This is a genomic window from Streptomyces sp. NPDC021012 (genome assembly GCF_044333355.1).
Classification (GTDB): Bacteria; Actinomycetota; Actinomycetes; order Streptomycetales; family Streptomycetaceae; genus Streptomyces.
Genome location: NZ_JBIRQU010000007.1, coordinates 1 through 57671 on the forward strand (window position 1 = coordinate 1; position 57671 = coordinate 57671).

Here is a 57671-nt window from a genome sequence, read left to right on the forward strand (position 1 = left end):
TGACCACTCACCGTCGACACCAGGTTGCGGTGCGAGGACAAGATCGCCTTCGGCCGACCCGTCGAACCCGACGTGAACATCAAGCAGGCGGGGTCATCAGCACACAGCTCTATGCCCAGGTTCTCCCCGCTGAGCTCCGCCAGTTGCTGGGGGGAGCAGGCGGCCGTGTCCCAAGGGCCGGTCAGGCGTGTGGCGAGGCGGGGTTCGCTGACCAGGATGCCGATGCCGGCGTCGGTCGCCGCCGAGCGCAGCCGCTCGTCCGGGAAGTCGGGGTCGAGGAGCGTGTAGCCCGCTCCGGTCTTGACGACTCCGATCAGCGCCGCCGCGAACTCGACCCCGCGGGACCACAGCACGCCGGCCATGTCGCCGCGTCCGAGGCCGCGGGAGCGCAGGTGGCGGGCCCAGCGGTTGGCGGCGGCGTTCAGCTCCGCGTACGTGACCTCCCCCGCCTCGTCGATGAGCGCGACCCCGTCGGGGAACCGGGCCGCCTGCTCCTCGAACCGCTCCACCAGCGTCGTGTCCACCACCTCCGCCACCGGACCGGCCCACCGGCCGGTGAGCAGCTCGCGCTCCGCCGCCGACAGCACCTCCAGGTCCGACAGTCGCAGACCCGGCTGGTCCAGGACCTGGGCCAGCACCTCGCCGAGGAGCGTCGCCATCCGCCGGACCGTGACCTGGTCGAACAGCTCCGCCGCGAAGAGGACGGTCGCCCGCAGTTCCTTCTCGTCCTCGGAGCGGAGGAAGAACTCCAGGTCGAACTTGGCGGATCCGCTGGAGAACTTCTCCACCGGGCCGGTGCCGACTCCGCTCAGCTCGAAGGCGGGGCCTCCGTCGGTCTCCAGTCCCAGGCTGATCTGGAAGAGGGGGTGGCGCGAGAGGCTACGGGCCGGGTTGACCGCTTCGAGGACCAGATCGAACGGCGCCTCCTGATGCGCGAAAGCATCCAGGTCCGCCGTACGCACCCGCCCCAGCAACTCACGGAAACTCGGATCACCCGCACTGCTCGTCCGCAGCACCAGCGTGTTCACGAAGAACCCGACCAACTCCTGCAACGACCGCTCACCACGACCCGCCACCGGCGTACCCACCGCCAGATCAGACCCCGCACCCAGACGGGTCAACGCCGCCACCAGAGCCGCATGCACCACCATGAACGGCGTGCACCCCTCGGCCCGTGCGAACGCCGTCACCCGCTCGAAGAGGTCTTCGCCCAGCCCGACCTCGACCTGTCCGCCCTGGTGCGACGCCCTGGCCGGCCTGGGGCGGTCCAGGTTCAGACCGTGCTCCTCCGGCAGCCCCTCCAGCGCCCCGCGCCAGAAACCCAGCTCCCGACCGAGCACACTCTCCGGGTCGTCCGCCGAACCCAACACCCGCCGCTGCCAGGCCGCGTAATCCGCGTACTGCACGGTCAAGGGTTCAAGGGCTGAGCTCTCGGCCCCGGCGACCCGGGCCTCGTAGGCCCGCTGAAGGTCCCCGAAGAAGACACCGTTCGACAGGCCGTCCGTCGCGATGTGGTGCACCACCAGCGACAGCACCACCGAACCGTCACCCAGCTCGAAGGCCACCGCCCGCAACGGAAGATCCACCGCCAGATCGAAGGCTCGCCCCGCCACCGCGGCCAGCTCCCCGTCCAGCGCGCCGGCGTCGATCCGGCGCCAGTCCACCGGCACGCGGGCCTGCTCGGGCGGCAGGGTCCGCTGGCGGGGCTCGCCCTCCACCGGTTCGAACACCGTCCGCAGCGGAGCGTGCCGCTCCACCACGTCGTTCAGCGCCGACTCCAGCGCTGCCCGGTCCGGCGCGGTCTGGAGGCGTACGGCCATCGGCACGTTGTACGCCGCGCTGTCCCCCTCCAGTTCCGACAGGAGCCACAGCCGTCGCTGGGCGAAGGAGGCGGGAGCCAGGTCGCCGGCGCCCTCCCCCGCGACGAGCGGCGGGAGAGTCTCGCCCTCCGCCTTGGCGGTGACGAGCTCCGCGAGCCGCGCCACCGTCGGGTGGCCGAACACGTCCCGGATCGTGAGCCGCACGCCGAACGCCTCGGCGATGTGGTTCGTCAGCCGCGCCGCGAGCAGGGAGTGACCGCCGAGGGCGAAGAAGCTGTCGTCGATCCCGACGGGGGCGGTGAGTTCCAGGGTCCGGCCGAACAGGGCGGCCAGGGTCTGCTCGGTCTCGTCGCGCGGAGCGCGGTCCGTGCCCAGGGCCTTCGTCGGGGCCGGAAGGGCCCGCTTGTCGATCTTTCCGTTGGGGGTGACGGGCAGGCGGTCGAGGGTGGTGACGTACGTGGGGACGAGGTGCTCGGGGAGCCGGTCGGCGACGTGCCGGCGGATCGCTTCGGGGTCGGCGTCCCCGTCCGTGACGACGACGTACGCGGCCAGCCGCTTCTCGTGGACGGTGACGACGGCCTGGGTGACGGCGGGGTGGGTCTGGAGCGCGGCCTCGGTCTCGCCGGGTTCGATGCGGAAGCCGAGGATCTTGATCTGGTCGTCCGCCCGGCCCTCGTACAGGAGGCGTCCGTCCCGGTCGAAGCGGGCCAGGTCCCCCGTCCGGTAGAGCCGGCCGCCCGCCGGGCCGAAGGGGTTCGGTACGAAGCGGGTCGCGGTCAGGTCGGGCCGGCCCAGGTATCCGTGGGCGAGGCCCTCGCCGGCCACGTACAGCTCGCCGGTCACGCCCGGCGGGCACAGGTTCAGCCGGGCGTCCAGGACGTAGGCCGGCTTGTTGACCAGGGGGGTGCCGATCGGGATGGCCGCGTGCGGCTCGTTCCCGGGCTCGATCGTGTGGGTGGTCGCGTAGATCATGACCTCGGCGGGGCCGTAGCCGTTGAGGACGGTGATGCCGGGCCTGAGCCGCTGGAGCTTGTGGACGTGGGCCGGGGAGGCGGCCTCGCCCACCGTGAAGGCGGTGGTGACCGTCTCGAAGGCCTCGGGGTGCTCGTCCGTGAGGTAGTTGAAGAGGGTGGCCGAGAGGAGGAGCGTCGTGACGCGGTGGCGGCGCGCCAGCCCGGTCACGAGGGCCGGTTCGGGCTTCTGTCCCGGCTGGAGGACCGCCGTGCCGCCGTGGAGGAGGGCTCCCCAGAACTCCAGGCTGAACGCGTCCCAGGACACCGGCGAGCACTGGAGGTAGACCTGCTCCGGTCCCGCCGGCAGGTAGGGCTGGCCGATCAGGGTGGACACCAGGTTGCGGTGGGAGGACAGGATGGCCTTGGGCCGGCCCGTCGAGCCGGAGGTGAACATCAGGCAGGCGGGGTCGTCGGGGCCGAGCGGCAGGCCGAGGTTGCCGGGGTGGTGGGAGAGGAGTTCGCCGGGGGCCTCGGTGTGGGTGGTCCAGGGGCCTTCGACGCGCCCGGCGAGCGGCGGGCGGGTGACGAGGTGGCTGATGCCGGCGTCGGCGGCGGCCGAGCGCAGCCGGTCGTCGGGGAAGTCCGGGTCGAGGAGGACGTGGGCGGCGCCGGTCTTCAGGACGGCGAGGAGGGCGGTGGCGAAGCGGGTGCCGCGTTCGAGGAGGACGCCGGCCATGTCGCCGCGTCCGAGGCCGCGGGAGCGCAGGTGGCGGGCCCAGCGGTTGGCGGCGGCGTTCAGCTCCGCGTACGTGACCTCCCCCGCCTCGTCGATGAGCGCGACCCCGTCGGGGAACCGGGCCGCCTGCTCCTCGAACCGCTCCACCAGCGTCGTGTCCACCACCTCCGCCACCGGACCGGCCCACCGGCCGGTGAGCAGCTCGCGCTCCGCCGCCGACAGCACCTCCAGGTCGGCGACGCTGTGCTCCGTCGGTCGCTCGGCGGCGAGGACGGTGGTGAGGAAGGCGGCGAACCGGTCCTGGTGGGCGGCGACGGCCGTCACGTCGACGCCGTCGACGGGGGTGTCGAAGTCGATGCGCAGGCCGTTCGCGGCGCCCAGGTCGAGGACGGCGACGCTGAGGTCGTCGACCGGGCCGTTGCTCACGTTGTGGTTGACCGTCGGGTGGCCGCAGACGGTGAGTTCCGTCTGGAAGCCCATGATGTTGAGGACGGGGGTGGCGAGTCTGCGGGCGCCGTCGATGACGCCGGCGTCGCGGCACAGGTCCTCGTACCGGGTCATCTGGTGGCGCAGACCGTGCTTGACCTCGGCTCCCACCGAGCGGACCAGGGCGGCGAGCGTGTCCTCGGGCCGGACCTCGATCCTCAGCGGGACCACGTTCGACGACATGCCGGGGGTGCTGCGGGCGAGCTTGGACGTCCGGCCGGTCACCGGGAGGGCGATCACCAGCTCCGACTGTCCGGTGACGCGGTGCAGGTAGACCGTGAACAGGGCCACGAGGAGGACGGACCAGGTGGCGCGCTCGCCGCGTGCGACCGCGCGGAGCCGGTCGGCGTCCGCCGGGGACACCCGTACGCTCCGGCGGGCGAAGGGCAGGCCGCCGTGCGCGGCCGCCGCGCGTCCGGTGCCCCGGACGAGACCGGCGGGGGCGTCCGGTGCCCCGGCGAGGTGCTCCCGCCAGGCGGCGCGTTCGGCGGCGGCCTCCTCGGAGCGCCGGTACGCGGCGTCCTCGGCGAGCAGTTCGGCGAGGCTGCCGAACGGGGAGGGCCCCCAGGGTTCGCCGGCGACCGCCTGCTCGTACAGCTCGATCAGCCGGGCCAGTGCCATCGACGTGCCCACGCCGTCGACGACCAGGTGGTGGAAGCCGTAGAAGTAGAAGTACCTGTCCTCGGCGAGCTTGAACAGCGCGCAGCGGACCGGCGGCCGGTCGGTGAGGTCGAAGGGGGCGCGGATCAGCGCGCCGATCAGCCGCCAGGCCTCGTGCTCCGGGTCGTCCTCGGCGCTCACGTCGGTGAACGGCAGGCTGCGCGAGCCGGCGTCGGGGTCGACCAGCTGCCACACCTGCTCGCCGTCGTCCTCGAAGCGGCTGATGCGGAGGAAGTCCGCCTCCTCGACGAGCCGGCGCCAGGCGGCCGCCATCAGTTCCGGGTCCACGGGGCCGTTGATCTCGCGGCACTCGGCGACGTTGTACTTCACGCCGGTGGGGTCGAGGGCGTGCGCCGTCCAGATGTCACGCTGGGACACCGAGAGCGGCAACCGGACGGCAGCCGGAGCGGGTGCGACGGGCGTGTCGAACGGCATGTGGGGCTCCTGTGGAAGTCACGGCGGAGGAGGGAGGGAACGGGCTTCGGGCGGGGCAGTCGCCATACAACCCGTGGGCCGGGGTGGGGAGCGGCAGTTGCTCCGGCGGTACGCCAGCGGTTCGGCGGCGGGGCGGCAGTCGGGCGGCAGCGGTTCCGGCAGTCGTACGGACGCCGCTCACCGGAGCGGCGTGTGCACCCCGGGCGTCGCGCTCGCGCTCGTCATGAGGGCGCGTACCACGCACAGCACGCGGAACGCCGAGCGGCCGCCGCCCGTGGCGGCTCGGATCACGCCGCTGACCAGCAGGTCGCGGACCGTGCGGCCGCAGTGGGGCAAGGGCAGGCCGGTCAGCCGGACGACGTCCTCCAGGACGAACCCGTCGCCGTTCGCGGCGCAGAGCGCGTCGATCAGCTCCCGGTGGCCCTCGGGGAGCGCGGCGAGGGTGCGGGCGACGCGTTCGCGGAGGCGGGAGCCGGAAGGGCCGTCGGCCAGGTGGTCGAGCAGCGGTGCGGGGTCGGACTCGACGATGCCGCGCAGTGTGGGCAGGTCGCAGACGGCGAGCCAGGAGGCGGCGGCGGAGAGGGCGAGCGGATGGCCGTCGAGGCGGTGGCTGACCCAGGCGATGTCCGCGAGGACCCGGTCGTCGGGGACGATGTCGGGGCGGACGTGGCGGAGCCTGCTGAGGAAGAACCGGGCGGCGGGCGCGTCGGAGCGGATGCCGTCGGAGGGGTCGGGCGCCTCCAGCGGGGAGAGCAGGAAGAGGCGTTCACCGGGGACGTTCCAGGGTTCGTCGGCGGTGACGAGGAGGCGGAGGCCGGGCAGTTCGCGCAGCAGCCGGCTCAGGCGGTGGAAGTCGAGCCGTGCGGTGTCGACGCCGTCGAGGACGAGGAGTACGGGGCGGTCGCCGAGCGCGCCGGACAGTTCGGGAGCGAGGTCCTCGGACCGGCCGTCGCCGTACAGGAAGGCGGCGCAGTCGGCCGTGAGGGCGGCGAGCTGGTCGTCGGGGGCCGGCAGGCAGTCGGCGACCGCCCCGGGGGCGGTGTGCCACAGCACCGGGAAGCCGGTGCCGTGGAGCCGGGCCGCGGCCTCCAGGGCCAGTCTCGTCTTGCCCACGCCGCTCAGGCCGACGACGGTGATGAGCCGTTCCGTTCCGGAGCGCAGTTCCTCCGTGAGGACGGTGGCCTCGGCGTCCCTCTCGATCAGCGGGTGCAGCGGTACGGGCGGGGCCTGGCGGTCGGCGGTGAGGTGCCGGGGCCCGGCACCGCCCCGGTGTCCGCGTCGTACCGCGTCCTCCAGGGCGGTGCGGGCCCGGGGGCCCAGGCGCAGGCCGTCGGCGATGAGCCGGATCGTGTCGGCTCTCGGCCGCTGGGCCTTGCCCTTCTCCAGGTCGCGGATGGCGCGGACGCTGATGGTGGAGAGGTCCGCCAGCTCCTGCTGGGTCAGGCCGATGCGGAGCCGGTGGCCGCGGATGAGGGTGCCGAGTGCGGCGGTGGCCGTCGTGGTGTCCTCGGGGGAGAGACTGGTCGTCATGAGAAGCTCCCGCTCGTCGAGTTGGGGCGGGCCCCGGGTCGGCCCCCGATCGGGCCGCCGACCGGGGGCTTCGCCTCGCCGTCTGCTGGGATCCATCGTCCGGACGCGACTATTCAGGGGGCATCCCGGCACTAACGGGTGGGGATGCCGCGCGATAGCGGCATCCGGGCCCGTGATAGCGGCGCGAGCGGGCGGCGGTTCCGTGATAGCGGGGTGATAAGGCAGCGAGCGGTGCCGTGAATCCGCCTGTTCCTAAGTTGGTGGTCAGAAGGAAACGCCGCACACCGACGAGAGGCAGAATCCGATGTCGAACACCACCGCCGCCGCCCGCAAGACCCTCCGCGCCGCCGTCACCGCCGCGCTGATCGTCCTCGTGACCGGTGTCGGCGTCCAGGCGAGCTGGGCCGACGGGACGACGGGCGGCACGACGAGCACCACCCCGGTCTGCACGACCACGGTCGACGCCACCGGCACGCCCATCACCACGTGCATCAACGACAACAACCCCTGGGACTGAGCCGTCCGGCTCGCCGGCCGGCTCAGGAGCCCGTCGCGAGCAGTCTCTCCGCCTCCGCGAGTTCCCGGCCCATCCGCCGCTCGCGGAACACCTCGACCGCCGGGACGAGCAGCTCCCGCGAGCGCCCCGGCTCCGCGTCGAGGAGACGGGCGAGGTCCAGGCGCGCCAGCGCGCCACCGCTGAAGTCCATGACGCCCTCCCGCGCGGTCACCGCGCGGTCGAAGAAGTCCCTGGCCCGGTCGGGCCGGCCCATGACGGCGAACGCGTGGCCCAGGTCGCGGAGCAGATGTCCCTCTCCGATGACGTCGCCGGAGTCCCGGCAGAGTTCGAGGACCTCCGTGAAGGTCAGGACCGCCAGGTCGCTCCGCCCCTGTTCGAGCAGCAGCTGCCCGACGCGCCGCAGCGTCCTCGCCCGGCCGCCGGTGTAGCCGACGCCTTCGTAGATGTCGAGCGCCTCGTCCAACTGGCCCTGTGCCGCGGCGATCTCGCCCTGCCGCATGCGGATGTGCGCGCTCTGGGTCAGGACGATCGCGCGGCCCACGACGTCGCCCGCCCGGTCGAAGTCGGCGAGGGACCTCCGGTAGAGCTCCAGGGCCGTGGTGTCGTCGCCGCTCGTGCGCGCGATGAGCGCCATGTCGCGCCGGCACAGCGCCTCGCCCATCGGGTCGTCGAGCGCCTGGAAGACGTCGAGGGCCGAGTTCAGTGCCTGCCGGGCCGTGTCGAACTGGTTGCGGCTCATGTAGAGCGAGCCGAGCGAGGCCCGTACGGCGGCGGTGCCGCGCAGGTTTCCCGCTTTGCGGACGGCGGCCAGCGCCCTGAGGTGGGTCTGCTCCCACAGGTCGTAGTGGCCGCGTACCTCGAACAGGGTGACGAGCGAGGTCGCGAGGTCCCAGCTGAGGTCGTGGAGTCCGGCGTCGGCGGTGTGCTCGACCATGCCGCACAGGGAGGCCTGTTCCGCGTCGAGCCAGGCCAGCGGGTCGGCGAGCACCTCGTCCGTGTAGGAGGCCGGGGGTTCCCAGCGGGGCGCGTCGCCGTGCAGGACGGTGAAGTCCCCTCCGTACACGGTCCGGTGGGCCTGCTGGGCCAGGTGCATCCAGCCGCCCGCCATCCGGGCGAGGGCTTCCTTCCGTTCCTCGGGCGTGTGGTGGGCCGCGAGCTGTTCTCGAGCGTAGACGCGGATGATCTCGTGGAAGCGGTACCGGAAACCGCCGGTCCGCTCGACTCCGGCGACGTCGAGCATCTGCACGTCGACCAGGGGTTCCATGAGGTCCGAGGGGAAGGGGCGGTGGTCGTCGAGCAGCGCTCCCGCCAGCCAGCTCGGCAGGGTCGGTGCCTGCGCCATGCTCAGGAGCCGCAGGAGCCTGCGGTCCTCCGGCGCGAGGCCCTCGTAGGTGAGCGAGAGGCTGGCGCGCATCGTCATCTCGCCGTGTGTCAGTTCGTCGAGCCGGTGTCGTTCGTTGGCGAGGCGCTGCACCATGGACGCCAGGGTCCAGTGCGGGCGGGCGGCGAGCCGGGCGGCGACGATCCGCAGGGCCAGCGGGAGCCGTCCGACCGTCCGGACCAGGGCTTCCGCGGCCGCGGTCTCGCCCGCGACCCGTTCGCGTCCGATGATCCGGGAGAGCAGTTCGAGGGCCTGGTCCTCGGCGAGGACGTCGAGTTCCACGCGGTGCGCGCCGGGCAGTGCGGTGAGGCGGGCGCGGCCGGTGACGAGGACGGCGCAGCCGCGGCTGCCGGGGAGCAGCGGCAGCACCTGGCCCTCGCCGGCGGCGTCGTCGAGGACGACGAGGACCCGGCGGGAGGCGAGCCGGGTGCGGTACATCTCGGCCCGCTCGTCGAGGGATTCGGGGATGAGCTGGCCGGGGATGCCGAGCGCGCGCAGGAACCGTCCGAGGACTTCCTCGGGGGTGGCGGGGGTGCCGGTCGTCCCGCGCAGGTCGCAGTAGAGCTGGCCGTCGGGGAATCCGGTCTCGGAGAGCATGTGGGCGACGTGGACGGCGAGGGTCGATTTGCCGGTGCCGGGCTTTCCGGTGATGGCGGCGAGCCCCACCGTGGTGCGGCCTGGCCGTCCGGTCAGCGCCTCCTCCAGGGCGGCGAGCCGGCCGGTGTCGGAGACGAAGTCGGCGACGGCGGCGGGCAGCTGGTGCGGCACGGCGTCCTGCCGAACCGATTCCGCGGACGTCGGGGCGGCGGAAGCGGCCGCTTCCGTCTCCTCCTCGGTCTCCGCTCCGGCGGGTTCCTCGGGCAGGGGGGTCTTCTCCCCGGGTAAGCGGGCGGCGGGTACGGCTCCGGTGGGCGCCGGGAGCCGGCCGGTGAGGATCGCCGACTCCAGTTCCCTGAGCTCCCGGCTCGGTTCCAGGCCGAGTTCCTCGGCGAGGAACCGCCGTGCGGTACGGAAGGCCTCCAGGGCCTCGGCCTGTCGTCCGGACCAGTACAGCGCCTGGATCAGCTGGCCGCGCAGCTTCTCCCGCAGGGGGTGTTCCCGGGTGAGCCGCTGCAGTTCGCCGACGAGGCCGTCGTACCGTCCGAGTTCGAGTTCGAGCTGGATGCGGAGTTCGACGGCGGTCAGGCGCTCCTCGTCGAGCTGGCGCGCCTTGTTCGCCAGCGGACCGCTGTCGAGGCCGGACAGGCAGTCGCCCTGCCACAGGGTGACCGCGTCCCGCAGCAGCTGGACGGCCCGGAGGAGTTCTCCCCGCTCGCGCAGCCGGCGGGCTCGTAGGACGAGGTCGGTGAAGAGCGCGGCGTCCACGTTCGCCGCGTCGGTGTGCAGGACGTATCCCGGGGGCCGGGTCGCGATCGAGACCTCGCCGTCCGCCCCGGCGAGGAGCTTGCGCAGCCGCGACACGCAGATCTGCACCTGGGTGCGGGCGGTCTCCGGCGGGTTGTCCTCCCAGATGAGGTCCACCAGGTGGTTGGTGCTGACCACGCGGTTGGTCTCCAGGAGCAGCGCCGCGAGGATCACCTCCTGGCGCCCGGGAGGAAGCCGCAGCGGTCCGTCGGGGCCGTGGACCTGGAGCGGTCCCAGGACCCGGAAGGCAAGGGGTGACGTGGTCAGGAGCTCCTGGGATCTGTCCCCGATGTCGTCCGTCACCGATTCCCCCACCAAAGAAACGAGTTGACACGTCAGGACCGAGTGAGGACAGTCTCCACAACCACCCCCGCCCTGTCCATGCCGTGAAGATCCCGGTCGGAGATAGAGGGGGGATAACGCGGAGTTGGCGACGCCCCCCAGAATCCTGGCCGAGAGCGAAAGGGGCTCAGCCGTTGAACCGCCGACAAGATGACACGAGTACCGGGCTGCCGGGGCCGGCCGACCTGGTCACCGCCGTGGGAATCGACCACGTGCGCCTGGTCTACGACTACCTCGACGCCGGTGACCTGGACTCGTGCGCCTCCCTGCTGCACGACGGCGTGGTCCTCGAACTGCCGGGCCTGCCGCCGCTGTGCGGCCGGGCGGCGGTCCTGCGCACCCGCTTCGGGTGCTCGGCGCCGGGGGTCCGCCACGAGATCGACCGGGTCGTGGGGCAGGACCGCAGCGTGATCGCCACGGGGCGCCACGTGGTCCCGGGCACCGACGGGGAGGGCGTCCGCTTCGTCGACGTCTTCACGATCGCCGACGACGGCATGGTCCTCGCCTGTACCCGGTACCACCACGTGGCGCCGTGAGCGAGGCCCGAGGACGGACCCCACCCGTCCTCGGCGCCGGGACGCGCCGGGGACCTACAGGCCCGGCCCGTTGTACGCGCCGCGGTGCGGCTTCGCGGTCGAGCTCACCGGGTTCGCCCAGTAGTCGCGGCCTCCGTTGCCGCTGATCACGGAGCCGTTGTTCAGGGCGGGGGACGTGGCGCGCAGCTTGTAGCCGTCGACGGAGTCGATGGTGTCGCCGCCGGTGCCGGGGTTCACGAACTGCGGGTCGCCCGTGATGCCGTTGGCGGTGGGCCGGGGCACGCCCTGGAAGACGTTCCACAGCCAGGAGATCCCGGCGCCCGTGGGCAGCCGGGAGTCGGTGGTGCCCACCCAGATGTTGTTCTCGACGACGCTCTCGTCGGGAAGGGTGATGCTGAACTTCTTGTCGGTGCAGTAGAGGACGTTGTTGTACAGGTGCAGCGCGGAGCGTCCGGCGCTGACGCTGCTCATGCGGCAGTCGTTCTCGGAGATGTTGTAGCGGATGACCTGCTGGGCGGCGCCGATGGTGCCGCAGCCGTCGCAGTCGAGGAAGAAGCCGCCGATGTTGTCGCGGCTGTAGTTGTACTGGATCGTGCAGGTGCCGGTGTTGCCCCAGTCGCAGTCGAAGGCCTGGCTGTCGGCCACGGACATCCGCGTGATGCCGTACACGGCGTTCTTCTGGATGGTCGGGTCGTGGTCGCCGAGCACCCAGATCCCGGCGAAGTTGCCGCCGGAGAAGGGGTACGCGCCGTTGCCGACGCCGGAGGCGTTGTTGTACTGGATCATGGGCGTGTCGGCGTAGCTGGCGATGATGCCGTCGCCGCCGACGTCCTTGACGGTGTTGTTCTCGATCAGCACTCCGGTGCCCTTGACGGCCATGGCGCCGACGCGGATCTTGAGGCCGCCGCCGCCCGTGTCGCTGATCCGGTTGTCGTGGACGTGGACGTCGTTGAGGGTCGAGTTCGTGCCGCTCGCGCCGGTGACGATGCCGGCGGACTGGACGTAGTCCTCGGTGGTCGGGCTGTTCTTGTTCGTCTGGCCGGCCACCCGGTCGACGACGAGGTTTCCTATGTCGAACCCCCGGTGTGCCGTTCCGTCGGTGGCGGAGACGCGCAGGCCGGTGCGGCGGGCGAGCGTGGCGGCGGGGTTGGTGATCCTGAGGCCGGTGATCCGCCAGTGGTCCTGGTTGGTCAGGGAGACCGCGTCCGGGGCTCCCCCGCCGTCGATCACGGGCAGGGCGCCGGCGCCGTAGCCGGTGAGGACGATGGGGGCGGCGGCGGTGCCGCTGCCCCGCGGGGCGAGGGAGCCGGTGCAGGTGGTGCCGGCGGCGAAGGCGAGCGTGTCGCCGGGGGCGTACGTCCTGCCGTTGGCCTGGGCGATGCTGTTGAACGGCGCCGCCTGGCTGCCGTCGCCCGCGGCGCCCCGGGAGCAGTCCACGTAGGTGATGCTCCCCGCGGCGACGGCGGGCGCGCCGGCGAGGACGGTGGTTCCGGTGAGCACGAGGGCGACGGCGATGAGCCCGCGGCCCAGCGACTGTCGTACGGGCAGAGCCCTGTCGGTCATGGCGCAACAACCTTTCTGGCGGTCGGGTGCGGCCAGAAGCTAGGTGCGCGCCGTGATCGAGTCAATGCGTTCTTGTCGATTGATCGGATTTCGATCAGACGACGGGCGATTGGTCGATCCTTGACGCTTGCGTCGGACGGAGGCGGCAGGCGTCCAGGGCGATGTCGAGGTGAGCGGCGAGGCCCGGGGTGGGCTCCAGCGCGGAAAGGCGGTGCATGGTCAGCATCGCGTCCCAGGCCGAGGTCCTGGCCAGGGGTGACGCCCCCCAGGTGACGTCTTCGAGCTGGGTCCAGAGGTGGCCCCCGAAGCCCAGGTGAATCGTTCCTGCCCGGGATTCCTCCTCGTCGAGGGCGCGGCGCGCCGCCGACAGGAAGGTCACGGCGCACTCGGGCCCGAGCGCCGAGACGACGACCCGGAGGTGGGCGGCGATCAGGGAGGTGACCTCGGCCCAGTCGGCCGCGTCACCGAAGTGCTCGCACAGGCGTACGTTCAACAGGTGTTCCATGTCGGTGGTCATGCATGCACAGATACGTTTCCGTTGCCCATGGCACCCGTCACGACACGCGGGACGTACCGACCGCCCCCCGTACGGAGTGACCGGCCGTCCGGGGCCGTCCCGCATGCGCCGAGGGCCGGGGCGGCAAGCGCCCCGGCCCTCGGCGGGATGTTCCGGCGGGGATCAGACCTCCCCGTCCTCCGGAATGCTGACCAGCCAGCGGGTCTCCTTGCGCGGCCGCAGGTACAGCACCCAGTAGAGGGTGGCCACGGCCGTGATGCCGCCGGTCCACAGCAGGTACTCGACGTCCTGCATGTACAGGATGTACGCCATGACGCCGATGAGCACCACCGGGACGGCCGGCCACAGCGGCATCCGCCACGCCGCGACCTCACGGTGCGCGCCCCGGCGGCTGAACAGCGCCGCCACGGCCACCAGGAGGTACATGCCGGTGACGGAGACGCCGGTGACGCCGTAGAGGGTGTCGAGGTTGACGAAGCACAGGGCCGCGCCCGGCACGCCCACGAGCAGGGTGGCCACCCACGGGGAGCCGAAGCGGCCCAGGCGGGAGAGGGCGTTGTTGACGGGCTCCGGCCAGGCCTTGTCGCGGGCGGAGGCGAACAGCACGCGGGAGTTCTGGATGACCATGACGATGCCGGCGTTGATGATGGCCAGCGCGACGCAGAGGCTGATGAAGGTGCCGACGGCGGAGTTGGACCAGGCCGTGATCATGCCGCTGATGTCGCCGCCGGTGAGGGTCTCCAGGTCGCCGGCGCCGAGGGTGATGGCGACGACGGGCACCAGGATGACGGCGGTCGAGATGGCGAGGGTGGCGAGCACGGTGCGGGCCACGTTCTTGCGCGGGTTCTCCAGCTCCTCGGAGAGGTAGACGGCCGTCGAGAAGCCCTGGGTGATGAAGAGGGCGATGGCGAGGCCGGAGACGACCATGGCGCCGGTGACGAGCGAGTGCGAGCCGCCCTCGGCGGCGACCTGGCCGTGGACGAGGGAGCCGACGCCCCGCTCGGAGTGGGCGAAGCCGAGGATCGCGACGATGCCCGCCGCGATCACCTCCAGGACGAGGAAGATGCCGGTGATCCAGGCGTTGGCGCGCAGGTCGAGGAGGCCCGCGAGGGTCGCGAGGAGCATGACGCCGGCGCCGGCGATCGGGGCGGGGATGTGCACGAGGGGCGCGAGGTAGTCGGCGGTCCCCATGGCGATCACCGGTGGCACGATCATCACGACCAGCAGGGACAGGACGAAGACCAGCCAGCCGGCGAGGCGGCCCGAGAGGGTGGAGACGATGGCGTACTCGCCGCCCGCGCTCGGGATCAGGGTGCCCAGCTCGGAGTAGCAGAACGCCACGCCGATACAGAGCAGCGAGCCGATGGCGATGGTCAGGGCGGCGTAGGTGCCGACTCCGTCGAACAGGTCGGGGACGACCACGAAGAGCGTGGAGGCGGGCGTCACGCACGACAGCGTGAGCAATGTACCGCCCACGACACCGATGGAACGCTTGAGCTTCTGCGGCACGGGTTCGGTCTGAGGGGCCAACGCGTGCGGCGCGCTGAGGGTGTCGGTCATCAGGCGGTTCCGATCGATGCGAGCGGTGATTCTGAACGGGAGCGGTATCGCCTCCGGGGCGGCTGGTGGTCAGGTGGTTCCGTGGGCTCCCGGGCTGAATGGAAGCGTGAGCAGAACCGCAGGTCAATGGCCCCTACGCTGCGGAATCCGTTGTTCCGACACGCCCGGGAACGGCCCCGGGGCGTCAAGAGCGCGTCAAGAGCGCCGAAAAGCTCCGTGCGGGAACCGCAGCCCGCCGGGGAGGACTTTTCCCGCGCTTTACCGCCGCTCCACATGGCGGACTCCCCCACGGCCCCGTCGGCGCCCGGACCGGCCGGTTCACACTCCCGTACGCCTCGTGTCACATTCCCGGCCCCTGTCTCGTCCTACCGCCGGAAGGCCGTACGCCCGAGCAGAAGGAGGCTCCCCATGCCGTCGACCGAGGCCCTGAGCAACATCGAGGTGCTCGAACGCTTCCACTCCGCCACGAACAGCGGCGAAATGGACCTCGTCGCGAAGGCCGTCGACGACCTGACCGCCCCGGACCTGGTCTTCCACGCGCCGGTGCCGACGGGCGCGACGGGAGCGGAGGCCCTGAAGCGGGTGTGGGAGGTGCTCCTGCGCGCGTTCCCCGACCTCCGCGTCACGGTCGAGGAGACGGTCGCGGAGGGCGACAGGGTCGTCTCCCGGAACACGGTGACCGGGACCCACCTGGGCGAGTACCGGGGCATGCCGCCCACCGGGAAGCCGGTCTCCTACGGGGAGATCTTCGTCTTCCGCTTCGAGGACGGCCGGATCGCCGAGATCCGGGGCGTCGTGGACGTCCTCACCCAGCTGCGCCAGCTCGGCGCCCTCCCCTCCTGAGCGGAGCGCCGGTGGGCGGCGATCGAGCTCAGAAGTGGCTCAAGTCCCTTGATCGGGCCGGTTCCCCGAAGGCAAGGTCGGCTCACGCCATCGACCAATGGCGTGAGAGCCCAGGGGGAAACCAGCATGAAGACCACGAAGGCCGGCCTCTCCGCATGCGCCGTCGCCGCGCTGCTCACCGGCGCGGTCGCCTGCACGAACGGGGGCGGCGGGGCGGCCGGACGGGCCGCGCAGACGATCAGCACGGCCTGCGCGAACGGCACGTACGCCTGGTCCCACGTCGACACGCGGGACGTGCTGACGGGTGTCGCCGAGAAGCAGAGGCTGGGCAAGGGGGGCGGCGCGCTGACGAACGACCTGGCGCCGGTCCACACCCCGACCACCGCCGTCACCGCCGAGAAGGGGCCTCGGGTCGACACGAGGGCCACGCTGCGCTCCCTGGCCGTCCGCATCGGAGACACGGACACCGAGGACGGCGGCGTCCCCGCCTTCACCGACGTCCACAGGCCCCTGCCGAAGCGCGACGCGGAATCGACCACCGTCGACGGCGCCGGAGACATCGTGAAGTACACCTTCGTACGGCAGGTCACGGCCGACTTCCGGTACGCCTGCGGCGACGGCAGGAACGCGGTCGGCCGCGCGACCGGCTGGACCGTCGACGGCACGGGCGTCCTGGAGTGCTCGACCGCGCTCAAGGACGCGAAGGCGGGTGAACCGTCCCTGGAGGCGGCCCGCCTCTCCTGCGGGTCCGGCTCCCCGCTGACCACGGCGAAGCAGTAGGCCCCGGGACCGCCCGGAAAGCCCCGCCGGGGCCGGCAGTCACTGCCGGCCCCGGCCTCGCGGCATCGATCGCGGCATCGATCGCGAAAATAGTAGCCATGTACATAGTAGCCATGTACTGTATTCAGCGTGAGTTCAGCGAACGAGAGCGCCACCACGGGATTCCTGGTCTGGCGCCTGTCCATGAAGTGGCGGGTGGCCGTCGACCGGGCGGTCGCACCGCTCGGCCTGACCCATGCCCAGTACGCGCTGATGGGGTCCCTGTACGGGATGGCGCGCTCCGGGCTACGGCCGAGCCAGCGGCAGCTCGCCGACCACACCGGTCTCGAACCGCTGTACGTCTCCAAGCTCGCCCGCGCGCTGGAGGCGTCCGGACTCGTCGCCCGCACCCGGGACCCGGACGATCCGCGCGCCATGCAGCTGTCGCTCACCGAGCAGGGGCGCGACGTCGCGCGCCGCGCCGTCCAGGTGGTCCAGGGTCTCCTGGACCAGATGCTGGAGCCGCTCGGCGGGCAGGACGGCCCGCGCGCACGGCAGTTCGCCCATGAGCTGGCGACCCTGCTCGACGTACCCCTTGACCCGCACGCCGAGAACGAGGAGCAGTCATGACCACCACCGCACCCACGACCAACGGCCGCGTCATCGCCCTGGCGCACTACGCCGCGCGCGCCCTCCTGGAAGGCGTGCTGACCCGCCACGGCGCCACCTTCGAGCAGAGCGTGACGCTCCGGGCCGTCGTGGCCGCCGGCGGCTCCGTCGACCGGGACCGGCTCGTCGCCGACGTCATCGGCTCGCTCAAGGCCGACGAGTCGGCCGTACGCGGCGTGATCGACGGACTGACGGCCGCGAGGCTGCTGGAACAGGACCCGGCACAGGCCTCCCGGCTGCGCTTCACCGGCGCCGGACGGGAGCTGTACGACTCCACCACCGCCGAGACCGCCGAGATCTCCGCCCGGCTGTACGCGGGCATCCCGGCCGAGGACCTCGCGGCGGCGGGACGCGTGCTGACCCTCGTCACGGAACGCGCGAACGCCGAGCTGGCGGGAGCCTGAACCTCCGCGGAGGCGTCGGCCGGCTCCCGGACGCGGCCCGGCGGTCGGTCTACCGGGCCGCGGGGACGCCTCAGGCCCGGCGGCGCCTGGCGGTCATCGGCATGCCGTACTTCGGCCGGATGGTGATCCGGGCCAGGATGTCGACCTCGTGCCCGGGAACGGGCTCGAACTCCCAGTCCCGCCCCACGGTGGCCAGCGCCATGACGCCCTCCATCCACGAGAAGGTGTTGCCGATGCACTGGCGCGGACCGGCGCCGAAGGGCAGGTAGGACAGGCGCGGGCGGCCGGGCTGGACCGCGTGACCGGTGAGCTCGTCCGCGGCGTCGGCGGGGCTCGGGTCCTTGAGCCAGCGCTGCGGGGCGAAGCGCTCCGCCTGCGGCCACCACTTGGGATCGCGGTGGTTCACCCACGGGACCATCGCGACGAAGCTGTCCTTGGGGATGCGGTAGCCGGAGAGCTCGAAGTCGGCCAGCGGACGGCGGGCCATGCCCATGATCGGCGGGTAGAGGCGCATCGCCTCGGAGAGGACCGCGTCGGTCCAGACGAGGCGGGGCAGGTCCTCGACCGTGGGCAGCCGGTCGCCGAGCACCTCGTCGATCTCCGCGTGCATCCGGGCCCGCGCCTCGGGATGGGTGCCGAGCAGGTGGTAGGACCAGGTGAGCGCGTTGGCCGTGGTCTCGTGACCGGCCATGAGCATGGTGATCGCCTCGTCGCGGACCTGGTGGTCCTCCATCGGCTCCCCCGTGTCGGCGTCGCGCGCCGCGAGCAGCATGGAGAGCAGGTCGGCGCCCTGGCCGTCGCCCTTCCTGCGCTCCGCCATCAGCCGGTAGACGATGGCGTCGAGCTGGTCCCGGCCCTCGAAGAAGCGCTTGTTGCCGGAGGTCGGCAGCTTCGCCAGATAGCGGGCGAAGGGCAGGGAGTCCCAGCGCAGCGGACCCTCGTCGCGCGGGATGGCGGTGCGGACGACGTGGGCGACGTCGCTGTCGAGCGAGACGTCGAAGATCGTGCGGGCGACGACGGCGAGGGTCAGCTCGGTCATCTCGACCGACATGTCGAGCCGCTGCCCGTCCTTCCAGCCGGACTGGATGTCGTCGGACAGCTCGGCGAAGGCACGGCCGTAGCCGGCGATGCGCTCGTGGTGGAACATCGGCTGGATGAGCCTGCGCTGCTTGCGGTGGTAGTCGCCGTCGCTGGTGGTCAGGCTGTTGCCGAAGATCACCGAGAGCGGGGCTTCCCACTTGCCGCGGCCGACCTGCATCGTGGCCTTCGTGAAGTTCCGGTGCGAGTTGACCAGGACCTCGTTGACCGCCTCGGGGTCGCTGATCAGGTACAGATCACGAAAGCCGAGCGGGACGCGCACGACGGGGCCGTACTCGTCGCGCAGCCCGGTGAAGTAGTCCATCGGGTTGCCGGACATCGCGATCAGGGCGCGCAGCTTCCCGGTGGGGCCGGGGGCGTCGATCGCCGGCGGGGCGGTGGAGACCTGGGTCATCGAGGTGCCTTCCTGAGGTGTGGTCACGAGTGGCGCCGCGGGCTGGGCGCGGGTGTCTTCCGGCGTGGGCTCCAGGGACACGGGCGGGTCACTGCCCGGCGAAGCTCCGGAGGGCGAGCGAGACGTTCTGCCCGCCGAAGGCGAAGGAGTTGGAGAGGGCCGCCCGGACCTCGTACGGACGGGCGGTGTTCGGCACGTAGTCGAGGTCGCACTCGGGGTCGGGCGCGTCCTGGTTGATGGTGGGCGGGATGACCCCGCGGTCGATGGCCAGGGCGCAGAACGCCGTCTCGGTCGCGCCGGCCGCGCCCAGCAGATGGCCGGTCATCGACTTGGTGGAGCTGACCGCCAGGTTCCCGCTGTGCGCGCCGAAGGCGGACTTGATCGCCCTCGTCTCGGCGGCGTCGGAGAAGGGGGTCGAGGTGCCGTGGGCGTTGACGTGGTCGATCTCGTCGGGCTTGAGGTCGGCCTCGCGCAGCGCGGCCAGCATGGCGCGCGCGGCGCTCTCCCCGGTGGGGTCGGGGGCGGTGACGTGGTAGGCGTCGCTGGTCTGGCCGTAGCCGCAGATCTCGGCGTGGACGTGCGCGCCCCGCGCCTCGGCCGACTCCGCGGTCTCCAGGAGGAGGATGGTGGCGCCCTCCCCCATGACGAAGCCGTCCCGGTCCGCGGTGAACGGGCGGGAGGCCCGGTGGGGTTCGTCGTTGCGGCGGGACAGCGCGCGCAGGTTGGCGAAGCCCGCGATCAGCGGCGAGGCGATGCAGGCCTCGGAGCCGCCCGCCAGCGCGGCCCCCGCGTAGCCGTCGCGGACCAGGCGGTAGGCCTGTCCGATCGCGTCGGCCGAGGAGGCGCAGGCGGTGACCGGTGCGGCGCCGGGGCCGCGGAAGCCGAAGCGCTGGGAGACCGTGCCCGCGCCCATGTTGACGATGGAGCTGGGCACGAAGAACGGGGAGACCATCCGGGGTGCCTCCGCGTCCTTCAGCACCCCCTCCCTCATCGTGGCGGCGCCGCCGATGGCGCTGCCGATCACGGTGGCGGCGGTGTCCCGGTCGATGCCGTCGAGGCCCGCGCGTTCCACGGCGAGTTCGGCCGCGGCGATCGCGAAGTGGCAGAACCGGTCGAGGCGCCGGGTCTCCTTGGGGGTCAGCCAGTCGGTCGGGTCGAAGTCCGTCACCTCGGCGGCGATGCGCACCGGCAGCCGGTCGGCGTCGAAGCTCCGGATCGGTCCCGCGCCGGAGGTTCCGGCGAGCAGCCGCTTCCAGACCGTCTCGGTGCCGACACCGAGCGGGGTGACCATGCCGATGCCGGTCACCACCACCCGGTGGCGCCGGGGGGCGGTGCTCATGCGGGACCGCCCGGATCGGCGAGCCCGAAGAGGGACTCCATCCGGATCGCGAGGTTCACGTCGCCCTGGATGCGCAGTCGGCCCTGGAGCAGCAGGTCCATGCCCTGGGCCGCGGCGGAGGCCATCTCCACGAAGCTCACCGCGTCGAGGGCCAGGGTGACCGTGGGCTCGCCCGAGTTCCCCGTCTCGCGCACCTCGCAGCTGTCCTCGGTCAGGACGAGGTCGTACGCGAGGGTGTCGGCCGACGTCCTCTCGACCTCCCAGCGGGCGGTCTGCGGACCGTCCACGGGGCCTCCGGTGTAGCGCTCGGGCATCCGCGCGAAGACCGTGCGCAGCACGTCCTCGCCCTCGGGCGTCGCCAGCCAGGCCGCCAGCTCCTCGCGGGGCAGCCCGGCGATGGCGGCGCGGACCTCGGCGAGCTCGCCGGAGCGCAGTGCCGCGAGTCGCTCCGGGGAGAAGGTCGGTCCGGCCGTCATGAGGACTCCTGCGTTCGTGCGGGCACGGGCCCGCCGTTGACTATGCGGTCGGCGGCCTGCCGGAGCTCCCGCCGCGGTGCGGTTCCGGGCAGCCGGGCGAGGACATGGCCGTCGGGTCGTACGAGAACCGCTTCCGTCCCCTTGAGGGCGTAGGTGTCGGCGAAGGCCCCGCCGGCGTCGCGCAGTCCGGGGCCGTCCGCGGTGATCACGGCCGCGGTGAGGGGCAGGCCCATGAAGGTCGGGTCCTCCTTCGCGACCTGCTCCCAGTCGGCTCCCTCGGCCCCGGTGAGCAGGGCGAAGCCGGTGCGGCTCAGGTCGGTCGTGGAGATCCGGTCGCCGGCCCGGTCGAGCCAGGCGTGCGGGGCCCGGTGGCCGGCCTCGGCGGTCGGCCGGTAGGTCACCACGTCCTGGACCACCGGCTCGCCGGGGCCCGGTTCGTAGGTGAACCCCAGCGTCTGCCCCTCGAAGTCGAAGTGCGGCCGGTGCTCCTCGATGTTGCGGGCGAACTTCTCCCGGTCGGCGTCGGACTGGAGCAGCGCCCGCTTCTGGAGGGCGTTGACCTCGCTGTGCTGGGCGTTGAACTCCGCGACCGGGCGCCGCTCGCGCTCGTACGAGTCGAGCAGCGCCTCGGGGGCACCGCCGCGCAGTACGGCGGCGAGCTTCCAGGCGAGGTTGTGGGCGTCCTGGATGCCGGTGTTCATGCCGAAGCCGCCGGTGGGCGGGAAGGTGTGGGCGGCGTCCCCCGCGGCGAGCACCCGGCCGTCGGCGCTGCGCCAGGACGCGAGCCCGGTGGAGCCCATCACCCAGTTCCGCACGGAGTGGATGCGCAGCCCTTCGATCGCCTCGCGCGACTCCCCGATGGCGGCCTCGATCAGCTGGTGGTGATCGACTTCCCCCTCGAAGTAGGTGTGTTCCTCTTCGGGGGTGAGGGCGGGGATCTCCAGGAGCCATTCGCCGCGCACGGGGTCCACGGTGACGAGGACGCCCCGCACGGTGTCGTTGAGCACCCAGTACAGGGCGCTCTCCCGGCCGGCCGTCCAGGGCGAGAGGTCGGCGCTGAAGTGGATGTCGAGGAGCCTGCCGAGCGGGGTGGCCGCGGTCCGTCGCAGGCCCACGGTCTCGCGCAGCGAGCCGTGCAGTCCCTCGGCCAGGACGGCGTAGCGGGCCTCGACGACGGTGGGGGTCTCGCCGCCGGTGGTCACCCTGACGCCGGAGGGGGTCACGGTGAGCTCCTCGGCCTTGACGCCGCGGATCACCCGCGCGTTCTCCGGGAGCCGGTCGACGAGCAGCGCCTCCACCCGGTTCTGCGAGCAGATGACGGGGAGGACCGGGCTGTTGACCGCCCGCTCCATCAGGGCGTCCGCCGAGGCGATGATGTCGAGGCCGGCGAGCTCGGTGCCGGCGAGCTCGGTGCACCAGGTGATGCGCGCCGTGTTCTGCAGGGGCACGCCGGCGGCGCGCACCTCGGCGTCGATGCCCAGGTGCCTGAGCAGCTCCATGGTGCGCGAGTTGATCACCGTGGCGCGTGGGTGGCCGGACGGTTCGGGGCGCTGCTCCAGGACGACCGTGCGGATGCCGTGTCCGGCGAGGAAGTGGGCCGCGGCGAGGCCGGTGGGTCCGCCACCGACCACCACGACCTCGGCCTCCATCTGCTCGGCGGTCTCCAGCGGGCGGGATACGGGCGCAGTCATCGGCGCACCTCCGTGAGTCGGGCGATGACCGGTGCCAGGCGGCGGGCCACCGCGGCGTCGAAGCCGGCCTTGAACAGGACGCGGGCGATGACGACCGCGGGCAGCCCTGCCAGGATGGCGCCGGTGAGCCAGAGCACGAACATCGCTGTGAACGCGTTGCGCGGGGTCTCGCCGCGCCGGCCGGCGGCGCGGATGACCCGGCCCCAGATCCGGAAGGCCTTCCCGGCGAGGAGGTCGGCCGCGGCCAGCGGGTGGTTCACGGGGGCCGCGTCATGGGCGGCGAGAACCTCGCGGACCCGGTCGGCCAGGTCGTCCTCGGAGGCGGTGCGGGAGGTCGTCCCGTCCTGTTCCGGGGCGAGTTCGGCGAGGCGCTCGCCGAGGATCGCGAGCCGGTCCAGCTCGTCCGTGCCGACGCCGGCGCGCGGGAAGCCCCAGGAGGCGTCGCGCTTTCCGGCGAGCAGCCAGCGCAGCGTGGTGACGAAGGTGACCCCGGCAGAGGCGGTGTCCACCGCGGCGATCGTGCCCAGGTAGCGGCCGCCCGCGGCCTGGAGTAGCCGCTGCACCTCGACGGCGGCCGAGTACCACATGTTCCGGCAGGCGATCAGGCCGACGACGGCACGCCCGTCGAACGCCTTCGGCTCGGCGCCGATGAGCGCCCGCATGGGCGGTGCCGGAGCCAGGTACCAGACGGGGAAGGCGAAGAGGACCAGGTCCGCGTCGTCGTCCCCGGTCACCGGCGGGTCGGCGGTGATCCCGGGCGCTCCTTCGGGGTCGACGGAGGCGGGGAAGACGCCGAAGAAGCGGCGTACGGGCCAGGGGAAGGGGAAGGGTTCCCGCGGCCTGATCTCGACCTTGCGCACGTCCCAGCCCGCCTTCTCCAGCGGGTCGGTGACGGCGGAGACGGATTCCAGGAGCTGACCGGTCTGCGAGTACCAGTAGACGGTCACTCGGGGCTGCTCACCCACGGTCTCGGGCCTCCCCGGCGGAGACGGCCGTCAGATGCGCGAAGGACACCGCGAACCGGCCGGACTCGGGGACCATCACCAGGAGCTTCTCGCCGGGGGACACCAGGCCCTCGCGGAGCATCTCCTCCAGGATGATGTAGATGCTGGCGCTGCCCGTGTTCCCGACGCGGGGCAGGTTGCTGTACCACTTCTCGACGGAGGGGGCCCTCACCTTCCTCCGCTCGATCTCCTTGAGCACCATGGTCTTCATGCGCTCGCTGGAGTAGTGCACGGGGAGCCAGGCGAGCTCGTCCGGGTCGAAGCGGCCCTCGTCGAGCAGTCGCTGGTACTCCTTGACCCCGGTCCGCACGAGATGCGGCAGCAGCGCCAGGTTCTGGCGCAGTGCCAGCGCGCCGTCGGCGGCGGCCTCGGCCGCGGAGGGGTAGTCCCACCAGGCCTTCTCCGCCGAGTTGTCGGCCGAGCCCATGTACATGCAGGTCTGCTCGGTGTTGGCGTAGGAGGTGAGCGAGATCCAGTCGATCCGCAGGCTCACCCCTTCGGCCGCCGGGCGGTCCTGCACCAGGGCGGCGCCGGCACCGTCCGAGAGCATGTAGCGCAGGAACGCCATCTCCATGGCGATGGCGCCGTCGTCGGAGACCGTCCGGACGTCGGCGAACCGCTCGCTCCGCAGGAAGCGCGAGGCGAGTTCGGAGGCGGAGGCGACCGCGTTCTTCTTCTCCCCGGCCTTCACCTGGAGGTAGGCGTTCTTGAGCGCCATCATCCCGGAGCTGCAGATGCCGTGGGTGGTGACGATCTCGCAGGGCGGGCTGCCCAGTGCGCCGTGGATGCCGCTGGCGATGCCGGGCGCGATGAGGTCCGGGACGGCGGTGGCCGCCGCGATGAGGTCGATGTCGTCGAGGGTGACGTCCGAGCGCTCCACCGCCTGGCGGATGGCCTCGACGGCCATGTCGGTGTTGGAGAACAAGGTCCTGTGCTGCTTGTCGATGGCGTAGTGCCGTGACTTGATGCCGCAGTTCTCCAGGATCTGCTCGCGCAGCACCGAACTCGCGTGGCCCACGCTGCCGATATAGTCCTCGATCTCCTCGTTGGGCACCGGTTCACCGGGCAGGAAGCGTCCCATGGCGGTGATGTAGGCAGGCATTGCAGAGTCTCCCCGTGGTCTATGCGGTCGCTTTGGCTTCGACCTTGGCGACGGCGAAGTCCACGACGTCGCCGACGGTGCGGAGCGAGCCGATGCGCTCGTCGTCCATCGAGACGCCGTACGCACCCTGAAGGGTCTGCGCCATGGCGACGAGGTCGAGCGAGTCGATGCCGATGTCGTAGTAGAGATCGGATTCCGCGGAGAGCGCGTCCGGGTCGGCATCGCACTTGGTCAGGAGGAATTCGGTGACATCCTCGTAGAGATCGGTCCTCAAAGACATGTTCACCTCCCGTGCCCCACCCCCTGTGCGGCACGGGGTTCACTCTGTCCCCAAGGCGCGGGACGGGGCATCGGAGAGGATCACCAGGCCTCCCTGAATTTTTCCCGGCCGCTCCCCTGCGGTCCTCCCCCGACGAGGCCCGGGGCCTACCGCCCGCGCATCAGCTCCAGGTCCTCGCCCCAGGCGTCGAGCACCGCGCCGTGTCCGTGCCGTCGCGCCACTGTCTCGACCCGGGCGAAGAGCCGGCGTTGGGCGGAGGCGTCCCCCGATCCCGAGATGCGGTCCACGGCTTCGAGCAGCATGCCGGTGTCCCAGCCGGGCAGCGGGTACCGGGCGAGTTCCCACTCCAGGTACTTGTTGTAGGGGCGGGGACGGCGGTCGAGCGAGAAGAGCAGTTCCAGCAGGTGGCCGATGCTGTCGGCGGCGTCGAGCCGGGCCGCGGTCCGGTGTCCGTCCCTGGCGTTCTTGAGCGACCGGTAGAGGGAGTTGGCGTAGGCGTCCAGCCATCGGGCGGCGGCGTGCGAGGCTTCGTCGGCGGTGAGCCGCGCCTTGGCGGCCAGGATCCGGGCGATGTCTCCGTCGAGCCGGTCGAGCACGACCCGGGAGCGGGCGAGGGCGTACCGCTCGAAGCCCGGCATTCCCACGGCCCGGAAGGCGTCGAGGGTGAGGAGGACCAGGTCGAGGTCCCGGGTGCGGTGCCCCGCGAAGCGGGTGAGTCCTGTCGGCACGCCTTCGGCGAGGACGACGTACAGGTCGTGGTCGGAGTGCTCGGTGGTCATGCCCTCGTGCGCCCGGGATCCCTTGAGGACGAGGCCGAGGACCGCCGGATCGGCGGCGGCGAGTTCCACGAACGCCTCGTAGGTGAGGGGCTGCCGGGGAGTCATCGCGAGCGCCCGCAGGCGCCGGGCGCCCGGTCGAACGGCACGGCTCCGACGCGGGGCAAGCGGGTCATGTCTCCCCCGAGGGCGGTGGGTTCACGGGCGCAGGCAGCCTGTCAGGCGTCTGGAGGGGCGTCAACGAGTTCCCTGTCCCCGCTGTGGTCGCTCAGCCGTCGAGCAGTCGCCAGGTGGCGAGGGCCAGTCGGGCGCGGGTGAGGCCCGTGGGGGTGGTGAGGTCCAGGGGGAGGGTTTTGCCGATGTGGTCGAGGCGGCGGGCGATGCTGCTGTGGTGGAGGTGGAGGAGTTCGGCCGCGCGGCGGACGGAGCCGGTGGCGCAGTAGGTGTCGAGCGTCTCCCGGTCCTCGGGGGACAGGCGGTCGATCGCCGTCACGTCGGGGTTGTCCCGTACGGCGTCCTCGGGGATGTCCGCGAGGAGGGCCAGCGCGCCCAGGTCGGCGTGGTGGACGACGGGTTCGCGCGGGGTGGTGAAGCGGAGTGCCGTGCGGGCCTGGCGCCAGGAGCGCTCGGGGCTGTCGGTGGCGCCGATGCCCGCTCGTACGCCGGCGGGGAAGGCCGTGCGGTCGAGGGTGGTGGCCAGGATGACGCCGACGTCGGCGAGCGGGGCCGCCTTCACCGGGCGGGCGGGGCAGACGAGGGTGCCGATGCGGTCGAGCGGGAGGCGGGTGCGTACGGCGACGACGTGGACGGGGAGTTCGGGGGCGAAGCCCAGGAGGCGGAGGGCCCGGGCCCGGGCGGCGTCGTCGCTGTCGGAGCTGACGGCCAGTTCGACGAGGGCGGGGTCGGCCATGGTGGTGCGGGCGGGGCCGTAGCGTTCGGCGGCGGCCGCGGCGGCGATGGCGAAGCGGTCGAGGAGGACCTCGTCGAGCGGGTTGGGCGGGCCGGGGCGCTCCAGCCAGACCGTGCCGATCTCCTCCTCGTCGAGGGTGACGGGCGCCTCGGTGGACGCGGGCGCCGGCGGGGTGGCCGCCTCCGTCCCGTGCGGGGAGACGCGGGTCGAGCGGCCGGTGCCGTGGAGCCGTATCCCGGCGACGCACTCCGCCAGGCCCGCCGAGGCCCGCGCGAGCGCCGGCAGGTCGACGCGGCGGCGCATCAGGGTGTCGTAGAACGCGACGATGCGCATCGCGCCGTCGACGTACGGATCGAGTCCCGAGAGCCGTACGGCCAGTGCCTCCATGTCAGAAGGATCGCAGAAGGGCGGCCACGGGCGCGCCGCGCGGCGGCGCGCTCCTGCTCGGCCCCGGAGGTCGTCCCTGTGGAGGAGTCGGTCAGGCTCCGCCTGCCGCCATGTCCATCAGACGGGCGAGGACGCGGCCGCCCGAGGCCGAGAGGCCGTCGTGCTCCCACTCGTTGGTGACCCAGACGCGCGTGGCGCCGATCTCGCGGGCCGTGCGCAGGGAGAGGCCCGCGTCGACGTACATGTCGTCGTGGTAGACGGCCGCGGCGAGCGGCACCTCGTTCGCCGCGAGGCGGCGCGCGTCGTACAGGGGCGGCCAGTCGGTCCGGGCGGCGAGCAGGTCGGCGGCGTCCGCGAAGGGGCGCAGGCCCCGGATCTCCCGGAACATCCAGGGGTACATCATCTCCCCGGTGAGGAGCAGGGGGTCGGCGTCCTCGGCGAACTCGGGGAAGTCGGCCAGGGCGCGGGCGGCCGCCCAGCCGGTCGGGCCGGCGCCCTGCCCGTACAGGGTCTCCTGGAGGACGGCGAAGAGCGGGTTGTCGGCGAAGCCGGTCAGGGACGCCACCTGGTGCAGGAACGTGTCGGTCAACTCGTCTTCCTCGTCGAGGGATTCGTCGAGCAGCCAGTGGACGCGCTCGAACCCGTCGCCCATGCCGAGCGCGAGTCCGAGGGTGCGCAGCCGGCGCGGGGTGAGCCGGTCGCCGTCCGGCAGGCGGACGTCGTCGGCCGCGAGCAGGTCGGCGATCTTCCGCAGTCGGGCGGCGTCCCCGGGGTAGCGGGCGTAGAAGTCGAGGACCCGGTCGCGCACGCGGGGATAGGTGCGGGCGTACACGTCGTCGGCGGTGGCGGTGAGACCGGGCAGGCCGCCCGTGACGTAGCAGGCGCGCAGGCCCTGGGGCGCCTGGGAGAGATAGGTGAGGGTGAGGAAGCCGCCGTAGCTCTGGCCGAGGGTCTCCCAGGGGGTGTCGCCGCAGAGTTCGCGGCGTATCAGCTCGGCGTCGGCGACGATCGAGTCGGCCCGGAAGTGCCCGAGGTGGTCGGCGAGGCGCTCCGGAGAGTCGAAGTGGGCGGCGGCGCGCGCGGTGACCGGGCTGGAGCGGCCGGTGCCGCGCTGGTCGAGGAGGAGCACCCGGTGCGTCGTGAGGGCGTGGGGCAGCCAGCCGGGCGAACCGGACGACGGGCGGGGGGACTTGCCGCCGGGGCCGCCCTGGAGGTAGAGCAGCCAGGGGAGTTCGTCCCCCGCGCGGGCCGGGTCGACGACCTCGCGGGCGAAGACCTGGAGGGTGGGGCCGTCGGGGGCCCGGTGGTCCAGGGGGACGGTGAAGGTGCGGTCGACGGTCGCGTACGCGGGGTTCATGGCTTCCCTCGGTGAGGTGGGGGCGTCCGGCCGGGGTGCGTGCGGTGGTGAGCCCTTCGGGCCCGGGCTCACCACCGCACGGGGTCATGCCGCCGGACCGGCCGGCGCGAGCGTGTACGTGCGGCCGGACGTGTAGAAGTCCAGAGCTGCCTTGCCCTGCTCGCGCGGCCCGTGGCTGGAGGCCTTGGAGCCGCCGAACGGCAGGTGGAAGTCGACTCCGGTGGAGGGGGCGTTGAGCCGGATCATCCCGGTGTCGAGCAGGTCGAGGCCGGTGAGGGCGGTGTTCAGGTCGGCCGTGTGGACCGAGGTCACCAGGCCGTACGGTACGGAGTTGGTGATCCGGATCGCGTGGGCGAGGTCGTCGGCGGCGAGCAGGGAGGCGACGGGGCCGAAGACCTCCTCGCGCAGCAGCCGGTGCCCGGGCGACACCTTCTCCACCAGGGTCGGGGCCGCGTACCAACCGGACCTGTCGAGCGCGGTGCCGCCGGCGAGCGTCGGCAGTCCGTGGCAGGCGTCGACGACCTGGCCGCGGGCGCCCTCGTGGATGACCGGTCCGCACACGGTGGCCGGGTCGGCGGGGTCGCCGACGGGGAGGGTCCTCAGCGCCTCGGAGAGGGCCTCGCGCAGCGGGTCGAGGGCGGCGCCGACCGCGATGACGCGGCTGGTGGCGGTGCACTTCTGGCCCGCATACCCGGCGATGGCGGCCGCGATGTGGCCGGCCGCCTGCTCGATGTCCGCGTCGGGCAGCACGAGCGCGGCGTTCAGACCGCCCATCTCGGCCTGCGCCGGGATGCCCCGGGCGGTCGCGGCCCTGGCCACGGCCTGGCCGACGGGGGTCGATCCGGTGAAGGAGACGACGTCGGCGGCCGAGACGAGGGCGTTGCCCTCGGTCGCGCCGCCGGGGAGGACGGTGAACACCCCTTCCGGTACGGCCTGCCGGACGATCTCGGCCAGCCGCTGGGCGCACGCCGTGGCCTCGGGGGCGGGCTTGAGGACGACCGTGTTCCCGGTCGCGAGCGCGGGGGCCGCCTTCCAGGTCGGGATGGCGAAGGGGAAGTTCCAGGGGGTGATGAGCCCCGCCACTCCGTGCGGGCGGCGCCGGCTCAGGAGCAGTCCGGTCCCCGCCGCGGTCTCGTGGACGGCACCGGTGGGCTCGTACGGGGCCTGCGCGTAGTAGCGCCAGATCGCGGCGGCGCGCGCCACCTCGGCCCTGGCCTCGGAGATCGGCTTGCCCACTTCGCGCACGGCGAGTTCGGCCAGTTCGCCCGCCGCGGCCTCGATGGCGGTGGCGATCGCGCCCAGGGCTGCCGAGCGGGCGGCGGCTCCGGCGAGGAGCCAGCCGGGCTGCGCGGCACGGGCCCGTTCGACGGCGTCGACGGCCGCGAACGCGCCGGGCGCGGGGACGCTCAGGAGGACGTCGGTCGGGTCGGCCGGGTTGCGGGACGTGACGGTGGGAAGGACGTCGGTCACAGGAGGAGGCCTCCGGGGAAGGGATCGACCGGGGAAGGGGTCGTCCGGGTCGGATGGGTACGGCGCGGCGCCGACGGCGGGCGCGGGCCACGGCCGTCGGCGGCGGACATCAGAGGCGGCTCGGGTCAGCGGCGGCCCGCGTCGACAGCGGCGGACGTCGGCGGCGGCGCTTGTCGGCGGCGCCGGACGTACGCGGCTGTTCGCGTCAGAGGTGGCCGCCAGCGGCGGCCGTCAGTGGTGGCCGTCAGTGGTGGCCGTTCGCGACGGCCTTCTCCGTGGCGGTCCGGACCGCGGTCTCGATCGTGCCGGTGAGCGGGTGGCGCGGCGGACGCGTCGGGCCGCCGGGGCGGCCGGCGATGTCCATGGAGAGCTTGATGGACTGGACGAACTCCGTCTTCGAGTCCCAGCGCAGCAGCGAGTGCAGGGACTTGTAGAGCGGGAGGGCGGTCTCCAGGTCGCCCGCGACGGCGGCGTGGTACAGCTCGGCGCAGCTCGCGGGGAAGGCGTTGGGGTAGCCGGCGATCCAGCCGACCGCGCCCGCGACGGCCAGTTCGAGGAGGACGTCGTCGGCGCCGATCAGCAGGTCGAGCTCCGGGGCGAGTTCGGCGATCTCGTACGCCCGGCGGACGTCGCCGCTGAACTCCTTGACGGCGACGATGCTGCCGTCGGCGTGCAGGCGGGCGAGCAGGTCGGGGGCGAGGTCGACCTTGGTGTCGAAGGGGTTGTTGTAGGCGACGATCGGGATGCCGACGCCGGCCACCTCGGTGTAGTGGGCGCGTACGGCCTCGGCGTCGGCGCGGTAGGTGTTGGGCGGCAGGAGCAGGACCGAGCCCGCGCCGGCCTCGGCGGCCTGCTCGGCCCAGCGGCGGGACTCGGCGCTGCCGTAGGCGGCGACACCCGGCATGACCCTGGCCCCGTCGCCGGCGGCCTCGACGGCGGTGCGGACGACCTGGGCGCGCTCCGCGTCGGTGAGGGTCTGGTACTCGCCGAGGGAGCCGTTCGGGACGACGCCGTCGCAGCCGTTGGCGATCAGCCAGGCGACGTGCTCGGCGTAGGCGTCGTGGTCGACGGAGAGGTCCTCGCGGAAGGGGAGGGTGGTGGCGACCATGATGCCGCGCCAGGGGCGGTCGGTGTTCCAGGTGGTGGCGGTCATGTCGATGACCTTTCTGTAGTGTGTGACATTTTATAGATGGGGAAAGGAGAGAGGCCCGCGCGGGCCCCTCGTCCGGCCTTCAGGAAGCGTCGGGGTCCGGATCGACCGGCTCGTCGGCGAGCGCGTCGGGTGTGTCGAGAGCGGCAAGCGTCGAGAGCCGGACCGGTACGGCGAACGGGCGTCGCTCCGCGGGCGGTTCGGCGGCTCCGCCGCGCGCGGCGAGGCAGGAGACGGCCGTCCCGCACATCCGCCCCTGGCACCAGCCCATGCCGGCCCGGGTGAGGAGCTTGACGGTGCGCGCGTCCCGCGCGCCGAGCTCGGCGACCGCCTCGCGGACGCGGCCGGCGCTGACCTCCTCGCAGCGGCACACGTCCGTGTCGTCGGTGAGCCAGCGCGGCCAGCCGGGGCCCGGGGCGTGGGCCGCGGCCATGACGTCGGCGAAGGCGCGCATACGGTCCCGGCGGCGGCGCAGGTCGGCGATCCGGCTCTCGCCGGAGCGGCGGCCGAGGAGCCGTGCGGCGATCGCCCGCGCGGCCAACTCTCCTTCGGTGCGGGCGAGTTCCGCGCCTCCCACTCCCCCGGTCTCGCCCGCCGCCCACAGGCCGGTCTCCGAGGTCTCCTGGAGGCCGTCCAGGGCGAGCCCCAGTGTTCCGTCGGGCAGCGCCCGGGTGGCGCAGCCGGCCGTCGTGGCCAGCTCGATCTGGGGGACCAGGCCATGGCCGACGGCCAGGGCGTCGCATGCGATCCGGCGGCCCGTTCCCGGTACGGGACGCCAGGCGGCGTCCAGGCGGGTGACGGTGACGGCCTCGACCCGGTCGGTGCCGTGGACTTCGGTGACGGCGCTGCGCAGCCGGACGCGGACCCGGTGCCGGAGGAGTCCGGCTCCGTGCAGCAGGGCTTCGGCAGCCTTGCCCGGGTTGGTGACGAGGGCCCGGGGGCTGCGGGCGTACCGGAGATAGCCGGCGGCTTCGACCACGGCCGGCACCCGCGCGCCGGCGGCGGCGAGGGAGGAGGCGACGGCGAGGAGCAGGGGGCCGCTGCCGGCCACGACGACGCGGCGGCCGGGCAGCACGAGGCCGGCCTTGAGCATGGCCTGCGCGCCTCCGGCGCTCACGACGCCGGGCAGGGTCCAGCCGGGGAAGGGGAGTTGGCGCTCGTACGCGCCGGTGGCGAGCAGCAGCGCCCGGGCCCGGATCCGCACGGGCCGCTCCCCGCCGCCGTCGGCCCCGGTGACCGCGTGCACGGCCCAGGTCCCGTCGTCCTCCCGCACCGTGGACCACACGTGGTGCCCGGCGAGGTGGGCGACCCCGCTTCCGGCGAGGCGGCGGCGCAGGTCGGTGAAGGCGGACCAGTCGTGGTGCAGGGCCTCGGGCCGTACGGCTCCGAGGGCGGGCGCCGGGTGCCGGTAGAACTGGCCGCCGGTCTGGGTGGAGGTGTCCAACAGAGCGACGGAGAGGCCGAGTTCGGAGGCGGTGACGGCGCCGGAGAGGCCCGCGGAACCGGCCCCCACGACCGCCAGGTCGTACGTGTGCGGCTCAGACGGTGAGGCGGTCATGACCGTGTCCCTCCTGGGTGGTGATCGCGTCGCCGGGGCGGGCCGGGACCAGGCAGGCGCGCCGGTTGGGTTCGCCGTTGACGGTGGCGAGGCAGTCGTAGCACTGGCCGATGCCGCAGAACGCGCCGCGCGGGCGGCCGCCGTCCCGGGTGGTGCGCCAGGCCAGGATGCCGGCGCCCCAGAGGGCGGCGGCGACGGTCTGCCCCGGCAGGGCGGTGACCCGGCGGCCGTCGAAGGTGATCTCGAACGGCGGATCGGGCTGTGCGCCGACGAGGTCGGCGGGGGTGCGGGCCACGGGCCCTCCTCTCGTGACGGTGGGTGGGCGCGCCTCAGGGCGCGGTGTCGGCGAAGCGCTCGGGCCGGAAGGGGTGGATGTCGAGGGGTGGCGTGTCGCCGGTCAGGCAGGCGGCGACGATCCGCCCCGTGACGGGGGCGAGTCCGATGCCCGCTCCTTCGTGACCGCAGGCGTGGAGCAGCCCGGGGACGCGCGGGTCGGGGCCGATCGCGGGGAGGTGGTCGGGCAGGTACGGGCGGAAGCCGAGGTAGGTGCGGATGGCCCGTACGGTGCCGAGGACCGGGAACAGCGCGGTGGCTCCGGCGGCGAGCCGGCGCAGGACCTCGGTGGAGAGCGTCCGGTCGAAGCCGACCCTCTCCCGGCTGGCGCCGATCAGGACGGGGCCCGCGGGGGTGCCCTCGACGACCGCCGAGGTCTGGAGCGCCGCGGAGCCGCTGGCGACGTCGGCGACGTAGTCGGCGGCGTACACCTTGTGGCGGACCACGCGCGGGAGCGGTTCGGTGACGAGGACGAAGCCCCTGCGGGGCAGTACGGGAAGGTGGACGCCCGCGAGTTCGGCGAGGGCGCCGCCCCAGGTACCGGCGGCGTTGACGACGTACGGGGCGTGGATCTCGCCGGCCGTGGTCCGTACGCCTCGGATCTCTCCGGCCGTGCCGGTGAGCAGGCCGGTGACCTCCTCCCCCAGGCGCAGCCGGATGCGCTCGCCGTCCGTGCGCAGCAGTCGGGCCGCCGCGTGGGCGGGCATCACCTGGGCGTCCTGGGGATAGTGGAAACCGCCCGCCAGGCCGGGTGCGAGGTGGGGCTCCAGGTCGTGGAGCCGGTCCGCGGGGACCTCCTGGCTGGTGACGCCCGCCTTCTCCTGGCGGGCCGCGAAGTCGCGCAGGGCGCGCATCCCGGACTCGTCCGAGGCGACGACGAGGCCGCCCTTGGCCTCGTACTCGACCTGCGGCGGGAGCAGTTCGGCCAGCTCCCGCCAGAACGCGTTGGCGAGCAGGGCGAGTTCGAGTTCGGGTCCCGGTTCCTTGTCGGAGACCAGGAGGTTCCCCTCCCCCGCTCCCGTCGTGCCGCCGGCGACGGAACCGCGGTCGACGACGGTGACGGAGAGGCCGGCGAGGGCGGCGTAGTGGGCGCAGGCCGCGCCGACGACGCCGGCGCCGACGATGATGACGTCCGAGGTGTTTCTCGTGGGCACGGCAGTAATATTTCACATGGCACTGAAGTTGCCAAGGCCTCCCGAGAGCTTCTCAGTTGCCCACCCGCACCACCCGCGACGGACGGACACGGATGAGTAACGGGGCGCCCGATGTCTTGTCAGTACAATTTCACATTACTATGTTACCGGTCACATTCCAGCCGAGGATCATCCGCACCGGCTGCCCGACTGCTGTTCTCCGGAAGTGACCTTCATGAACAAGCGCACCCACACCCTCGCCACCGCCCTGGTGACGGCCCTCGCCCTCGGCGTGACCGGCTGTTCCGGCGGCGGGAAGTCCGGCGGCTCCCCGAACCGCGAGAACCCCGCGGCCGCCAACGACGGCGCGGTCGTCGGAGGCACCCCGCAGAAGGGCGGCACGCTCACCGTCCTGTCCAACCAGGACTTCACCCACCTCGACCCGGCCCGCAACTGGGTCATGCCCGACATGGACTTCGGCACCCGGCTGCTCTACCGCACCCTCGTCACCTACAAGGCGGAGCCCGGCGCCCGGGGCAGCGAACTGGTCCCCGACCTCGCCGAGGACCTCGGCACCCCGTCCAACGGCGCCAAGACCTGGACCTTCCGCCTCAAGCCCGGCCTGAAGTACGAGGACGGCACCCCGATCACCGCCCAGGACATCAAGAACAACGTCGAGCGCTCCTTCTCCCCCGACCTGCCCGGCGGCCCCGACTACGCGGCCCGCTACCTCGCCGGCGCCAAGGGCTACCAGGGCCCGGCCCAGGGCAGGCACCTCGCCTCCGTGAAGACCCCGGACGCCCGCACGATCGTCTTCGAACTCCACACGGCCTTCGCCGAGTTCCCCTTCGCGGCCACCCTGCCCACCTTCGCCCCGGTGCCGCCGAAGCAGGACAAGGGCCCCCAGTACGACAACCGCCCCTTCTCCTCGGGGCCGTACAAGATCGAGACGTACGAGCGCGACAAGCAGATCGTCCTGGTCCGCAACCCCCACTGGGACCCGAAGACCGACTCCGTCCGCAAGGCCTACCCGGACCGGATCGTCGTCACCATGGGCCTCAAGGGCAACCAGATCGACGACCGGCTCATCGCCTCCTCCGGCACCGACGCCTCCGCGGTCTCCTGGGCCCAGCTCCGCCCCGAGTCCATCTCCAAGGTGCTCACCAAGGCCGACGTCCGGGCCCGGCTGCTCGCCGAGTCCAGCAGCTGCACCGAGATGGTCCAGATGCACACCGGCCGCGCCCCCTTCACCGACCTGAAGGTCCGCCAGGCCGTGCAGTGGGCCCTTGACCGGGAGGCGATCGTCACCGCCGCCGGCGGCCCGGCCGTCACCGACGCCGCCAGCGCCGCCATGCCGGGCTCCCTCTTCACCGGCGGGAAGCAGCCCGACACCCTGAAGATCCCGCTCTCCGGCGACCCCGAGAAGGCCAAGCAGCTGCTCAAGGAGGCCGGGAAGCCCGACGGCTTCTCCACCCGCCTGACCGTCTCCGTCAACGACAAGGCCATCGGCGAGGCCGTCCAGCAGTCCCTGGGCCGGGCCGGCATCAAGGTGACCATCGAGACCGTCGACCCCTCCGCCTTCTACGACACCATCGGCGACACCAGGAACCGCACGGACCTCGTCTACACCGGCTGGTGTCCCGACTTCCCCTCCGGCAGCACCTTCCTCCCCTTCGTCTTCGACGGCCGCTACATCAAGGAGAAGGGCAACTCCGGCAACCACTCCCTCTTCAAGGACGAGGCCACCATGAAGCGGATGGACGAGATCGCCGCCATGACCGACGGCGCCCAGGCCAACAAGGCCTGGCAGGAGCTCGACGGGCAGATCCTCGCCAAGGCCCCCGTCGCCCCCGGCGCCATGAAGCGCCGCTCGCTCCTCGTCGGCACCAACATCGCCGGCGCCTACGGCCACACCTCCTGGAGCGGTCAGATCGACTACGCGACCGTCGGCCTCAAGGACCCCTCGAAGAGCGAGCGTTGAGGGACGGGAAGACCATGACCACGACCACCACCTCCCCTCCGGTGCACGGGGGCGGCGGGGCCTGGCGGCTGGTCCGCGCGGAACTGCGCCGCCGCACCTCCCTCAAGGTCTCCCTCGCCGTCGTCGCCCTCTTCGCCCTGATGACCGTGGCCGCCCCGCTGATCGGCTCGCTGGGCGGCTGGAGCCCCGAGGAGTTCGACAAGTCCGCCGTCGACCCCTACCTCGGCGGACTGCCCATCGGGCCGCTCGGCGGGGTCTCCGCCGAGCACTGGCTCGGCGTCGAACCCATCACCGGGCGCGACCTGTTCGCCCGGGTCGTGCACGGCGCCCAGGTCTCGCTGCTCATCGCCTTCGCCGCCACCGCGATCGTCGTGGTGGCGGGGGTGGCCGCCGGCATCGCCGCCGGCTACTTCGGCGGCCGCACCGACACCGTGCTGTCCCGGCTGATGGACCTCACGATGTCCTTCCCCTCCCTCATCTTCATGATCGCGATGATGTCGGTGGCCCGGGACGCCAACCGGACCCTGCTGATGATCCTCGTCATCGGCCTCTTCGGCTGGCCCGGCGTGGCCCGGGTCGTCCGCGGCCAGACCCTCTCCCTCAAGCACCGCGAGTACGTCGACGCGGCCCGCGTCGGCGGCTCGGGACCCTGGCGGATCCTCGCCCGCGACATCCTCCCGGGCGTCGCCGGACCCGTCATCGCGTACACCACGCTGATGATCCCCGGCATGATCGCCACCGAGGCCGCCCTCAGCTACCTCGGCGTCGGAGTCCGCCCGCCGACCCCGTCCTGGGGCCAGATGATCGCGGAGAGCGTCGCCTACTACGACACGGACCCCATGTACTTCCTCGTCCCCAGCCTCTGCCTCTTCCTCACCGTGCTGGCGTTCACCCTCCTCGGCGACGCCCTGCGCGACATCCTCGACCCGCGAGGGGGCCGCACGTGATCCTCTACCTCGGCCGCCGGCTCCTCGGGGTGGCCGGCGTCCTCCTCGCGATCGCCGCCGTCACCTTCACCATCTTCTACGTGCTGCCCTCCGACCCGGCCGCCGCCGCCTGCGGCAAGGCCTGCAGCGACGAGCGCCTGGAGGCGATCCGCGCCCACATGGGCCTGGACCAGCCCCTGTGGCGGCAGTTCGCCGACTTCGTCACCGGCGTCTTCACCGGCCGCACCATGGGCAGCGGCCAGTACGCCCTGCGCTGCGACTTCCCCTGCCTGGGCTACTCGTACGAGAACAGCGAGAGCGTCTGGGACCTGCTCGTCGACCGGCTTCCCGTCTCCGCCTCGCTCGCCGTCGGCGCGGCCGTGCTGTGGCTGCTCCTCGGCCTCTCCGCCGGCGTGACCGCCGCGCTCCGCAAGGACACCCTCACCGACCGGGTCCTCATGGTCGGCGCGGTCGCCGCCGCCTCCCTGCCGGTCTACTTCACCTCGGTGCTGCTCATCTACGGACTGATCCGGGCCACCGGGCTGCTGCCCTACCCGCAGTACGTCCCCCTCACCTCCGACCCGCTGTCCTGGGCCTCCAACCTGCTGCTGCCCTGGCTGGCGCTGGCCGTGCTGTACGCCGCCATGTACGCCCGGCAGAGCCGCGGCTCGATGATCGAGTCCATGGCGGAGCCGTACATCCGCACCGCCCGCGCCAAGGGCCTGCCGCGCCGCACGGTCGTCGTCAAACACGGCCTGCGGGCCGGGATGACCCCGATCCTCACCATCTTCGGCATGGACCTCGGCGGGCTCCTCGCCGGCGCCGTCATCACCGAGTCGCTCTTCGGACTGCCCGGCGTCGGACGCCTCTTCTACGGCGCGCTCACCACCGGCGACCAGCCCGTGATCCTCGGGGTGACGCTGCTCGCCGCCACCTTCATCGTCGTCGCCAACCTGGCCGTCGACCTGCTGTACGCCGTCGTCGACCCGCGAGTGAGGTACTGATGAGCCCCTCCGGCTCCCTGCTGTCGGTACGGGACCTCACGGTCACCTTCCCGACCGAGCGCGGCCCCGTCCGGGCGGTCGACGCCCTCTCCTTCGACGTCCTGCCCGGCCGCACCCTCGGCATCGTCGGCGAGTCCGGCTCCGGCAAGTCCGTCACCTCGCTCGCCGTGATGGGCCTGCACACCGGCGCCGAGGTCACCGGCTCCGTCACCCTGGACGGCCGTGAACTGATCGGCCTGCCCGAGCGCGACCTCAACAGGCTGCGCGGCCGTCGGATGGCCATGATCTTCCAGGACCCGCTGTCCAGCCTGCACCCCTACTACACCGTCGGGGAGCAGATCGCCGAGCACCACCGGGTCCACTTCGGGTCCCGGCGCGCGGCCGCCCGCGAGCGGGCCGTCGAGGCGCTCGGCGAGGTCGGCATCCCCGAACCCCGCCGCCGGGCCGGCGAGTACCCGCACCAGTTCTCGGGCGGCATGCGCCAGCGCGTGATGATCGCGATGGCGCTCGCCTGCGAGCCCGACCTGCTGATCGCCGACGAGCCGACGACGGCGCTCGACGTCACCGTCCAGGCCCAGATCCTGGAGCTGATCGCCCGCCTCCAGCAGGACCGGGGACTCTCCGTCGTCATGATCACGCACGATCTGGGGGTGGTCGCCCGGGTGGCCCACGACGTCCTCGTGATGTACGGCGGCCGGGCCGCCGAACACGCCCCGGTCGACGCCCTGTTCACCCACCCCGCCCATCCGTACACCCGGGGCCTGCTCGACTCGCTGCCCCGGCTCGACGACCACGACGACGCGCCGCTCCGGGCGATCCCGGGCAGCCCGCCGTCCCTGCTCGACCCGGCGCCGGGCTGCGCGTTCGCGCCCCGCTGCGCCCGTGCGGCCGCCGGCTCCGAGGAGGAACGGGCCCGCTGCGCCGGCGAACGACCGCTGCTCGGCGGCCCGGACGGGCACCCGGCCGCCTGCCACTTCCCCGCGTACGAAGGCGTCGCCTCATGACCACCACGGCTCCCTCCCTGTTGAGCGTCCGGGACCTGACCATGACCTTCCCCGGGCGCCGGGCCCGCTCGGCGCCCGTCCGGGCCGTCGACGGGGTCTCCTTCGACGTGGCCGCGGGCGAGACCCTCGGCCTCGTCGGCGAGTCCGGCTGCGGCAAGTCGACCACCGGCCGCATGATCGTGCGGCTCCTGGAGCCGACCGCCGGCTCCGTCTCGTACGACGGACGCGACATCAGCCATCTGTCCCAGCGGCAGCTGAAACCGCTGCGCCGCGACCTCCAGATGGTCTTCCAGGACCCGCACTCCTCCCTCAACCCCCGGCAGACCGTGGCCCGGATCATCTCCGACCCGCTGCTCGTGCAGGGGAGTCCGGCCTCCGAGGCGCGCAAGCGGGCCGTGGAGCTGATGGAGCTGGTCGGGCTCATCCCGGAGCACATCGACCGCTACCCGCACGAGTTCTCGGGCGGGCAGGCCCAGCGCATCGGCATCGCCCGCGCGCTGGCCACCGGCCCCCGCCTGGTCGTCGCCGACGAGCCGGTCTCCGCCCTCGACGTCTCCGTCCAGGCGCAGATCGTCAATCTGATGGAGCGGCTCCAGCGCGAACTCGGCCTCGCCTACCTCTTCATCGCGCACGACCTCTCGGTCGTGAAGCGGGTCTGCGACCGGGTCGCCGTGATGTACCTCGGCCGGATCGTGGAGATCGGCGTGAAGGAGCGGGTGTACGCGGCACCCGCCCACCCCTACACCCGGGCGCTGCTCTCCGCCGTGCCCCTGCCCGACCCGGCGGCGGAGCGGGCCCGGGAGCGGATCACGCTGCTCGGCGACCCGCCGAGCCCGGCCGCTCCCCCGTCGGGCTGCACCTTCCATCCGCGCTGTCCCAAGGCGCGGGAGGTCTGCCGCACCGAGGCGCCACTGCTGCGGATCGCCGCCCCGGGCGAGGCCCGGCAGGTGGCCTGCCACTTCCCCGAGGAACCCCCGGGAAGCTGACGGCGCGACAGGGTTCTTGACAACCACTCATGTTCCTCGCCCTCATGTTCCTGACAGAAGTGTCAGGAACATGAGGGGGCGATCAGCGCATGACCGAGCCCGAGAGCGTGGAACCCGACTACGACGTCGTCATCAGCGGAGCGAGCCTCGCCGGCTGCGCCGCGGCGATCCTGCTCGCCCGGCGCGGCGCCCGGGTCGCGCTCCTCGAACGCCACTCGCGCCCCACGGCGTACAAGGTGCTGTGCACCCATTCCCTCACGGCCAACGCCACCCCGGTGCTCGCGGAGCTCGGCCTCCTGCCCGCCCTGGAGAAGGCGGGGGCCGTCCGCAACGAGGGCCGCTGGTACACCCGTTGGGGATGGATCGAGCCGAGCGCCGCCCCTGGACCCGAGCTGCCGTACGGCTACAACGTCCGGCGCAGCACCCTCGACCCGCTGATCAGGTCCCGGGCCGCCGAGACCCCCGGCGTCGACGTGCTCCTCGGCCACCGGGTGACCGGGCTGATCCGGGAGGCCGGGCGGACCGTGGGGGTGCGGGCCTCGACGCCCGAGGGGGAGCGCGCGTTCCGGGCCCGCCTGGTGGTCGGGGCCGACGGCAAGGACTCAGCCGTGGCCGGGTTCGCCGGGGTGCAGGTCCGCATGCACGAGAACGCGCGGTTCGGCCATTTCGCGCACTTCCGGAACCTGCCGCTGCGCGACGGGATCAGTCACACCTGGTTCCTGGTGCCCGACATGGCCTACGCGTTCCCGAACGACGACGGGGTGACGGTCGTCGCGGTGTTCCCGGAGAAGAAGCGGCTGCCGGCCTTCCGGGAGGACCTGGAGGGCAGTTTCCTGGAGTTCGTCCGCTCCCTGCCCGACGCGCCGGCCATCGACTCCGCCGAGCGGATCACGAAGATCACGGGCATGGTCGACCACCCGCTCCGCACCCGCGCGGCGACCGCGCCGGGCCTCGCGCTCATCGGCGACGCCGCCCTGACCGGTGACCCCCTGTGGGGCGTGGGCTGCGGATGGGCCCTGCAGTCCGCGCGGTGGCTCGCGGAGGCGGTCGCCCCGGCCGTGACCGGTGCGGGCGGGCTCGACAGGGCCCTCGCCGTGTACGCGCGCAGGCACCGGCGGCGGCTCGCCGGTCACCAGTACCTGGCGGTGGACTTCGCCAAGGGGCGCCCCTTCAACCCCATGGAGCGGCTGGTGTTCTCGGCGGCGGCGCGCGACGGCGCCCTGGCGCGCCACATGCACCTGTTCGCGTCCCGGCTGATCGGTCCGCTGCGCTTCCTGAACCCCGTGGTGGTGGCGAGGGCGGCGGTCGTGAACCTCGGGCACCGCGGGGCGTGAGCGGTTGCGTACCCGGGCAGGCCGATGCCGGCACCCCTCGTGGAGAGCGGTGCCGGCATCGGTGTGTTCAGGCGGCCTCGCGGACCGCCCGGTACAGGGCGGCGGCGACGGCGAGGTCCTGCCAGGCCATGCCCACGCTCTTGAAGAACCGCGGCCGTCCGGTGGGGACGCGGCCGTCGACCAGGTCGGCGAGGGTGCCCGCGATGTGGTCCGCGCCGATCGCCCCCTCCGCCATCGGCACGAGCAGGTCGCCGGCCTCGCGGAGCGCCGCCGCGCGCGCCTCCACGTACACCTCGGCGCGGGTGACGAGGGCGGTGTCGGTCTCCCGGGCCGCCGGCTCGTGCGAGCCGACCGCGACGACGGTGGCGCCGGGGGCCACCAGGGCGCCGTCGAAGAGGGGTTCGCGGGCCGTGGTGCAGCAGACGACGAGGTCGGCCCCGGCCACGTCGTCGGGTGTGCCGGCGCGGGCGGGCACGTCGAGCGTCCGCGCGTATCCGGCGAGGGCGCGCGCGCCGACGGGGTCGCGCCCGACGACGACGGCCTCGGCGACCTCGCGCACGGCGAGGACGGCCTCCAGGTGGCCGTAGGCCTGGGGCCCGGTGCCGAAGAGGACCAGGCGCAGCGGCCGGTCGTCCGGCGTCAGATGGCGTACGGCGAGGGCGGAGACGGCCGGGGTGCGCAGCTCGGTGAGGGCCGCGCCGTCGAGGAGGGCGAGGGGCCGGAGGTTCGCGCCGTCGAGGAGCAGGTAGGAGCCGGTGATGCGGGGCAGTCCGAGGGCCGGGTTGCCGGGGGCCACTCCCGCGATCTTCACTCCGGCGTACGCGTGGTCGGCGGCCGGCATGAGGAGCAGTTCGCCGGCCGGGACGGGGACGGCGGTGCGGGGCGGTGCGGCCTCGGGGTCGAAGCCGGCGCGCAGGGTGTCGGCGAGGACGTCGGCCGTCGCCGCCGGGGTCAGGAGGCGGCGCATGGCCGGGGCGTCGACGAGGAGCAGGTCGGTCACAGGAGGAACCCCGTGCGGAGCTCGTCGTGGGGGTCGAGGACGAAGGTGTGGGTGCCGGTGCGGTGGGTCGCGCCGGTCACCTCCGTGATCCCGCCGGGCAGCAGGCGGCCGGTGAAGACGGTGTCGGCCACGGACTCGTGTGTGAGGGTGTCCCCGGGGGCGAGGCGTCCCTCGTCGCCGAGCAGGGCGAGCCGGGCGGAGGTGCCCGATCCGCAGGGCGAGCGGTCGATCTGTCCGTCGGCGAAGACGGTGACGTTGCGCTGGTGCGGCCCGGCGGGGGTGTCGGGCAGCTCGTCGTACAGGATGACGCCGTACACGTCGTGCTCGGGGAAGGCGGCGCGGATCTCCCGTCCGGCCCGGACGAGTGCGGGCAGCGAGGCCCTGGTCGTGTCGAGGCCGAGGGCGTGTGCGGGGACGGAGACGTAGACGGCGCCGGAGTCGGCGAGGTCGACCTCGACGGTGCCGGACGCGAGGGTCACCGGGACCTTGCGGGCGAGGACGCGCGTCGGGACGTTGCGGAAGGTGACGCCGGTGGTGCGGCCGCCCGCGCGGTGCACGGTCGCGGTGACGCGCCCGGAGGGGACGTCGATGCGGACGGGGACGTCGCCGTCGTCGGGCGCGGGGACGCGTCCGGTGTCGACGGCCCAGGCGCCGAGCGCCATCGTGCCGTGGCCGCAGGCGGTGGAGTAGCCGTCCTTGTGCCAGAACAGCACGCCGAAGTGGGCGCCGTCGTCGTCGGGCGGGACGATGAATCCGCCGTACATGCCGGAGTGTCCGCGCGGTTCCCGGACCAGGAGGCGGCGCAGCTCGTCGAGCGGTCCGAGGCGGAGGGCGAGGGCCCGGCGTTCGGCGACGGTGTCGCCGGGGATCGGGGGCAGGTCCTCGTCGACGATCCGGAAGGGTTCGCCTGCGGTGTGGTAGTCGGTGGTGCGGACGGGGTGCGGGGTGGTGCTCACGGAGTGGGGCCTCCAGATCGGGAGTCGCGGTGCCGGGCCGGTCCCTCCCCCGTGGAGGGACCGGCCCGGACGAGGGGTGCGGTCAGCTGCGGAGCGGGCCCTCGCAGCTGTAGCTCGACGTGCCCGCGACCCTGCTGGACCAGATGTCGACGGCGCCGAAGGAGCAGTTCATGTCGGCGAGGTTGTTGGAGGCGGCGCCCGCCCGGTCGAGGATGAAGTAGTCGACGGTCTCGGACATGTCCTTGAAGACCTTGTCCGCGTTGCCGGCGTCCGACAGGTTGGCGGTGATGCGTCCGGTGCAGACGAAGCGGCGCTTGCCGTACTCGCCGGCCTCGTAGCAGTCGGGGGTGTTCTGGGTGGCGTTGGCGAAGGCGGTCCGGACGGCGGAGACGTCCGCGTCGCGCAGGTACCCGTTGGCCGTGTACGTGGTGTTCGGGACGTACAGGGTGTCGACCTTGGCGATCTGGGCGTCGAGGAAGCGGTCGTACGCCTGCTGGAGGCCGGTGTCCGCGCTGAGCCTCTCGCGCCACGCGTCGTAGCCGCTCACGTCGTTGTTCCGCAGGTTCGTGTACATCTCGCGGAGCAGCGAGGGGCGTTCGGTCCACAGGAACTCGAAGAAGGTTCCCGCGTAGTTGTAGAAGCGGAAGCCGTCGCCGTCGTAGGTGGCGTGCAGGAGCTGGCGCACGCTCATGCGGGGGCCGCCGCCGGCGGTGTCGTTGATGATGCCGCGGACCAGGGACTTGCGGACGGCGATGCCGTTGTCGCGGGTGGCGCCGTCGAAGAACTCGGCCGTGCCCTCGTCCATGGCGGTGGTGCGGTCGCCCTGGTACCAGGGGCCCTGGCCGAAGAAGCCGGGGACGGCCCAGCGGCCGTTGAGGTAGTGGGTGTACTCGTGGCGGAAGAGCTCTTCCAGCGTCAGCGAGGAGTCCTGGGGGACGCGCCGCTGGTAGGTGTAGAAGGTGGCGCCGCGCTCGATGTAGATGCCGCCGTTGTTGGTGCTCATGTCGGTGAGGAGGGGGTGGTAGACCTCGTAGTCCGAGCGGGAGGCGTACAGGACGATGTTCAGGGTGGTGTTGGTGTCGTCCGCGAGCGGCTTGTCGGTGCCGAGGACGCGGTGGTACTGGGCCTTGACCTGCTTGCTCGCGTAGTAGAGCTGGTCGACGGTGGCCCGGTCGAGGGCGGTGCGGACCTTGATGCCCCCGTTGTCGTAGGTGTACGTGTACGGGAAGAGCTGCTTCTCGATGTCGTCCTTGCACACGCCGTACGGCTTGCAGGCCTCGTAGTAGTTGAGCCAGGAGACGACCTTCGCCCACTGCGCGCTGCCGCGGCCGAAGGTGTCGACGACGGTGCCGAACACGGTGCCGAGGCCTGCGACGGTCTCGTCCCGCAGGCCGTCGACCTGGCCGAAGCGGCCGAACTCGCCGAGGGCGTCGCGGACGACCCAGCTGTTGGCGGTCCCCTTGAGGTGGGCGTAGCCGGCGAAGGCCTTGAAAGCGGCGCGGTAGGCCGGGTCGGCGGCGACGGCCGCGTGGAAGGCGCTGTCCTGGTTGCCCGGGTAGACGCCGAGGTAGTTGACGGAGAGGCCGGCGAGCGCGGCGCCCGCCCAGGCGGGGTCGAGGTTCGTGGCGGTGTGCGAGGGGTCCATGGTGGCCAGGACCCGCTTGATCAGGCCGAGCTGGTGCTGGCGCAGGCCGGGGGCGCTCGCCGCGTAGAGCGCCTCGCGGAGGGTGTTCGCGTTGGTGGCGGTGACGTCGAAGGTGCGGGCGGCGGCGGCGAAGTCGGCGACGGCCTGGCGGATCGCGTTGACCGTGGGGGCGTCGGTGGTGTCGATCTCGGTGCGTGAGTAGTCGTGGTAGGCGACGGCGTGCAGGTAGGTGAACATCTCCTCCAGGTGGGAGGAGTTCCGTCCGTCGTGGGCGGCGGACAGGCTCGATACGCGGCGGGCGACGGCCTGGACGTGGGCGTCGGACATCACGGGGGCGAGCCGGGCGTCCCAGGTCCATATGAGGCCGCGGAGACAGCCGTCGGCGGTGACGGCGGGGTCGGCGAGGAAGTCGGCGAACTGCTCCGGGGCGAGGCCGGTGATCCCGTCGAGCGTGCAGGGGACGCCTGCCGCGGTGGTGCCGGTGGCATCGGCGGCGAACGCACGCGCGGTGGTGGGGGCGGGTGCCCGGCCGGGCACGCGGCCCGTGGCGTGGCCGCCGGGCGCGGGGGCCGGTCCGAAGGTGGTGCGCGGGGCGGTGGCGCGGTGGTCGACCTCGTCGAAGGGGTTGGCTCCCGGCTGCGCCTGGGGGGCCGGAGCGCCGGACGCGGGGGCCGGGGCGGCGGCGGGGCGGTCGTCCGTGCCCGCCGCGGAGGCTCCGGCCTGGCCGGCGGAGGAGAGGAGGGTGACCGTGATGGCGGAGGCGAGCAGGGACGAGCGCACACGTCGGTGGAGGGACAACGAGACTCCTGCTGGTGAGGGGGGTTGCGTGGGGATGGTTCGCGAACTGGTCCGGTTCGCACGGCGTCTGACGGGCGTTCATCAGGCCGTGTGCGCTGTAACATAGTAATGTGAAATTGCACTGACAAGCCTTGTGGCGACATCAGTTCCATGACGGGTCGGCAGACCACCCCGAAACGGGGCCAATCCCTCGCACGGGTCTCAGGATTCGGCGGCCCTACGGCGCCACGCCCTCGCCTGACGGAGGTGACCCTGCCCCTCCGAGATCCGCGCCAGGTGGAGCATCGCCCCCACGTGCCCCGCCTTGGCGGCCTTCTCGTACCACCCCTGCGCCGCGTACAGATCGCCGCCGAGCTCCCTGGACCGCCCCAGCCTGACGCAGGCCTCGACGTCCCCCTTCCCGGCGCGCTCGGCCAGCCCCCTCTCGACCTCGGCGACGACCTCGGCCCTGCTGAGCACCCCCGAGAGCAGACGGCGGCCCTCGGCGTCACCGGCCTCCCACGACTTGCGGTACCAGGCCTTCGCGGCCTCCCGGTCCCCCCGGTTGTGCGCGAGGACCCCGAGGGCGTTCATCGCGGCCGTGCTGCCCCCGTCCGCCGCCCGGCGGGCCCAGCGCTCGGCCTCGACGGTCTCGCCGCGCTCGTGCAGCAGCTTCCCGAGGACGTACGCGGCGTCGGCGAGGCCCGCCCCGGCGGCCCGCCGGTACCAGTCCTCGGCCTCGGGCAGGGCTCCCCGCTGCCGGGCGAGGTCCCCGAGGACGGCCATCGCGTACGGATTGCCTCCCTCGGCCGAACGCCGGTACCAGAGAAGGGCCTCGTCGTGCTCGCCCCGCGCCCGCAGGAGGTACCCGACGATCTCCATCGCCCGCACGTGTCCGGCCCCGGCGGCGGCTCGCAGCAACGGCTCGGCCTCAGCCTGCCGCTCCCACCCGTGGAGCAGGACGCCGAGGGTCACGCCGGCCTCGGGATGTCCCGCCGCGGCCGCCCGGCGCAGCCAGTACTCGCCGCCGTCCCGGTCCTCGCGCGTCCCGAGGTGCAGGCCGTGGCGGAACATCGCCGTGACGTCCCCGGCCTCGGCGTCCTCACGCAGGCGCGCCGGGTCCTCACCGCGCCCGCCGTCCCCGCCGCTCCCCCGCCGTCCCCATCTCCCCCACGGACGTCCCCGTCTCCCCCGCACGCGCGTCCCCTCCACCCTCGCCCGACGGACACCGGGGGCCGACGAAGTCGCCCAGGGGCTGTTCATCCGCCCCCTCAGCCCCCACCATGCTGCTGACTACCCGTGCGTAACTCATTTTAGGGGAAAGCGTGTTGAGACTCCGTGGTCGGAGGGTCGTTCCGCTGCTCGCCGTCGCCGCCTCCCTGTTCCTGGCGGCGTCGCCCGTCCGGGCCGAAGCCCCCGCGCGCATCCCCGTCGTGTTCGTCCACGGGTTCAACGCCGACCCGGGCGTGTGGGGCGGGCTGCGCGCGGACTTCAAGGCCGACGGATACACCGACGCCGAGCTGTTCTCCTTCGGCTACGACACGCACAAGTCGGTCAACGAGGTCCTGTCCGGCCGGCTCGCCGCGTACGTCGAGGACGTCAAGCGGCGGACCGGCGCGAGCCGGGTCGATCTCGTCGCCCACTCCTTCGGCAGCCTCGTCACCCGCTGGTACGTGAAGTTCGACGCCGCCGGCCAGTCCTCCGTGGCCCACTGGGTCTCCCTCGCCGGGCCCAACCACGGCACCGGCACGGCCTGGGCGTGCGCGCTGTGGGACCAGGCCTGCCGCGACATGACCCCGGGCTCCTACGTGCAGAAGAAGCTCGCGGAGGGCGACGAGTCGCCCGGGGCCGTGCGCTACGCCACCTGGTGGTCGCACTGCGACGAGGTCGTCGACCCCGACAGCAGCGTGCCGCTGGCCGGCGCCCTCAACAACGACGCCGGCTGCCTCGACCACAACGCCCTCCTCGGCGACGACACGGTCTCCCAGGGGGTCCGCGCCTTCCTTCGCTCCTGAGGACGGCGGCGGTCAGAAGCGCGCGAGGCCCGTCGTCGGGGCCTCGTGGGGCGCGCCCGCGAGGTAGTCGAGCGCGCAGTGGGCGACGTCGAGGCCGACGGTGAGCAGGGTGCCCCACTGCTCGTGCGGCGGCTTGTCCTCGTCGGGCCGCATGCAGACGACGGCGTCGGACCCGGCGCCGCCGCAGAAGGCGCGGGCCCGCTCGGCGGGCGGGAGGCCCGGCATCGCGGCGCGTACCTCGCGGAGGTGGGCGAGGCGCTCGGCCGTCATCGAGTCGGCCGCTCCGGTGTCCCCCGCGGCGAGTCCGGCGTCGAGGAAGTGGTTGGTGTGCAGCAGCCAGCCGTCCTCGGCCGCCGGGACCACCGCGAGGCCCGCGGGCGAGAGTTCGAGGCTGGCGGCGGAGCCGGCGGTGACGACGGTCAGCGAGGTGGAGGCGCTGACGCGTGCCGTCGAGGCGATCCCGACGGCCTGGTCGAGGGTGTCCGCCTCGTCGAGGATGCGACGGGCGACCGCATGCACGGGCACGCCGCCGCTCGCCGAATCGGACGCGTGGAACAGGATGTTGAAGTGCACACCGAGGCCGGCGCTGTTCACGCCGATCTTGCCGGGGGCGCCGAACTCGGTGAAGAGCTTCACCGTGCGGCCCTCGCTCGGCCTCAGCGCGTGCAGCAGCGCGTCCGGGACGAGCAGGTCGTGCCAGTCCCAGGTCTGCACGGTCTGCGGCGCGGCCCCCACGGGCGCGTACACCGCCGTCGAGCACTCGCCCTTCCCCGGCGCGGGGCACCCGGCGAGGATCTCGGTGCGGGCGCCGACGGCGGCCACCGTCCAGCGCTCGACGCCGGCCGCGTCGGCGCAGGCGTCGGACTCCTCGGCCAGGTTCGGCGCCCAGGCCCGCAGCGCCTCGTGACTGCGGCCGGCGAGGGAGCGGACCTGCTCCTCGGGCATGCCGAGGAGGGCGAAGTGCTTCCGGTAGAGCTCCGCGACGCGCCGGATCCGGGCACCGAACCGGGTGCCGAGCAGGGTCCCGCGCTCGCGGGGGTCGGTGGTCTCGGTCGTGAGGGTGTGCAGTTCCACGCGGGTTCCTTCGGTGCTGGCGGGGCCGCATGACGACGGGAGCGGCGCGCCTCAAGCTAGGAAGGTAAAACGTTTTACGCAATCCTTCGCAGGACTGTCGGGTCAGGCCCGTCGGGGCCGGCGGGCCGTGGTGGGGCGGGCGGCGGCGAGCAGCTCCTCCCTGTCGACGATCTTGACGCGGGGGCGGCCCTGGAGACGGCCCGTGGCCCGCTCCTCCTCGTCGATGGCCCGCCAGCCGTCGAGGCCGATGGCGTCCGGGTGCCCGCCGGACGCCGGGCCGCCGCCCGTGGGAGCGGTGAGCAGCCCGGCTTCGAGGTCGTCGAGGAGCGCGGAGACGGTCTCCTGGGCGCAGGACTTGTTGGTGCCGATGAATCCGCTGGGGCCGCGTTTGATCCAGCCGGCCACGTACACGCCCGGCCGGACCCGGCCCCGCTCGTGCGGCACCGTGCCGGTGGTCTCGTCGAACGGGAGGCCCGGGACGGGCCGGGCGCGGTAGCCGATCGCGCGCAGGACGAGCGAGGCCTCGATGGTCTCGATGGTCTCGGTCGTCCCGGTGGTCCCGGCCGTCCCGGTGCCGTCGTCGGTGCGCGCCGGACCGGTCCGTACGACGGTCAGGCCGGTCACCCGGTCGTCGCCGAGGATCCGTGCCGGGCGGGTCCGGAAGCGGAGGACGATGCGGCGGCGGCCCGGTACGGGGGTCCGGGCGGCCAGCTCGGCGAGCAGTTCGGTCTTGGGGGTGGCGTCCGCCGGCACGTCGGCCGGCCAGTCCTCGACGAGGACGTCGACGTCGTCGAGGGCGGCGAGGGCGAGCAGTTCGGGCAGGGTGAACGCGGCCTCGGCCGGTCCTCGGCGCCCGAGGACGACGACCTCGCGGACGCGGCTCGTGCGCAGCGCCGCGAGGGCCCGGTCGGAGATGTCGGTACGGGACAGGGTGTCGGGGTCGGCGGTGAGGATGCGGGCCACGTCCAGGGCCACGTTGCCGTTGCCGATGACGACGGCCCGTTCGCCGTCCAGGGCGTAGGGGGTGGCGCTGTGGTCGGGGTGGCCGTTGTACCAGGCCGTGAAGTCGGTGGCGGAGGCGCTGCCGGGGAGTTCCTCGCCGTCGATGCCGAGCCGCCGGTCCGTGGCCGCGCCCACGGCGTAGATCACGGCGTGGTGGTCGCGGAGCAGGTCCTCGTGGTGCAGGTCGCGGCCGATCTCCGTGTTGAGCCGGTACGAGAAGCCGGGCTGGCTCTCGACGGCCCGGAAGAGCCGGGCGACCCGCTTGGTGTCCTGGTGGTCGGGTGCCACTCCCGCGCGGGCGAGTCCGTACGGGGTGGGCAGCCGGTCGTGGACGGTGACGGTGACGCCGGGGTGCCGGAGCAGTTCGTCGGCGGCGAAGAGGCCGGCCGGTCCCGCGCCGACGACGGCGACCCGCAACCCGGCGGTGGAGAGGCGGCGTTGCGGGGGGACGAGGGCCATCGGGGTGCGGTCCTCGTGCGGATGGGTGTCGTAGTAGGCGCGGTTGAGTTCGAGGAACGGCAGCTCCGCCCCGGTGAGCGCGGTGTGCGGCTTGAGCGCGTCCACCGGGCAGGCCGTCGTGCAGGCGCCGCAGTCCACGCAGGTGCGGGGGTCGACGTACAGCATCTCGGTCTGCCCGAAGCCCGGTTCGCCGGGGGCGGGGTGGATGCAGTTGACCGGGCAGGCGAGGACGCAGGAGGCGTCGGCGCAGCACGACCGGGTGACGACGTAGGTCATGGTTCTCCGTTCCGGGCGACCTGCGGGGGTCGCGTCAGGCGGCGTACGGGGCGGGTTCGCCGCGGTGGCGGGAGGGGCGGCCGTCGATGCGCAGTGCCCTCCACACCCGCCGCGAGGCCCTGTTCATCAGGCCGATGTCCTCGGCGAGCATCCGGACGTCGGAGAAGAGGTCGCGGAGCATCTTCTCGCCGTCGGGGGACTTCCAGAAGATGTCCTTGATCACCCAGTGGGGCACGCCGATCGTCTCGGCGGTCTTCCGGTCGGGGACCACGATGACGTCGCCGAGGACCCGCATGATCACCGGGAAGGCGACCGACAGAGCGCCCCTGCGCGCCCTGCCGTAGCCGGGGACCTTGGCGCGGAGGAACTCGTGGGCGAAGGAGATGTGCCGGGCCTCCTCGGCGACGTGGATCTGCATGAGGCGGCGCATCAGCGGGTGGATGTCCTCGCCGCCGCGCAGGATCGCCTTCTGGAGGTGGTCGATGGGCTCCTCGCCGGCGAGGACGCCGGTGAAGAACGACTCGGGTACGAGGGAGCCGGCCAGCGGCAGGAAGCGGCTGAGGAAGCGGAAGGAGCGCCGTCCGCCGGGCACGTCGGCGCCCGACCGGTTCACGAACTCCTGGAACATCTGGGTGTGGTGGCACTCCTCCGTGACCTCGTGGGTGAGGTAGCGGAACTCCGGGTCCTGGTTGCGCAGGGAGAACAGGTAGTCCATCACCCCGCGGATCAGGACGTTCTCGAACTGCATGCCCACCTTGACGATGTTGGCGTACCGCCAGAGGCCGATGCGCGTCCGGACCTCCAGCGGCTGTGCCCGGTACCACGGGTGGCCGCCCAGGGGGTCGGCCGCGGGGAGGACCCAGCGGGGGTCCGCCGGGTCGATGGCGAAGTCGGGGTGGTCCCAGTCGATGTCGGTGAACGCGTCGAAGTGGATGTGCACCGAGGCCTCGGACAGGGTCCGGAGCCTCTCGTGGTAGCTCTGCACGCTGGTCATCTTCGTCCTCCTTCGGGGGCCGTGCGGTCGAAGCGGAGCGCGGGGTCATCGATCGGGGAGAGCCGCAGCGCGCGCCGGTCGCGGTAGTAGTCGTTCCAGATCCGCCACGGGTCCCGGGTGCCCTGGCGGGGCATGATCGCGTCGCCGCGCGCGATGTAGCCGGAGGTCAGCGACTCGCCCATGACGGAGACGGTGGAGCGGTCGGCCTCGGCGGCGACGGGGGTGACGGCGGTGAGGCCGTGCCGGTCCATGTGGGCGAGGAGCCGGCTGACGTAGGCGGAGGCGAGGTCGGCCTTGAGCGTCCAGGAGGCGTTGGTGTAGCCGATGATCATCGCCAGGTTGGGGACGCCGTCCAGCATCACGCCCTTGTAGAGCAGGTGCTCGCGGGTGACGACGGGCTTGCCGTCGACGGCCAGTTCCATGCCGCCGGCGAGCTGCATCCGCAGGCCCGTGGCGGTGACGACGATGTCGGCGGGGATCTCCTCCCCGGACCCGACCTTGACGCCGGTCTCGGTGAACGTCTCGATGTGGTCGGTCACCACGGACGCCCGGCCGCTCCTCAGCGTCGTGAAGAGGTCGCCGCCGGGCACGACGCACAGCCGCTGGTCCCAGGGCTTGTACGCCGGGGTGAAGTGGCGCATGTCGACGCTCTTGCCGAGCCGGGCCCGTACCGCGCCGAGGAGCACCCTGCGCATGAGGCGGGGGGCCTTGCGGCACAGGGCGTACAGGCCGCGCTGCATCGCGATGTTGCGGGCGCGCCCCACCCGGTGGACGAGCGCGGCGGGGACGCGCAGCCCGCGCAGGAGGACCGAGAGGGGGTCGTCGGCGGGGAGGGCGAGGACGTACGTGGGCGAGCGCTGGAGCATGGTGACGTGCGCGGCGGTGGGGGCCATCGCGGGGACGAGGGTGATGGCGGTGGCGCCGCTGCCGATGACCACGACGCGCTTGCCGGTGTGGTCGAGGTCCTCGGGCCAGTGCTGCGGGTGCACGAGGGTGCCCCGGAAGCGCTGCTCGCCGGGGAACTCCGGGCGGTGGCCCGCGTCGTAGTCGTAGTAGCCGGTGGCGCCGACGAGGAAGCGGGCGGTGAGGACGTGCGTCTCGCCGGTGGCCTCGTCGAGGGTCTCGACGGTCCAGCGTCCTTCCTCGCTCGACCAGTCGGCGCGGACGGCCCTGCGGCCGAAGCGGATGTGGTCGGTGACGCCGTGCTCCTCGGCGGTGGCCCGGATGTAGCGGCGGATGTCCGTGCCGCCGGCGAGGACCTTGGTGCCGTGCCAGGCGCGGAAGCCGTAGCCGAAGGTGTACATGTCCGAGTCGGAGCGGATGCCGGGGTAGCGGAAGAGGTCCCAGGTGCCGCCGATCGCGGACCGCCGCTCGATGATGGCGTACGTGGTCCCCGGGTTGCCGTCGCGCAGGTGGCAGGCGGCACTGATCCCGGACAGTCCCGCGCCGATGATCAGCACGTCGACGTGCTCGTTCTCCATGTCCATCCCCTCTGCGGCCCTCGGTGGCGGTGCATTCTCCCCCGACCGCGCTCTCCCGGACGCTTTCCCAGGCACCGGAATTTACCTGTGTCACCGCGTCCAGGATACCGGCGGTAACGTGACCTGCGCCACCCCCGGGGGCACCGTCTCCCCTTGATCGCCGGGTACGATCCACGCCGTGGCCGAGGACAGACACACACGCAACGGCGGGCGCCCCGACGGCCGCGACACACGCTGGACCGGTCACCGCGCCGAACGCCGGGACCAGGTCCTCACCGCGGCCCTCACCGTCATCGGACGCGAGGGAACGGCGGTCAGCGTGGCGGCGATCGGCGCCGAGGCCGGGATGCCGCGCTCCGTCGTCTACCGGATCTTCCGCAGCCGCGAGGACCTCGACGAGCAGATCCGCGCGCGCATCACCGACGACCTGATGGCCGCCCTGTCCCCCGCGCTCGTCCCCAAGGGCACGATCCGGGAGGCGATCGAGCATGCCGCCGGCACCTATGCGGGCTGGGTGGCGCTGCACCCCGAGCTCCACCGGTTCCTCGGCACCGGCTCGCCCGCCGTCGCGGGGACCCGCACCGCCGTCGCCCTCCACCTGGCGCGGCTCCTCGACACGTACGCCGACCGGTTCCTCGACGGCGAGCGGGGGCCCGCCGGCTTCGACGTCAACCTGGCGTTCGGCATGGTGGGCCTGGTGGACGGGGTCGTGAACCAGTGGGCCGCGCACCCCGAGTCGGGGAGCTCCCTCGACGACCTGACGCGCTTCCTGAGCGACGCCCTCTGGGGCGTCCTCGCGAGCGCGACCACGCGCCTGGGCATCAAGCTCGACCCCGATCAGCCGATCGACCTGACATAGCCCGACCTGCGGCGACGGCCTGTTGTCCACCGACCGGTGGACAACAGGTTCAACCGGTCGATCCTGTCGGCGGTACGGCCCCGCCGACGAGCCTGGGACCCATGACGAACCCGACCGTACGCATGGCCCGTCACAGCGCCCGGCACCCCTGGCGCGCGCTGATCGGCTGGCTCCTCTTCGTGGCCCTCTGCCTGGGCACGGGCATCGCCCTCGGCTCCCGTCCCGCGACCACGGAGGACTACCGCATCGGCGAGGCGGGCCGGGCCGAGGCCCTCGCCGCCGAGGGCGGTCTCCAGCAGAAGCCCCTCGAACGCGTCCTGATCCAGGCCGCACCCGGCACCGGCCCCCTCGACCGGGCCGAGGCCGAGGCCGCCGCCCGCGACATCGGCGCCCGGATGCGGAAGCTGCCCGAGGTGCTGTCCGTGGCCGAACCGGTCGCCGACGCCGAGCACACGGCCCTGCGCCTCGACGTCACCATGAAGGGCGCCGAGTTCGAGGGCAAGCAGCACGTCGACGCGCTCCTCGCGCAGACCGCCGAGGTCCGGGCCGCGCACCCGCGGCTGCTCGTCGAGGAGGTCGGCGGCCCCTCCATCGGCAAGGGCGTCGACGAGCTCCGCGGCGAGGACCTCTCCCGTACGGAGGTCATCGCGCTGCCCGTCACCCTGATCACCCTGCTGGTCGTCTTCGGCTCCGTGGTGATGGCCGTCGTACCGCTGCTGCTCGCGCTCACCGCGATCGTGGCCTCCGTCGGCCTGTCGATGACCGCCTCGCACGTCTTCCCCGACGCCGGGGTCGGCACCAACGTCATCCTGCTCATCGGGCTCGCCGTCGGCGTCGACTACACCCTCTTCCACCTCAAGCGGGAGCGCGAGGAACGGGCCCGGGCCGGCGGACGGCTCACCACACAGGCCGTGGTGGAGCTCGCCGCCGCGACCTCGGGCCGGGCCGTGGTGGTCTCCGGGCTGGCCGTGGCCGTCTCCAGCGCCACCCTCTACCTCGCGGACGACGTCATCTTCTCCTCCATCGCCACCGGGGCGGTCGTCGTCACCCTGGTCGCCGTCCTCAGCTCGCTGACCGTCCTGCCCGCGCTCCTCGCCCTCCTCGGCGAGCGCGCCGAACACCGCAGGGCCCGCAGGAAGCCGGCGCGCGGCGCCCGCCGTGCCGGCGGCCGGATCACCGCCGCCGTCCTCCGGCCCGTCGCCGCACACCCCGCCGTGACCCTCGCCGTCTCCACCCTCGCGCTCCTCGCGCTCGCCCTGCCCGTCCTGAACGTCAACATCACGGAGATGAGCCGCGAGACCCATTCCCGCGCCATCCCCGCCATGCGGACCTACGACCGGCTGATGGCCGCCTATCCCGAGCTGAAGGCCATGCACCAGGTGGTCGTACGAGCGGACGCGGACCGGGCCGACGAGGTCGCCGGCGCCCTGCGCGCCCTCGCGGAGCGGGCCGCCGCCGAGGACCCGGCGATCGGCGGCACTCCCGTCCTGCGGACCTCGGCCGACCACCGCACCACCCTGCTCGAACTGGCCGTCCCGCGCTCCGTGAACAGCCCCGAGGCCCGCGCCTCGCTCGAACGGCTCCGCACCGACCTCGTGCCCGGGGCGCTCGGCGCGCTCGACGGCACCGAGGTCGCCGTCACCGGCGAGGTCGCCCGCTACGCCGACTACCCCGACCACCAGAAGCGCAAGCTGCCGCTGATCGTCGGGGCGCTGCTCCTCGTCACCTTCGTGATGACGGTGTGGGCGTTCCGGTCGGTGGTCCTCGGCCTCGTCGGCATCGTCCTCAACCTGCTCTCGGCCTTCGCCTCGCTGGGCCTCCTCGTCCTGGTCTTCCAGAACGAATGGGCGGAAGGGATCCTCGACTTCACCTCCACGGGCTCGATCGGATCCCGCGTCCCGCTGTTCCTGTTCGTGATCCTCTTCGGGCTCTCCATGGACTACCAGGTGTTCGTGATCAGCCGGATCCGCGAGGCCCGCCTCGCCGGAACCCCCACCCGGCAGGCGGTCCTCCAGGGCCTGTCCTCGTCCGCCGGGGTCGTCACCAGCGCCGCCGTGGTGATGGTGACGGTCTTCGCGAGCTTCGCCGCCCTGCACCTCATCGAGATGAAGCAGATCGGCTTCAGCCTGGCCGTCGCGGTCCTCCTCGACGCCTTCGTGATCCGCGTCCTGGTGCTGCCCTCCCTGATGCTGCTGCTCGGCGAGGCCAACTGGTGGCCCTCGCGCGCCACCCGCCGCCCCTCGGAGCCCGAACGGGCCGACACCCCGCCGGTGTCCGTAGGCTGACGGAATGACTGACGAGACGGCACGCACGGCGGCCGAGCGGCCGGCGCTCACCGCCCTGCGCCGCTGGTACACGGCCGCCTGGCTGCTCCTCGGCCTGGTCCCCTCGGTCATCGGCGTCGGCAACGACTCGGGGCCCGTGAAATGGGCCTCCCTGGGCCTGGTGGCGGCGGCCCTCGCGTACACCGCCGTCCACCGCGCCCGGCACCACTCGCCGCTCTACCTGGGGATCCTCGCCGCCGGGCTCGGCGTGATGGCGGCCCTCCCCGGCGGCGGCGCGGCCCTGCTGATCGCCGCCCTCCCCCAGTTCTGGTTCCAGACCCGCGGTCCCCGCGCCGCCGTGCCGCTCAGCGGCTGCGCGGCGGCCGCGACGGCGGCGGGGAGCCTCTGGCGCGACTCGCCGGGGAACGCTGCCGCCGCCCTGACCGGATACGCCGTGTCCGTCCTGGCGGGGCTCCTGCTCCACCGGCTCGTCGCCGACGGCGAGGCCCGCGCCGCCGCGCTCGCCACCGAACTCTCCCTCACCCAGGATCAGTTGGCGGCCGCCCACCGCGCCCAGGGCGCCGCCGCCGAGCGGGAGCGGATGGCCCGCGAGATCCACGACACCCTCGCCCAGGGCTTCGCCTCCATCATCGTCCTCGCCGAGGCCGCCCGGACCGGCCTCGACGGGGACCCGGAGTACACGGCCCGGCAGCTGCGCTCCATCGAGCGGACCGCCCGCGAGAACTTCGCCGAGGCCCGGGTCCTGGTGGGCTCGGCCCCGCACAGCGGCCTCTCCCCCGGCTCGGTGGTGCCGACCCTGCGCCGCACCCTCGAACGGTTCGCCCAGGACACCGGGATCACGGTCGACGCGGAGCTCGCCGAGGACGTCGACTGCGACCAGCAGACCCGGATCGCACTCCTCCGCTGCACCCAGGAGTCGCTGGCCAACGTGCGCAAGCACGCCGACGCGAGCACCGTCGGCGTGGTCCTCACCCAGGGCCCGTACGCCATCGAGCTGGAGATCACCGACGACGGGCGCGGCTTCGTCGTCGAGGAGTCGCGCGGCTTCGGCCTGGACGGCATGCGCAAGCGGCTCGCCGAGCTCGGCGGGGAGCTGACGGTGACCAGTTCGGTCGGGGACGGCACCCGCGTCCTCGCGGCCTTCCCCGCAGCCCTCCCCCCGAACTCCCCCACGAACGGACGGTCCTGACATGCCCGAAGCGCACGAACCCCTCCGGGTCGTGATCGTCGACGACCACACGGTGATGCGCGCCGGAGTGGTCTCCCTCCTGGCGCCGGTCCCGGACATCACCGTCGTCGGCGAGGCGGGCGACGGCCGTGAGGCCCTCGGCCTCGTCGAGCGCCTTGCCCCCGACGTCGCGCTCGTCGACCTGCGCATGCCGGTCATGGACGGCGTCGAGGCCACCGCCGCGATCGTCGCGGGACCCGCCCCGACCCGGGTGCTCATCCTCACCACGTACGACACGGACGTGGAGATCGAGCGGGCGGTCGAGGCGGGCGCCGTCGGCTACCTCCTGAAGGACACCACCGCCGAGCAGCTCGCCGAGGCCGTCCGCTCCGCCGCCCGCGGCGAGACGGTCCTCGCGCCGCGCGTCGCCGAACGCCTGGTCGCCCTCATGCGCCGCCCCGCCCCGGTCGTCCTCACCCCACGCGAGCAGGACGTCCTCGGCGCGGTGGCCGACGGCCTGTCCAACGCCGAGATCGGCCGGCGCCTCGTCATCGCGGAGGCCACGGTCAAGACCCATCTCCTGCGCGTCTTCGCGAAGCTGGACGTCGGCGACCGCACCCGCGCCGTGGTCGTGGCCCTGGAGAAGGGCCTGCTGCCCGGCCGGGGCTGAGGACGGGGAAGCGGGTCGGGCCCGCCGGAGGGGATCCGGCGGGCCCCGTGCGCTCTACAGGGGGACGCCGAGGTCGGTGAGGATCTCGTCGGCCGCCCGCTCGCCGGACTCCGCGCCGCCCTCCATGTAGCCCTGGGCCATGGCGGAGGTGTGCTCGCCGGCGAAGTGCGTGTTGCCCTGGCGGACGCCCTCGTAGCCCCCG

Annotated in this window: 47 protein-coding genes (1 of these 47 running past the window's edge); 17 read left to right on the forward strand and 30 right to left on the reverse strand. The window is 73.0% G+C overall.

Annotation, left to right across the window (positions count from 1 at the left end; genetic code table 11):
* The coding region (locus tag ACH4TP_RS22945) for an amino acid adenylation domain-containing protein (protein WP_398438967.1) at positions 1-5090 on the reverse strand (5090 nt) is incomplete at its 3' end.
* Between the two features lie 177 nt (positions 5091-5267).
* Positions 5268-6620: a helix-turn-helix domain-containing protein gene (locus ACH4TP_RS22950; RefSeq protein WP_398438968.1), complete on the reverse strand. Its 1353-nt coding sequence runs from the start codon at positions 6618-6620 to the stop codon at positions 5268-5270.
* 304 nt (positions 6621-6924) lie between these two features.
* Between ACH4TP_RS22950 and ACH4TP_RS22955 the strand changes: the two genes are divergently transcribed.
* Positions 6925-7137, forward strand: coding sequence for a hypothetical protein (locus tag ACH4TP_RS22955; protein ID WP_389235925.1), 213 nt, complete (start codon positions 6925-6927; stop codon positions 7135-7137).
* A 22-nt stretch (positions 7138-7159) separates the two neighbouring features.
* On the opposite strand, the gene ACH4TP_RS22960 is transcribed toward ACH4TP_RS22955, so the two are convergent.
* Positions 7160-10189, reverse strand: coding sequence for an AfsR/SARP family transcriptional regulator (locus ACH4TP_RS22960; RefSeq protein WP_398439229.1), 3030 nt, complete (start codon positions 10187-10189; stop codon positions 7160-7162).
* 272 nt (positions 10190-10461) lie between these two features.
* Between ACH4TP_RS22960 and ACH4TP_RS22965 the strand changes: the two genes are divergently transcribed.
* Entirely contained in the window at positions 10462-10800 is a 339-nt protein-coding gene (locus tag ACH4TP_RS22965; protein ID WP_398438969.1) for a nuclear transport factor 2 family protein, read from the forward strand.
* A gap of 54 nt (positions 10801-10854) precedes the next feature.
* Here the strand turns inward: ACH4TP_RS22965 and ACH4TP_RS22970 are convergent, their stop codons facing one another.
* The 3 genes from ACH4TP_RS22970 to ACH4TP_RS22980 all read right to left on the reverse strand — a co-directional run bounded on the left by ACH4TP_RS22970 (position 10855) and on the right by ACH4TP_RS22980 (position 14440).
* Positions 10855-12363, reverse strand: a complete 1509-nt coding sequence (locus ACH4TP_RS22970; protein WP_398438970.1) for a right-handed parallel beta-helix repeat-containing protein — start codon at positions 12361-12363, stop codon at positions 10855-10857.
* 94 nt (positions 12364-12457) lie between these two features.
* Entirely contained in the window at positions 12458-12880 is a 423-nt protein-coding gene (locus ACH4TP_RS22975; protein ID WP_389235916.1) for a hypothetical protein, read from the reverse strand.
* Between the two features lie 162 nt (positions 12881-13042).
* Positions 13043-14440: an APC family permease gene (locus ACH4TP_RS22980; RefSeq protein ID WP_389235913.1), complete on the reverse strand. Its 1398-nt coding sequence runs from the start codon at positions 14438-14440 to the stop codon at positions 13043-13045.
* Positions 14441-14848: 408 nt separating this feature from the next.
* On the opposite strand from ACH4TP_RS22980, the gene ACH4TP_RS22985 reads away from it, so the two are divergent.
* The 4 genes from ACH4TP_RS22985 to ACH4TP_RS23000 all read left to right on the forward strand — a co-directional run bounded on the left by ACH4TP_RS22985 (position 14849) and on the right by ACH4TP_RS23000 (position 17115).
* Positions 14849-15283 carry an ester cyclase gene (locus ACH4TP_RS22985; RefSeq protein ID WP_398185200.1) on the forward strand — a complete coding sequence of 145 codons (435 nt, stop codon included), beginning with the start codon at positions 14849-14851 and terminating at the stop codon, positions 15281-15283.
* A gap of 126 nt (positions 15284-15409) precedes the next feature.
* Positions 15410-16063 (forward strand): hypothetical protein, encoded by a 654-nt coding sequence (locus tag ACH4TP_RS22990; protein ID WP_398438971.1) that lies wholly within the window; start codon positions 15410-15412, stop codon positions 16061-16063.
* Positions 16064-16192: 129 nt separating this feature from the next.
* A complete protein-coding gene (locus tag ACH4TP_RS22995) occupies positions 16193-16672 on the forward strand; it encodes a MarR family winged helix-turn-helix transcriptional regulator (RefSeq protein ID WP_389235904.1) in 480 nt (159 codons plus the stop codon).
* Positions 16669-17115, forward strand: coding sequence for a MarR family transcriptional regulator (locus ACH4TP_RS23000; RefSeq protein ID WP_398438972.1), 447 nt, complete (start codon positions 16669-16671; stop codon positions 17113-17115). The genes ACH4TP_RS22995 and ACH4TP_RS23000 overlap by 4 nt, the downstream gene beginning before the upstream one ends.
* Before the next feature lie 70 nt (positions 17116-17185).
* Here the strand turns inward: ACH4TP_RS23000 and ACH4TP_RS23005 are convergent, their stop codons facing one another.
* The 15 genes from ACH4TP_RS23005 to ACH4TP_RS23075 all read right to left on the reverse strand — a co-directional run bounded on the left by ACH4TP_RS23005 (position 17186) and on the right by ACH4TP_RS23075 (position 33594).
* Positions 17186-18634, reverse strand: coding sequence for a cytochrome P450 (locus ACH4TP_RS23005; RefSeq protein ID WP_389235898.1), 1449 nt, complete (start codon positions 18632-18634; stop codon positions 17186-17188).
* Positions 18635-18695: 61 nt separating this feature from the next.
* Positions 18696-19946, reverse strand: a complete 1251-nt coding sequence (gene fabF, locus ACH4TP_RS23010) for a beta-ketoacyl-ACP synthase II (RefSeq protein WP_389235895.1) — start codon at positions 19944-19946, stop codon at positions 18696-18698.
* Positions 19943-20422 carry an SCP2 sterol-binding domain-containing protein gene (locus ACH4TP_RS23015; protein WP_398438974.1) on the reverse strand — a complete coding sequence of 160 codons (480 nt, stop codon included), beginning with the start codon at positions 20420-20422 and terminating at the stop codon, positions 19943-19945. Before ACH4TP_RS23015 ends, fabF begins: the two co-directional genes overlap by 4 nt.
* Positions 20419-22113 carry an FAD-dependent oxidoreductase gene (locus ACH4TP_RS23020; protein ID WP_398438975.1) on the reverse strand — a complete coding sequence of 565 codons (1695 nt, stop codon included), beginning with the start codon at positions 22111-22113 and terminating at the stop codon, positions 20419-20421. The genes ACH4TP_RS23015 and ACH4TP_RS23020 overlap by 4 nt, the downstream gene beginning before the upstream one ends.
* A complete protein-coding gene (locus tag ACH4TP_RS23025; RefSeq protein WP_398438976.1) occupies positions 22110-23078 on the reverse strand; it encodes a hypothetical protein in 969 nt (322 codons plus the stop codon). Before ACH4TP_RS23025 ends, ACH4TP_RS23020 begins: the two co-directional genes overlap by 4 nt.
* Positions 23071-24219 (reverse strand): 3-oxoacyl-[acyl-carrier-protein] synthase III C-terminal domain-containing protein, encoded by a 1149-nt coding sequence (locus tag ACH4TP_RS23030; protein ID WP_389235883.1) that lies wholly within the window; start codon positions 24217-24219, stop codon positions 23071-23073. The genes ACH4TP_RS23025 and ACH4TP_RS23030 overlap by 8 nt, the downstream gene beginning before the upstream one ends.
* Positions 24220-24238: 19 nt before the next feature.
* On the reverse strand, positions 24239-24499 hold the full coding sequence (locus ACH4TP_RS23035) for an acyl carrier protein (protein WP_398185177.1): 261 nt from the start codon (positions 24497-24499) through the stop codon (positions 24239-24241).
* Between the two features lie 146 nt (positions 24500-24645).
* Positions 24646-25383 carry a hypothetical protein gene (locus ACH4TP_RS23040; protein WP_389235877.1) on the reverse strand — a complete coding sequence of 246 codons (738 nt, stop codon included), beginning with the start codon at positions 25381-25383 and terminating at the stop codon, positions 24646-24648.
* Between the two features lie 160 nt (positions 25384-25543).
* Positions 25544-26572, reverse strand: a complete 1029-nt coding sequence (locus ACH4TP_RS23045) for a helix-turn-helix domain-containing protein (RefSeq protein WP_398438977.1) — start codon at positions 26570-26572, stop codon at positions 25544-25546.
* A gap of 91 nt (positions 26573-26663) precedes the next feature.
* The gene (locus tag ACH4TP_RS23050) at positions 26664-27929 is read right to left on the reverse strand and encodes an alpha/beta fold hydrolase (RefSeq protein WP_398438978.1); all 1266 of its coding nucleotides are present in this window, start codon (positions 27927-27929) and stop codon (positions 26664-26666) included.
* A gap of 84 nt (positions 27930-28013) precedes the next feature.
* Complete coding sequence (locus tag ACH4TP_RS23055; RefSeq protein ID WP_398438979.1) at positions 28014-29399, reverse strand: aldehyde dehydrogenase family protein; 1386 nt, start codon at positions 29397-29399, stop codon at positions 28014-28016.
* A 244-nt stretch (positions 29400-29643) separates the two neighbouring features.
* Entirely contained in the window at positions 29644-30552 is a 909-nt protein-coding gene (locus ACH4TP_RS23060) for a dihydrodipicolinate synthase family protein (RefSeq protein WP_398438980.1), read from the reverse strand.
* A gap of 79 nt (positions 30553-30631) precedes the next feature.
* Positions 30632-32107: an FAD-dependent oxidoreductase gene (locus tag ACH4TP_RS23065; protein ID WP_398438981.1), complete on the reverse strand. Its 1476-nt coding sequence runs from the start codon at positions 32105-32107 to the stop codon at positions 30632-30634.
* On the reverse strand, positions 32088-32402 hold the full coding sequence (locus ACH4TP_RS23070; protein ID WP_184930662.1) for a (2Fe-2S)-binding protein: 315 nt from the start codon (positions 32400-32402) through the stop codon (positions 32088-32090). The genes ACH4TP_RS23065 and ACH4TP_RS23070 overlap by 20 nt, the downstream gene beginning before the upstream one ends.
* A 34-nt stretch (positions 32403-32436) precedes the next feature.
* Positions 32437-33594, reverse strand: coding sequence for an NAD(P)/FAD-dependent oxidoreductase (locus ACH4TP_RS23075; protein ID WP_398438982.1), 1158 nt, complete (start codon positions 33592-33594; stop codon positions 32437-32439).
* Between the two features lie 214 nt (positions 33595-33808).
* On the opposite strand from ACH4TP_RS23075, the gene ACH4TP_RS23080 reads away from it, so the two are divergent.
* The 6 genes from ACH4TP_RS23080 to ACH4TP_RS23105 all read left to right on the forward strand — a co-directional run bounded on the left by ACH4TP_RS23080 (position 33809) and on the right by ACH4TP_RS23105 (position 40808).
* Entirely contained in the window at positions 33809-35554 is a 1746-nt protein-coding gene (locus tag ACH4TP_RS23080) for an ABC transporter substrate-binding protein (protein ID WP_398438983.1), read from the forward strand.
* A 14-nt stretch (positions 35555-35568) separates the two neighbouring features.
* Positions 35569-36501: an ABC transporter permease gene (locus ACH4TP_RS23085; protein WP_398185153.1), complete on the forward strand. Its 933-nt coding sequence runs from the start codon at positions 35569-35571 to the stop codon at positions 36499-36501.
* Positions 36498-37484 (forward strand): ABC transporter permease, encoded by a 987-nt coding sequence (locus ACH4TP_RS23090; RefSeq protein WP_398185150.1) that lies wholly within the window; start codon positions 36498-36500, stop codon positions 37482-37484. The genes ACH4TP_RS23085 and ACH4TP_RS23090 overlap by 4 nt, the downstream gene beginning before the upstream one ends.
* Positions 37484-38488 (forward strand): ABC transporter ATP-binding protein, encoded by a 1005-nt coding sequence (locus tag ACH4TP_RS23095; RefSeq protein ID WP_398438984.1) that lies wholly within the window; start codon positions 37484-37486, stop codon positions 38486-38488. Before ACH4TP_RS23090 ends, ACH4TP_RS23095 begins: the two co-directional genes overlap by 1 nt.
* A complete protein-coding gene (locus ACH4TP_RS23100) occupies positions 38485-39474 on the forward strand; it encodes an ABC transporter ATP-binding protein (protein WP_398185144.1) in 990 nt (329 codons plus the stop codon). The genes ACH4TP_RS23095 and ACH4TP_RS23100 overlap by 4 nt, the downstream gene beginning before the upstream one ends.
* A gap of 89 nt (positions 39475-39563) precedes the next feature.
* Positions 39564-40808 (forward strand): NAD(P)/FAD-dependent oxidoreductase, encoded by a 1245-nt coding sequence (locus ACH4TP_RS23105; protein WP_398438985.1) that lies wholly within the window; start codon positions 39564-39566, stop codon positions 40806-40808.
* 67 nt (positions 40809-40875) lie between these two features.
* Here the strand turns inward: ACH4TP_RS23105 and ACH4TP_RS23110 are convergent, their stop codons facing one another.
* From ACH4TP_RS23110 to ACH4TP_RS23125, 4 genes are all read right to left on the reverse strand, one after another.
* Positions 40876-41775 carry an ornithine cyclodeaminase family protein gene (locus ACH4TP_RS23110; RefSeq protein ID WP_398185256.1) on the reverse strand — a complete coding sequence of 300 codons (900 nt, stop codon included), beginning with the start codon at positions 41773-41775 and terminating at the stop codon, positions 40876-40878.
* A 29-nt stretch (positions 41776-41804) separates the two neighbouring features.
* Positions 41805-42764, reverse strand: coding sequence for a proline racemase family protein (locus ACH4TP_RS23115; RefSeq protein WP_398185138.1), 960 nt, complete (start codon positions 42762-42764; stop codon positions 41805-41807).
* An 82-nt stretch (positions 42765-42846) separates the two neighbouring features.
* The gene (locus tag ACH4TP_RS23120; RefSeq protein ID WP_398185135.1) at positions 42847-45207 is read right to left on the reverse strand and encodes a collagenase; all 2361 of its coding nucleotides are present in this window, start codon (positions 45205-45207) and stop codon (positions 42847-42849) included.
* Between the two features lie 201 nt (positions 45208-45408).
* Entirely contained in the window at positions 45409-46260 is an 852-nt protein-coding gene (locus ACH4TP_RS23125) for a tetratricopeptide repeat protein (protein ID WP_398438986.1), read from the reverse strand.
* A gap of 251 nt (positions 46261-46511) precedes the next feature.
* Between ACH4TP_RS23125 and ACH4TP_RS23130 the strand changes: the two genes are divergently transcribed.
* Positions 46512-47201 carry an esterase/lipase family protein gene (locus tag ACH4TP_RS23130; protein WP_398438987.1) on the forward strand — a complete coding sequence of 230 codons (690 nt, stop codon included), beginning with the start codon at positions 46512-46514 and terminating at the stop codon, positions 47199-47201.
* A 12-nt stretch (positions 47202-47213) separates the two neighbouring features.
* On the opposite strand, the gene ACH4TP_RS23135 is transcribed toward ACH4TP_RS23130, so the two are convergent.
* The 4 genes from ACH4TP_RS23135 to ACH4TP_RS23150 all read right to left on the reverse strand — a co-directional run bounded on the left by ACH4TP_RS23135 (position 47214) and on the right by ACH4TP_RS23150 (position 52487).
* Positions 47214-48275: a C45 family autoproteolytic acyltransferase/hydolase gene (locus ACH4TP_RS23135; RefSeq protein ID WP_398185121.1), complete on the reverse strand. Its 1062-nt coding sequence runs from the start codon at positions 48273-48275 to the stop codon at positions 47214-47216.
* A gap of 102 nt (positions 48276-48377) precedes the next feature.
* Positions 48378-50012, reverse strand: a complete 1635-nt coding sequence (locus ACH4TP_RS23140) for an FAD-dependent oxidoreductase (protein WP_398438988.1) — start codon at positions 50010-50012, stop codon at positions 48378-48380.
* Positions 50013-50046: 34 nt separating this feature from the next.
* A complete protein-coding gene (locus tag ACH4TP_RS23145) occupies positions 50047-51006 on the reverse strand; it encodes a diiron oxygenase (protein WP_389235820.1) in 960 nt (319 codons plus the stop codon).
* Positions 51003-52487 (reverse strand): flavin-containing monooxygenase, encoded by a 1485-nt coding sequence (locus ACH4TP_RS23150; protein ID WP_398438989.1) that lies wholly within the window; start codon positions 52485-52487, stop codon positions 51003-51005. The genes ACH4TP_RS23145 and ACH4TP_RS23150 overlap by 4 nt, the downstream gene beginning before the upstream one ends.
* A gap of 178 nt (positions 52488-52665) precedes the next feature.
* On the opposite strand from ACH4TP_RS23150, the gene ACH4TP_RS23155 reads away from it, so the two are divergent.
* From ACH4TP_RS23155 to ACH4TP_RS23170, 4 genes are all read left to right on the forward strand, one after another.
* The gene (locus ACH4TP_RS23155) at positions 52666-53346 is read left to right on the forward strand and encodes a TetR/AcrR family transcriptional regulator (protein ID WP_389235814.1); all 681 of its coding nucleotides are present in this window, start codon (positions 52666-52668) and stop codon (positions 53344-53346) included.
* A gap of 101 nt (positions 53347-53447) precedes the next feature.
* Entirely contained in the window at positions 53448-55631 is a 2184-nt protein-coding gene (locus ACH4TP_RS23160) for an MMPL family transporter (protein ID WP_398438990.1), read from the forward strand.
* A gap of 4 nt (positions 55632-55635) precedes the next feature.
* Complete coding sequence (locus tag ACH4TP_RS23165; protein WP_398438991.1) at positions 55636-56820, forward strand: sensor histidine kinase; 1185 nt, start codon at positions 55636-55638, stop codon at positions 56818-56820.
* A gap of 1 nt (position 56821) precedes the next feature.
* Complete coding sequence (locus ACH4TP_RS23170; RefSeq protein WP_398185108.1) at positions 56822-57469, forward strand: response regulator; 648 nt, start codon at positions 56822-56824, stop codon at positions 57467-57469.
* Positions 57470-57523: 54 nt separating this feature from the next.
* Here the strand turns inward: ACH4TP_RS23170 and ACH4TP_RS23175 are convergent, their stop codons facing one another.
* On the reverse strand, positions 57524-57671 hold the 3' end of the coding sequence (locus ACH4TP_RS23175) for a flavin monoamine oxidase family protein (protein WP_398185105.1). The gene runs 1463 nt beyond the window's last position; the window shows 148 of its 1611 coding nt (coding positions 1464-1611); its start codon lies beyond the right edge, outside the window; its stop codon occupies positions 57524-57526.

Bases quoted from the DNA above. Each gene is read 5' to 3' on its own strand.
- ACH4TP_RS22950 (WP_398438968.1), bottom strand. From the start codon at position 6,620: ATGACGACCAGTCTCTCCCCCGAGGACACCACGACGGCCACCGCCGCA.
- ACH4TP_RS22955 (WP_389235925.1), top strand. From the start codon at position 6,925: ATGTCGAACACCACCGCCGCCGCCCGCAAGACCCTCCGCGCCGCCGTC.
- ACH4TP_RS22970 (WP_398438970.1), bottom strand. From the start codon at position 12,363: ATGACCGACAGGGCTCTGCCCGTACGACAGTCGCTGGGCCGCGGGCTC.
- ACH4TP_RS22975 (WP_389235916.1), bottom strand. From the start codon at position 12,880: ATGACCACCGACATGGAACACCTGTTGAACGTACGCCTGTGCGAGCAC.
- ACH4TP_RS22980 (WP_389235913.1), bottom strand. From the start codon at position 14,440: ATGACCGACACCCTCAGCGCGCCGCACGCGTTGGCCCCTCAGACCGAA.
- ACH4TP_RS22985 (WP_398185200.1), top strand. From the start codon at position 14,849: ATGCCGTCGACCGAGGCCCTGAGCAACATCGAGGTGCTCGAACGCTTC.
- ACH4TP_RS22990 (WP_398438971.1), top strand. From the start codon at position 15,410: ATGAAGACCACGAAGGCCGGCCTCTCCGCATGCGCCGTCGCCGCGCTG.
- ACH4TP_RS23000 (WP_398438972.1), top strand. From the start codon at position 16,669: ATGACCACCACCGCACCCACGACCAACGGCCGCGTCATCGCCCTGGCG.
- fabF (WP_389235895.1), bottom strand. From the start codon at position 19,946: ATGAGCACCGCCCCCCGGCGCCACCGGGTGGTGGTGACCGGCATCGGC.
- ACH4TP_RS23015 (WP_398438974.1), bottom strand. From the start codon at position 20,422: ATGACGGCCGGACCGACCTTCTCCCCGGAGCGACTCGCGGCACTGCGC.
- ACH4TP_RS23020 (WP_398438975.1), bottom strand. From the start codon at position 22,113: ATGACTGCGCCCGTATCCCGCCCGCTGGAGACCGCCGAGCAGATGGAG.
- ACH4TP_RS23030 (WP_389235883.1), bottom strand. From the start codon at position 24,219: ATGCCTGCCTACATCACCGCCATGGGACGCTTCCTGCCCGGTGAACCG.
- ACH4TP_RS23035 (WP_398185177.1), bottom strand. From the start codon at position 24,499: ATGTCTTTGAGGACCGATCTCTACGAGGATGTCACCGAATTCCTCCTG.
- ACH4TP_RS23040 (WP_389235877.1), bottom strand. From the start codon at position 25,383: ATGACTCCCCGGCAGCCCCTCACCTACGAGGCGTTCGTGGAACTCGCC.
- ACH4TP_RS23045 (WP_398438977.1), bottom strand. From the start codon at position 26,572: ATGGAGGCACTGGCCGTACGGCTCTCGGGACTCGATCCGTACGTCGAC.
- ACH4TP_RS23050 (WP_398438978.1), bottom strand. From the start codon at position 27,929: ATGAACCCCGCGTACGCGACCGTCGACCGCACCTTCACCGTCCCCCTG.
- ACH4TP_RS23060 (WP_398438980.1), bottom strand. From the start codon at position 30,552: ATGACCGCCACCACCTGGAACACCGACCGCCCCTGGCGCGGCATCATG.
- ACH4TP_RS23065 (WP_398438981.1), bottom strand. From the start codon at position 32,107: ATGACCGCCTCACCGTCTGAGCCGCACACGTACGACCTGGCGGTCGTG.
- ACH4TP_RS23080 (WP_398438983.1), top strand. From the start codon at position 33,809: ATGAACAAGCGCACCCACACCCTCGCCACCGCCCTGGTGACGGCCCTC.
- ACH4TP_RS23085 (WP_398185153.1), top strand. From the start codon at position 35,569: ATGACCACGACCACCACCTCCCCTCCGGTGCACGGGGGCGGCGGGGCC.
- ACH4TP_RS23095 (WP_398438984.1), top strand. From the start codon at position 37,484: ATGAGCCCCTCCGGCTCCCTGCTGTCGGTACGGGACCTCACGGTCACC.
- ACH4TP_RS23100 (WP_398185144.1), top strand. From the start codon at position 38,485: ATGACCACCACGGCTCCCTCCCTGTTGAGCGTCCGGGACCTGACCATG.
- ACH4TP_RS23105 (WP_398438985.1), top strand. From the start codon at position 39,564: ATGACCGAGCCCGAGAGCGTGGAACCCGACTACGACGTCGTCATCAGC.
- ACH4TP_RS23110 (WP_398185256.1), bottom strand. From the start codon at position 41,775: ATGCGCCGCCTCCTGACCCCGGCGGCGACGGCCGACGTCCTCGCCGAC.
- ACH4TP_RS23125 (WP_398438986.1), bottom strand. From the start codon at position 46,260: ATGTTCCGCCACGGCCTGCACCTCGGGACGCGCGAGGACCGGGACGGC.
- ACH4TP_RS23140 (WP_398438988.1), bottom strand. From the start codon at position 50,012: ATGACCTACGTCGTCACCCGGTCGTGCTGCGCCGACGCCTCCTGCGTC.
- ACH4TP_RS23145 (WP_389235820.1), bottom strand. From the start codon at position 51,006: ATGACCAGCGTGCAGAGCTACCACGAGAGGCTCCGGACCCTGTCCGAG.
- ACH4TP_RS23150 (WP_398438989.1), bottom strand. From the start codon at position 52,487: ATGGAGAACGAGCACGTCGACGTGCTGATCATCGGCGCGGGACTGTCC.
- ACH4TP_RS23160 (WP_398438990.1), top strand. From the start codon at position 53,448: ATGACGAACCCGACCGTACGCATGGCCCGTCACAGCGCCCGGCACCCC.
- ACH4TP_RS23165 (WP_398438991.1), top strand. From the start codon at position 55,636: ATGACTGACGAGACGGCACGCACGGCGGCCGAGCGGCCGGCGCTCACC.
- ACH4TP_RS23170 (WP_398185108.1), top strand. From the start codon at position 56,822: ATGCCCGAAGCGCACGAACCCCTCCGGGTCGTGATCGTCGACGACCAC.